Below are 57,671 nucleotides of genomic sequence, written 5' to 3' on the forward strand. Positions count from 1 at the left end.
AGGAAGTGATCGACGCGTGGCAGGCAGACCAGAACGCCTGATTCAGACGTTACGTAGGAGCGGACTCCGTCCGCGATAGGTCCGAATCGCGCCGGATGCCATCGCGAACAAAGTCCGCTCCTACGCAGGCCTGAACATTCATTTATGGATAACTGAACCGCTTCACCAGGGTCAGCTCACCCGGCTGGCGCATCGGGATCAGGAAGGACTCCTGCTTCTCGTTCACCGTGCCCTCCTCCGTGACGATGGTCACCTGCGCCGTGGTCAGCGGCTTGGCTGCATTCACGTCGCCGGAGCTTTCGTCCGAACTCCAGCCGCCACCGTAGTAGTTCACATAGACCAGGTACTGCCCCTTGAGCGGAGTTGGGCTGGCGATGATTTCCGGGCCATAGCCAGTGGTCACGTCGACGTCCTGGGCCGCGCCGTTGGGCAGTGAGCGGTTGCCGTACCAGACGTGCCCACCATCGGGCGTCACCAGGTGCAGATCAAGGTCGGTATTGTCCGAATCCCAGGACAGCATGACCCGCAGCTTGGCCGCCACCTCGCCACCACCGCCGCCGTGGTAGAACTGCACGCGCTTGCGCTGCTGGCCGTCCGGGCTGACGACTTCGACGCTGTTGGAGCCCGCCGGGAAGGCGAACGGACGGTCGAACCGTCCGTCACTTTCGACCCGCATCGGCATGGCCACGCCATTGACCACCAGGCGTGCCGGTTCCTTGCTGTCCTTTGGCAACCCACGGATTTCGCCACGGATGCGCGCGGTGTCGGACTGGTCCTCCCGCGAGTTCACCGAGGACGCCGGGTAGTTCACCGTCTGCCGGAAGTCGGCCTTGTCGCCGTCGCCCGAGCGCCAGCCGCCCAGTGGGGTATCCAGGCTGATCGGCGATTCGGCGGCCTGCGCACCCAACGGAATCAGGCTGGCAAGCAGGGACAGGCGGAGCACATGGGCGAGTTTCATGCTGATCATTCCAGTATCAGGCGACGGGCCAGGCTTTCCACGTAGCCCTCGTCTTGTCCATTGGGGTGCGCCTGGAAAGCCAGGTGCAGATATTCATGAGCCAGGTCGAGGCGATCCTGCTGGGAGTAGAGGCCGCGCACGTAGATGCGCTGGCGTTCCCGGTCAACGTAGGGCCGGCCGCTGCTCAGGCGGCACACGGCGAACGACTGCAACTCCTCATAGCCTGCCTCGGTTTCCAGGCGCGGACGCCAGTCCCGCCGTTGCGCCTTCAGCCAACGCTCCGCCTCCGGTAGCGGCTGGCAGGCGGCGATCGGATTGCTCCAACGGCTGAGGCTTGTGCGCGGGAAAGCGCGAGCAAGGATCGCGTCATAGCGCAGGCCCTTGGCTGCCTGTTCCTGAGCGTCGCGCCAGGACAGTTTCGACTGCCCCGCCTCGTCCGAGTGATAGGTGACGGTGCCACCGGCCAGCACCAGGTCGGCCGTCCAGGCGGCAATGCCCCGCGCCGCTTCGCTGGCCGGGCGCGGCGCCACGCGCTGGCGCTGGCTGCTGTCGTCGATACTCAGGCAGTCGCCGCGCGGCGCGCCGTTCTGCAACAGATAAGTGCGGATGGTCACCGCCAGCGCCTTGGCCGCCTCCGGCGGCGTAGCGGACGCCTCGCGATCCAGCACGCGGGCGACGTACTCCTCGCGGGACAGGCGCGCAGTCAGGCGTGGGCCTTCGGCACCGCGCTCGAGGAACAGATCGCCGCTGCTGCTCACATCCAGTCGGACGCCATTGGCGAACAACACACTCTGCCGGCCCGCCAACAGGCCTTCGGTGGCAGGTTGATTGCGTACGTCGTAGACCTCTTTCAGCGGATAGCGGCTGAACAGCCCCACCTCCACGCAGCGCCCAGGATCACTGGGCCACGGAGCCGGCAAGGCGCCGCCGATTGCGTTGCCGTACTTCGCCAGCACCGTCTTGCTGGTGCCCGGGCCGCGAGCCCAGAGTGGCGTCCCGTCCACCAGCCACCCGGCAAAGCCACCCTCGCGCGGGCCATTCTCGTCCCAGCTCCAGGTTTTCACCCGCAGGCGTCCGCCCAGTGAAGCCGCGGCGCGACCGTCATCCGCGGCGAGACTGACGTCCAGCAGTACCTTCCGGGCCTGCTCCTGGGCGGGCAGGTGTTGAAGTTGTTCGAGCAGTTCGGCAACCGGGACTTCGGTCCGCGGCGCCAGCTTGTCCAACTGAGTGACCCAGGCCGGCGCATAGCGCGCCTGCCAGTATTGCTGCCAGACCGAACGGTCGATGCCCAGGCGCTGCGGCTGGAAATACAGGCCACAGGACTTCACCAGCGCGGCATCACGCTCGATGCTCTGCCCCGCCGAGCAGCAGTAGACCTCTTCCTTGCTCTCGCCACGGCACTGGTAGGCCGGCTCCTGCTGGCCCGTGTCGCTGAGCCAGACGTAGACGAACAGCTTCCACAGGCTACCCAGCGGCGCGCGCAGGTCCGCGGGCAGCGGCTGGCGATCAAGCACCTGCTGCGGCCCGAGCCGCAGCAGCTCGTCGCCCTGCGCTGTGCGCCAGGCCAACTGCGCCTGCTCCTGCGAGCTGGGCGCCGCCAGGGCGCTCAGCGGCAACAACAGAATCAGTCCGGCGAGGCGCACGCGCATGGATTACTGGACCTTGATCTTCGCCAGGGCCGGCTGCTGCTCCAGCGCCTGCTCCTGCGGCGCATAGAGGCGCTGGTAACGCGCCGGCGGGAGGACGAACTCGCCTTTCTGCGAGAAGCGGACCAGATGGCGGAAGCGCAGCTCGCCGCCCAGGGTATCCACAGGCACGCCGTAGAACAGGTCGCCGGGTTCGTTGCGAGCGCGCTCCAGGCTGGTCGCCTCGACACCGCCCAGACCGCTGATCTGCAGGCCCCAGGTGGTGCGCTCGACGTCCGCGCCCGGCGGCAGCGGCACTTCCAGCATGCCGTAGCGCAGGGCTTGCGCCTGCTCGGTGGTCAGAGTCACTTCGTCGAGGTACAGCTCGTCGCTGGACAGCGGCTTGTCGCCCAACGCCTCGGCACTGAAGGCGAAGGCGTCTTCGCCCGGCACCAGGCGCAGCAGGCGACGCTTGATGCTCACCGGCAACTGGCTGGCCGGCGCTTCGGCGCTGCGGAAGGTCACGGAAGCGTTGAGCGGACGCGACGGCGCGGCGCTCAGGTCCAGCTGCGCGGGCACCTCCTTACCCTGCCAATGCCAGAAGGCATCGCCGGTGGTGCTGCGGCCTTCCTTCCAATCCGCCACCGGTTTGGGCAGCTCGGCAGCCGGAGCATCGGCCACGGCGCGCTGCATCCAGGTCAGCGCGAGGGCGCGTTCGATAGTGGACTGCTGCGGCGCCAGGCTCAGCAGCAGCGCGCGGGCGCGGTTGGCGTCCACGCTACCGCTATAGAGCTGCACGGCACGGGCGAACGGCTGATCACTGGTGTTCAGCTTCAGGCGTGCGCCATCCAGTTGCTTGGCGAAGCCTTGCGGCAGCGCGACCTTGTTCTGCTCGGCCAGGCTGGCCGTCAGCACACGAGCCACTGCCAGGCCCAGTTCAGAGTCCGGCCGGCCCATGACCAGGCTGTCGTCGCTGTCAAAATCGTTCACCGACTTCGCCGCCTCGCCGTTGCCGGCGTTCTCCAGATCGGTGAGCAGACCGCTGACCAGCGTCTGCACCGGCAACTTCATGTCACGGGCGAAAGCCAGGATCAGCGCGCGCTGCAGCAGCGGCGTGGCGCTGGCACGCGCGGAGTAAAGCTCCAGCACGCGCTGCCAGTGATCCGGCGGCAGCTGGATTTCCAACGCGCGGCTGGCGTGCCAGTCGGCGTAATAGGCGTACGCGGTAAGGAAGGCGTCATTGTCTTCGCCGCCCCACCAGGTGAAGTACGCGTCCGGACCGGCCATCTGCACCAGACGCAGGCGGCTGGTCTGCATGATCAGGCGCAGACGGTCGCGAACCCGCGGCTCGCCGTTCGCCAGCATCGGATAGGCGACGCTCAGGGGCAGCAGTTGGCTGGCGGTCTGCTCGACACCACCCCACGGATAGTCGAGCAGCGAATCGAGGTTGCCGCGCAGCAGGGCCTGGGCGCTGTCGTCCAGGCGCAGAGTGACATCGCGGGCATCCGCCGGAAGTTGCAGCGGAGTGTTCTGTGCGTTGACCTGCAGCGGCTTGGACTGCAGCACTTGCCAGCTGTCGGCCACCAGGCTGAAGTGAACGCCGAGGCTATCGCGAATCTGGCTGTCCTGGCGCAGCTCGACGGTCCAGTCACCCTCGTTCAGTGGCTGCTGCGGCAGGGCGATATAGTTGACGCCACGCTTGAGCTCCAGTGCCTGCGTCTTCTCAACGCCGTTGGCGCGGATCAGCAGCTCGGCCTTGGTGTCCTGCTCACCCTGGTTGAAGACGAACAGGCCGAGGTCCGGAGCGTCGCCGCTGCGGAAACGTTTCGGCCCGCTCCACTTCAGATACAGCGGTTTCTCGGAGCGGATGAACTGTTTCTTCTGGCCGACCTGGCCTTCGTCATCCATGGCCCGAGCAGTGATACGCCAGCGAGTCAGTGAGTCGGGCATGCGGAACTTGAACTGGGCCTTGCCGTTGGCATCGGTGACCAGCTCCGGTTCCCAGGCGGCGGTGTCCACTTCCTCGCGGCGCGGGCGCTCCAGCACCTTCACGCCACGCTCGCTGCGGTTGGCGCGGCCGGGCGCGCTGGGTGTGCCAGGCAGTGCCACGTCGTAACTGATGAACGCGAGGCTGGCGCTGGTGCGCACGTTGTTGCGCCGCGGATGGTAGAAGAACTGGTCGATGCCTGGGGCGATCTCCGGCTGCAGCGCGTAGATCATCTCGTCCACCACACTCACGGTGAGATGGCTGGCGACGGGTTTGCCGGCGTAGCGGGTGTCGAGGTTGACGGTGACCGTCTCGCCCGGCTCGTAGCGCTCCTTGTCGGTGCTGACGGCAATCTCCACCTGCGGCACGGCGACCTTGATGCCGGCGTTCTGGAAGCTGTAGTCACCGCTGCGGGTGTAGAGCACGGAGAAGGTCAGGTTCGGCGAGAACTCCGGCTTCACCGGAATGCGTGCGCGGTACTGCGTGGGGTTGAGCTTCTCCAGCTTCAGCCAGTCGCCGCCCTTGGACAGCAGCGCGGTGGCCTCGACCTTGTCGCGCTCCAGCGACAGCAGCGCATCATCCACCGGCTCGGGGAAGGTAATCAACGCCAGCGCTTCTTCACCCGCCTGGTACTCGGCCTTGTCGAGGACGATTTCCACGGTACCCGGTACGGCTTTGACGCCATCGCCGCTGACCGAGTGGCCGGTACCGCCGAGCAGTTGGCCGGCCTTGTCACGCAGTTCGACACTGTAGGTGCCGGGCTTGTCGAAGGTGATGGCGAACTTGCCGTCGGCCACTGTGCCGTCGCCGCTGCTGCGATCTTCCAGGCGCAGCCAGCGGTAGGCGGTCGGCTGGATCTGCGTCTGTTGTTCAGCGGCATAGCTGAATTCGACCTTGTCACCAGCGGCGCTGAAGCGCTGCGGTGCGCTCACGCGGTAGCGCGCGGCGCCCCGTTCGATGAGGATTTCCTTGCTGGTTTTCACGCGATACGCGGCGCCATCGCTGGCGAACACGGTGAGCATGTAGCGGCTGGGTTTCTCCGCTGCCGGCAGGTCCAGCGCGGCGCGGCCCTGGTCGTCGGTGGTGATCTGTGCGCTCGACAGCTCCACGGGGAATTGGCCGAGGTACTGCAGTTCGTTGTCCACCATGGACAGCTGTTGCGCGCGCAGGCTCAGCTCCAGGCGAGCGTTGGCCACCGGCTTGCCGTCCGGGTAGAGCAGGATCAGGTTGCCCTTTACCGGCTCGCCGGTCTTGAAGTCGGGCTTGGCGAGGTCGAGGGAAATCTCGAAGTGCGGCTTGATGTACTCGGCAACGCGGAAGGCGCTGCTGTAGGTCTGGTCGCGGTAGTCGAAGCGCAGCTCATAGCCACCGGCTACGGCGTTGGCTGGCAGCTGGAAGCGACCGTTGGTGCCGCTCTTGGCGTCGTACTTGAGGTCGAGCGTCTGCAAGGTGGTACCGGCGGCATCGATCACCGACAGGCGCAGCGGCGCGCTCTGCGGCGACTGCGACTCGCGGGAGTTCTTGAACTCGCGGCCGACGATCTTCAGCGATACCCAGTCACCCGGACGGTAAAGCGGGCGGTCGGTAAAGGCATAGAGCTTGGTGTCGTAGATTTCGCTGTCGTAATAGAAGTTTTCGGAAACGAAGACGCCGCCCTCCTCGTCCTCACCAATCACGAAGGAGCGCTCGGGGCTGACGTGTTGCAGGCGCAGCAGGCCGTCGGCATCGCTGCTCCCGCTGCTCATCACGCCCAGGCCATCGGTCCACAGTACCTTGGCGCCCCCCACTGGCGTGCCTTCATGCTTGCGCGCGGTCCACACCAGCAGCTCGTTGCCGGCGATCTTGCTCACCGCAACGCTGTTGGAGACGAACACCACGGTGGTCGCACGGTATTTGCCGACCAGCGCTTCGACCAGGTACAGGCCGGGTTTCAGCTTGCCCAGCGGTACATAGACGTTGCCCGGGGCGACGTTGATGAATTCGCTGGAGGAGCCAGCCAGGGTGACTTCCTTCGGCGGCTGGATCGGCTTGGCATCCCACAGCGGATAGCGGAACTGGCTGACCATCGGCAGTCCGGGGATCGGCGCGTACTGCGGCTGCGCATCGTACGGGGTCGGCGCGCGCATGGCATTGCCCATCTTCAGCTCGGGCACTACCTCGGTGACCTGCTGACGCGACTCATAGGAGAAGGTCCGCTGCATCACCCGACGCGACTTGCGGTACCAGTTGTCCCACAGGTAGGCCAGGGTATTGGACAGCCCCTCGCCCTTGAACTGCCCTTCGGACAGCACGCGGTGCAGGTTCTTCTGGCGCTTGAGGAAGTCCAGCGGCTGGTCGATGCGGTAGACGCGGATGTCTGCGCCGCCGTAGGGCTCCATGCGGTAGCGGCGGTAGTCGCGACCGGGCGCTTCCAGGCGCACCTTGGCCACTTCGTCTGAGGCGAAGCTCGAGTCGGCTAGCAGGAAGAACGACTCGCCGGCCATGGGCGTGTAGCCGCTCGCCGGGACGTCGTCGTCCGCCTGCACGATCGCAGGCGCGGCGGCGAACAGGCCGGCGCAGGCCAGAGCAGCGACAATGCCGCGCAGCGCGCTCATCGGGTCAGGAAGGACAAGCGATAGACGCCGATAAAGTTGGGATTGGATTCGTCGGGTATCCATCGGGTGTCCTTCCATGTCATGAGTTGTTGCAGGCTGACCGAGCGCATGCCGTTGTCGGTCGCCGTACGAGTGCCGGTGTGATAAGCGATATCGCGGCCCATCCAGATCATCAGATGCTGGTCATCGCCCTGGTCGAAGAACATCAGGTCGCCGGGGCGCGCCTGGTTGAGGTCGCGGCCGATGAGCTGGCTGTTGTATTGAATGAGTTTGATCGCGTTGACATAGGGGCCGGTCTTGCCGCCCCCCTGCTGCCAGCTCTGCGCGAGATTGCGCTGCGCGTCGGACAGTTCCAGCTCCGGCGGCAGGTAGCGGTTGGACATGCCATTGGCGCGCAGCCACTTGGCGTCGTGCACCTTCAGCGCCTCGTTGGCGGCGAAGCGTACCAGCCCTGCACAGTCCTGCTGGTACCAGCGCGGGTTCGGCCCGCGGCGCAGCTGCTCCTCGGCAATGCGCACGAACCAGGCGCGGAACACCTGGGTCTGCTGCGCATCCAGCGCCGGCTCGGTCGCATGCGCCAGCGTGGCGACAAGCAGACTGGCCAGCAGCATGAGGGGTTTGCGGATCACAGCGCCTTCCATTCCAGCGGCAGCCACTCCCACTCGCCGCTGGGCTCGCTGCCGGCCGGCAGGGTCAGGGCGTAGGAGCCGTTGCCGGCGAGGGTCTTCAGGCGTGGCAGGAGCAGCGTGTCAGCGGCGTTGCGGAACACCGGCTCGATGTCCTGCGGCAGGCTGTCGAGGGTTTCGCGCTGGAGCAGTGCTGACAGCGTCTTGGGCGCCAGGTAGGCGGGCACCAGAGCATCCTTGGGCAGTACGTCGGCCAGCGGCGGGAAGCGCTTGGCCAGGGTGTTGCGCGCCTTGTCCAGCAGCTTGTCGTCGATGGAGAAGAGCAGCGTGTTGCCGTCGCGTAGCAGGCTGACACGGAAGAAGCCATTGCCGCTGACCTGGTCGGGGTTCTCCGCCTCGCTGGCCGGGTACTGGCCGAAGCGCGAGCTGACCTGGCGTTGCCACAGACGACCTTCGCCCTCGGCTCGACTTTCAACCTCGAAGGCGCCGGCCTCCACGTTGGCCTCGTAGGCGCCGATCATGCTGCCGAAGAGCTTGCCCAGTTGCTCGTCCAGTTCGGGACTGGCCGGCGCGTCGAGCTTCACCGCGAGCAGCGGCGAGTGCAGGCGCGACTCCGGGTACCAGCACAGGCCGGCGGCACCGGAGAGATGCTCGGAGAACGCGGCGGCCATCTTCTGCTCGGCGCCGAGCTTCACCAGCATGTTGTCGTACAGGCCCGGCGTAACCGGCAGCGCGACGCACGCGCTGGCGCCCATGGGCATGGCCTGCCAGACGGGGGTGAAATCCAGGTCCGGCTGGCGGGCGACCTCATTGAGCGCCAGGTAGCTGTGCCAACCGTCCTTGCCCTGATCGAAGCGCACGCCTGCGAAGGTCGGGATGAAGCGTTGGTAGCCCATGGCGAGCACACCGGCACCCAGGGTGATGCGCTGCTTCAGCTCACCGCGCGGCTCCAGGGCGAAGTCCTCGGCAAACAGCGGTTCGCCTTCCAGCGCGGTGCCCAGGTCCTTGGCGATGGCCGCGTCGGGCTCGCCCAGGTTGTCGTAGTCCGGGTTTGGGAAGAGCATCTTCGGGTTCGACAACACCAGCATCTGGTCGCCACGGGAGACGAACAGCAAGGCCTTCTCGGCACCGTAGCGCAGGCTGTAGACCGGCGTGGCGCTGCCCTTCACCTGGATTTCCGAGACCTTCTTCAGTTGGGTGTCATCGGCCGCGACTTTGGCCAGCGGCTCCAGTACCTTGGCCAGCCCACCACGCTTGAGCACCACCATGAAGTCGCGCAGGCGGCCGTCGGCGCCACGCCACAGGGCGACCTGCGCCGGCTGGTCGAGCAACTCCTCGATCACGCTGTCCTTCAGAGTCAGGTCGTGTTCGTAGACGATGCGTCGCAGGGTGCCGGTCAGGCCCAGGCGGTCGGCGTTGTTCTCGTAGTAGAAGACGAAGTCCTCGGTGAGCACATCGCGCAGCAGCGGCACTTCCAGCAAGGCCTTGGGCAACTGGCTGAGGGAGGCGCTTTCGATCAGCGCGTCCGGGCGCTTGAGGTCGCGGACCACTTCCGGGCTCTCCGGCGCTTCCAGGGTGCCCACCGGCGCCGAGTGGAAGGCGGGAATCAGGCCGAAGGCCAGGGCCAGGCCACCGGCGACCAAGGCGGCGGCGAGCGCGCCGATGGCGATCAGCGGGCCACGGCGCGGAGCCTGTGCCGGCGGCGTAGGGGTACTGTCTTGGCTGCTGGAGGGCGTGTTGTCGCTCATGGATCGCTTGTCCCGTGTCATCCCTGCGAGGGGCGAATTCAGTAGTTGAAGGTCTTCACCAGCACCAGATCACCGATGGTGCGCATGGGCACCACGAAGGTCTCGCGCTTCTCGTTGACGGTATTTTCGTTGAACACCAGGTTGATCTCGGCGGTGATCACATCCTGCTCGTGATTGCCTTCCTGGAAGTTGTAACCCTGGCTGGCGTTGTAGTTGCCCCAGTAGTTCACATAGACCAGGTAGGTGCCATGCAGCGGCGCAGCCATGGTGAACATTTCCGGGCCGGGGCCATCGACGCCGTCCGGGTCGAGGCCGCCGCCGTTGCTCAGCCGCGGCCGCGCCCAGAAGGCATGCTGGCCGTCAGGCGTGACAATATGCAGGTCGAGCTCGGCCTTGGGGTCGTTCCAGCCCAGCGCCAGGCGGATGCGTGGCGCGACCCGACTGTTGTTGGCTTCATAGAACTGGATGCGCTTGAGGGATTTGCCCTCGGCACTGGCCACTTCGACGCTGTTGCTGCCAGCACCGAAGTTGTACGGGCGGACAAACTTGCCTTCGGCGTCGGTATAGAGAGGGAGCGGGTTGCCGTTGACTACCAGGCGCTGGGCGCGGTCGATACCGGCCACTTCGCGCAGATGGCCTTCGATCAGGCTGCGGCCACGGGAACCGCCCCGGTCGATGGGTGGCGTGGGATAGGCCACGCGAGGCACGCTGGGATCATCGGTCAGGCCGGAATAACGCCAGCCGGCGGCAGGGCTGGAGAGGTCCGCACTCGGCTCGGCAGCAACCGTCGCAGCCAGGAGACTGGCTGATAAAAAGAAGACGGCACGAACCATCCGACGCGTGAGCTGCATGAACATTCCTTGATCGTGCATAGCGGGGGAGCCAAATGTAACCGGTCTTGTCGACGCGCGGAACGGCGTTCGCGCGGCGTTGCGACATAGAGCGATCTTTCAGAAATTTCCTACAAGCTGAATCGCCATTTACCCAACACCAATTGGAAGAATCTCGACTTCCCTCGAGTCACATCCAGCCGCCCCACTGCAGGACGAAGATGCCGACATTGGTGGTCAGCGCCGCCACCAGGGTGGTGATGACGATGATCGACGCCGCCAGCTCGTGGTTGCCATTGGCCGCACGGGCCATGACATAGCTGGCCGCCGCCGTGGGGCTGGCGAAGTAAAGGAACAGCACGCCCAGTTCGGCTCCGCGGAAGCCCAATGCCCAGGCGACGGAGGTGCAGATCAGCGGCAGCCAGACCATCTTCATCAGGCTCGCGCTGATCGCCAGCCCACCGCTCTCGCGCAGCGAGGCCAGCGACAGGGTGCCGCCGATACACACCAGCGCCAGCGGCAAGGTCATCTGGGCGAAGTAGTCGGCGGAGGTCAGCAGCCACTTCGGCAGGCCGATACCGAACCAGGAGAACGGCAGCGCCGCCAGAACACTGATGATCAGCGGGTTGCAGATGACGTTGCGCGCAATGCTCAGCGGATCGGACTTCATACTCGGGCTGTAGATCGCCAGCACCACCGAGGACAGCATGTTGTAGCAGAGGATCACCAGCGCGGCGAGGACCGAGCCCAGCGCCAGACCATGGTCACCATACAGGCTGGTGGCCAGTGCCAGACCGATGATGCCGTTGTTGCCACGGAACGACCCCTGAACGTAGACGCCCCGCTCCGCGCGCGGCACCCGCCATGCGGCCCAGCCCCAGGCAAGCAGGAAACCCGCCAGGGTCGCCGCACAAAAGTACAGCAGCACTTCCGGGCGCGCAGCGCTGTGCAGGTCGGAGTGGTAGATGCCGAGGAAGAGCATCGCCGGCATAGTGGCGTTGAAGACCAGCGCCGACGCTGTCTGGATGAATTCCGGATTGATCGCCCCGACGCGGCGCAACAGCACTCCAAGGAAAAGCATGGCGAAGACCGGAGCAGTGATGCTGAAGGTCTGGAGCAGGAGTGCGAGCATGGGGCGAAACGATCTGGGCGGAGGGGGCGACAATCATAGCAAGCTAAGTACCCACTGCGCCGGGGCAAATCAGGCTTCGACTTCCTCTTCGCGCACCGGAGCCGGCAGCTCCAGCGGCTTGGGGGCCTCACCGTCAGCCAGGCGGGTCAGCTTGCCGTCCACCGTAGCGCCGTTTTCCATGCTCAGTTGGCGATACTGGATATTGCCGACCACCCGCGCATTGGAGTGCAGCTCCAGCAGGTGCTCGACGTACAGGTCGCCGATGATGGTGCCGTCGATCAGCGCGTCGTAGCTGCTGACGTTGCCCTCGATCCGCCCTTCCGCGCTGAGCGCCAGCAGGCTGGCCGCGCCGGGCTTGTGACAGACATTGCCCTTCACGGTACCGAGTATCTTCAGGCCATCCTGAAACTGCATATCGCCAACCAGGTCCACATTGCCCGACAGCAGGCTGGAGAACTTGTCCACCGACACTTGCGGGCCTTTCTTCTTGCTGTTGCTGAACATCGCAATTCCTCGCGCGTACTACTTGCCAGGTTTCTGCTGGCGGTAGAACGCCTGCTCCGTCTTCAGTTGCTTGATCTGGGCGGACATCACGTCGATGCGACGCATCAGTTGGTCGCGATTCGCCATTTCTTCGTTCACTTGCAAGCGCTCCCTTTCCAGGGCCTCGCTCAATTCCTGGTTACGCGCCTCGAGTTCGGCGATCCGCTGTTGCGCCTGCTGGTCATCACCCTGGCGCATCCAGTACACGGCGACGGCGGCAGCCACCGCGATCACCAACACCAGCGCCACCCAGACCAGCCAGCCATGACCGCGGGGAACATGAGGCCGGTGCTCGGCATGCAGCAACTGACGGGTATCGAGTTTTCTAGTCCGCGGCCATGCCATCGCTGTCTATCTCCATCCCGCCCAGCGAAAGGAAGTTCTGCGGGTCGACGAACTCGCCCTTGAGCAATACTTCGAAATGCAGGTGCGCTCCCGTCGAGCGGCCGGTCGAGCCTACCGCGGCAATCTTCTGCTCCGGCAACACGACATCGCCGACCTTCACGAAGACTTTCGACGCGTGCGCATAGCGCGTGACCAATCCATTGCCGTGGTCAATCTCCACCAGGTTTCCATACGATGTATGCGGACCCGCGGCGATGACGCGGCCACCGGCAGCGGCGTGAATCGGCGTGCCGATCGGCGCAGAGAAATCCTGCCCGGAATGGAAGGCCAGGCGCCGATTGAAAGGATCGACTCGATTGCCGAAGGGCGAACCCAGGCGAGCGTCCTCCAGCGGTCGGCGCGCGGGGATGGCCATGAAATCGGCATTGCGCCGGGCGACCTGATCCATCAATTGGTCGAAGACACGGCGCAGGCAGCGGACGGATTGCTCGCTCTGGGTCAGGTCGGTGGCCGCGGCGGTACCGCAATCTCGCGGCGGCAACAGGACCCCGCCTTCGCCCTTGGTGCTGACCGGTTTCGGCTTCGGAATCAGCGTGGGGTCGAGCCTGGTGACCTTGCGGGTGATTTCCTGCTGGCTATCCACTGCCTTGAGCAAGTAGGCAGCGTCTTTCTCCAGCACCTGCAGGCGCCCAGCCAGTTCACCGACACGTTCGGCGGTGAAGCGTTCCTCGGAGGCATCAGGGGTGGTGGCCTCGGTGGCCGTCACCACCGGTTGCACAGGAAGCCCCGCGGGCTGGCGGCCGATCCACAGCCCACCGGCAAACGCCGCGATGGCCAGGACGATGGCCATGCACGCGGCACCCAGCACGTACCGGCGCGTGTCGACCAGGCGCAGGTCCGAGCGGGTCAGGGCTTGCCGTGACGGGGAAAGGGATTTCATGGCGGTACCGTTGGAATGCATTCGGCCCGACGGGGTAACCGCCGGGGTGCACAGGGTACCTGTTATTGAAAACTTCGCAGCGGCTAAACACTGAAAAATGTAAATAAATAAGAAGAAATCATCCCGTCTGAGAAGACTTTCAGATGTTTCCCACTAACCTGATCACAATATCCCAGTGAATCAAACTGCCACTACGCTGGCAAAACAGACTCGATCTCCTGCAAACGATGTTCCTCCAGACGCAGTTGGCGCGGATGGAATCGCTTCAGGCTTACCCGGTGGCCAATGCTGACCAGGGTGACGCCCGGCAACTGGTCTAGGAGCACCTGATAAAGGGCGGCTTCGTCGGTTTCATCCAGTGCGGAGGTAGCCTCGTCGAGGAACAGCCACTGCGGCGCATAGAGCAACGCACGGGCAATAGCCATACGCTGCTGCTCGCCCGGAGAAAGGAGGCGTTGCCAATGGTCGGCTTCGTCCAGGCGCGGTATCAGGGAATCCAGGCGGCACAGGTGCAGCACCTGCTTCAGTTGTTCGGGATCGTGACGATCGCCCTGCTCCGGATAGCACAGCGCCTCGGCGAGCGTACCGATGGGCAGGTAGGGTTTCTGCGGGACGAACAGGCTGCGCGCCTCAGGCATCTGCACCACGCCGCTGCCGTAGCGCCAGAGGCCGCTCATCGCTCGCAGCAGGGTGCTCTTGCCACCGCCGGACGGCCCACCGATCAGCACGTGCTCGCCGGTATTGACTGCCAGGCTGGTGGGCTGCAGCAGCTCACGGCCGTTGCCCAGGCTGAGGGTGAGGTTGTGCAGTTGCAGGTTATCGCCGGACTTGCGCACGTCGATATTGGCCGATTCCTGGGCGATGTCAGCCATGGCGCCACGGAAGCTCAGTAGACGGTCACAGGTAGCGCGCCAGTTGGCAAGGCTGGCGTAGGCGTCGATGAACCAGCTCAGGCCATCCTGCACGTTGCTGAAGGCGGAGTTGATCTGCATGAGTTCGCCCAGTTGGATCTTGCCGGCGAAGTAGCGCGGCGCGGCGACGACCAACGGGAAGATAATGGCGATCTGGGCGTAGCCGGAGCTGAAGAAGGTCAGGCGCTTCTGCACCTTCATCAACTCCCAGAAATTACCCCAGACATTGCGGAAGCGCGTCATCAGCCGTTCGTTCTCGTTGGCCTCGCCGTTGTACAGGGCGATGCTCTCGGCATTCTCGCGAACGCGCACCAGACCGAAACGCAGGTCCGCCTCGAAGCGCTGCTGCTGGTTGTTCAGGCTGATCAGGCGACGGGCAATGAGGTGGGTCAGCCAGCTACCGACCGCAGCGTAGAGCAGCGCGGCCCAGAACATGTAACCGGGGATGGTGATGCCGAACAACTCGATGCTGCCGGAAACGCCCCAGAGAATGACCGAGAAGGACACCAGGCTGACCACATTGCGGATCAGGCCCAGGCCCAGAGTCAGGGTAGTGTCGGTGAAGTTGTTGAGGTCTTCGGTCAGACGCTGGTCAGGGTTGTCGGTGTGGCCGCGTTGTTCCAGGCGGTAGTAGTTCTTGTCGCCGAGCCAGGCGGCGAAGTGCTTCTCCGTCAGCCAGCGGCGCCAGCGGATGGTCAGCATCTGGGTCAGGTAGAGGCGGTAGACGGCGATCAGAATAGCCGCCGCGGCGATGCCGCAGAAGTACAGGACCAGTCGGATGAAGGAGTCGACGTCCTTGTTCTGCAGGGCGTTGTAGAAGTCACGGTACCAGCTGTTAAGCCAGACCGAGACGGCTACGCCGACCAACGACAGGGCGATCACCACGATCAGCAGCAACCAGGCCATCCCCTTCTCTTCGCTGCGCCAGTAGGGCGCGGTGAGTTGCCAGACTCGGTGGAAGAAGCGGCTGCGAACGGCATCGTTCGCGGCGCGGTATTCGGCGCTGTCGGTCATGGGGATGGGCTCGCACGGCTGTACATACAAAAAAGGAGCGCTCATTGGCGCTCCTTTGTGTTATCGATCGCTTAACGCCTCACCGGGCGCTTCTGCAGCTTACGTTGCAATGTGCGCCGGTGCATACCCAGCGCTCGGGCGGTCGCGGAGATGTTGCCGTCATGTTCGGCAAGCACGCGCTGGATATGTTCCCACTGCAGACGGTCGACCGACATGGGGTTTTCCGGCACCAGGGTTTCCAGGTCCGCATGTTGCGACAGCAGCGCGGTCAGCACGTCGTCGGCGTCAGCCGGCTTGCACAGGTAGTTGGTGGCGCCGCGCTTGATGGCCTCGACCGCGGTAGCGATGCTGGAATAGCCGGTGAGGATCACCACACGCATCTCGGCATCGAGCTCGAGCAGCTTGGGCAGCAGCACCAGGCCGGAATCGCCGTCCATTTTCAGGTCCAGCACGGCGTAGTCGGGCAGATCTTCCTTGGCCATGGCCAGGCCTTCCTCGGCGGAGCCGGCGACCGACACCCGCAACCCGCGACGGGTCATGGCGCGGGCCATGACGCGGGTAAAGGTGGCATCGTCGTCCACCAGCAGCAGGTGGGGCTGCTCTTCGCCTTCGAACAGGATCTCTTCGCTCATGGTACTTCCTCGCGGGCGCGGCAATCAGGCCACGCCATAGCTTCTGGGCAGACGCAACTCCGTCAGAGTGCCGCCATCTTCATGGTTATACAACTTCACCGTTCCACCTGCGCGGGTCACGCTGGCCTGGCTGAGGAACAACCCCAGGCCAAAGCCCTTGCCCTTGGTGGTGAAGAACGGCTTGCCGAGCTGTTCGGCAATGGCCAGCGGCACGCCCGGGCCCTGATCGCGGATGCTCAGGCAGATTTCTCCGGCATCCCAGTCCAGGCGGATGTCCAGATCGTCCGGACAGGCGTCCGTCGCGTTATTGAGCAGGTTCAGCAACGCCTGGCTCAGGTCGGTCGGCGGAGTCATCCGCGGCGCCTTGCCCTTGCCCAGCGTCTGGTAGCGATAGCTCGCCTCGGGGCGCATCAGGTGCCAGCGGCGCAGCACCGATTCAACCCATTCGTTGGCGCCCTGCTCTTCCACTGCCTGGCGACGATCCGCTTCGGCGGCACGTACCAGGTGCTGAAGAGTAGTCTTGCAGAGCTTGACCTGCTCCTGCAGCAGGGCGAGATCTTCCTGCAACATCGGCTGGTCCGCATTGGTCTGGCGCAATTCCTTGAGCAGTACGCTCATGGTCGCCAGCGGCGTGCCCAGTTCGTGGGCGGCACCAGCGGCCTGGGTGGCGACGGCCAGCAACTGCTGGTCACGCATGCCTTCCTCGCGGCGCTGGGCCTGCAGTTGTTCCTGCCGGCGCAACGCCTCGGACATGCGGGCGACGAAGAAGGTGATCAGTGCGGCGGCCAGGGCGAAGCTCAGCCACATCCCGTATATCAGCAGGTTGTCGCGTTGCCCCGCGGCCATCTCCAGCGGGTGGAACCACACCAGCAGCACCGTGTAGCTGGCCAGCGCGAGACCGGCCAGGGCGATGGTGTAGAGCCACGGCAGAGTCGCCGCGGCGATGGTCAACGGCACCAGGTAATAGGAGACGAAGGGGTTGCTCGACCCGCCCGAGTAATAGAGCAGCACGCTGTGGATGACCAGGTCGCAGGCCAACTGGACGGCGTACTCCAGTTCGGTCACAGGCCACGGGCCGCGCAGGCGCAGCGCGGTGCCAAGGCACAGCACGAGGGATACGCCGATGGTCACGCCGAGCGCGAGCCAGGGCAGCTGGATCAGCTGGGCCTTGTAGGCAAGCCCGACGGAGCCGGCCTGGGCGGCGAGCACGAGAATACGGATGAGCGTCAGATGCAGAAGGTTCTGACGACTGGCGGAAAGCTGGAAAACCGGTGGGCGCATGGTGAATTCCGGAATTTGCGCGAGTATAGCCAAGAGCCCCCTCCTCTTTATGCGGCATAGCGCCACAGCATACTCCAGCGCGCGCTGTGACGGCCGCCTCAGCCCGAAACAATTGGTGACACCCGCCGTTAACCCGTACTCGAACCATTCCTCGTCAAAGGGTCTGACAGTCCTCGCCACTGCCTCTACTAAGCTGTGGCCCGGACATTTTCTGGAGCAAGGAGTCATCCATGTCTGTACTGAAGAAACCCTTCACCGCCATCGCCGCCGCCATCGCCCTGTGCGCCACCAGCCTGGGAGCCCTGGCAGACGAACCTCGCTACAACCAGGTTTCGCTGCGCGCCGAGGTCAGCCAGGAAGTCGCCCACGACCTGATGCACGTGACCCTGTTCAGCGAAGGCCAGGCCAGCGACCCGGCGAAACTGGCAGCCGAGACCACTACCACGCTGAACGCGGCGCTGGAGCAGGCGCGCAAGGTCAAAGGCGTGACCGTCAGCCTGGGCAGCCGCAACAGCTACCCGGTGTATGACGACAAGGGCCAGAAGATCACCGCCTGGCGCGAGCGTGCGGAAATCCGCCTGGAAAGCACCGATTTCGCAGCCCTCTCGCAACTCACCGCCGACCTGCTGGGCAAACTGAAGATGGGCAGCATGGACTTCAGCATCGCCGACGCCACCCGCGCGAAAAACGAGGACGCGATGATGAAAGGCGCGGTGGATGCCTTAAAGGCACGCGCCCAGGTACTCACCGACGCGCTCGGCGGCAAGGGCTACAAGCTGGTCAGCCTGAACCTGAACACCTCCGGCGCACCGCGCCCGATGCCGGTGATGCGCATGGCCGCCGCCAAGTTCGCCTCCATGGATTCAGCCCCGGCGCAGGAAATCGAAGCCGGCACCAGCCAGGTCACCGTCAGCGCTGACGGCACGATCGAGGTGCAGATGCCGTAACACCCGCGGCCTCTTCCAGCGCGGCGCCTTGGGGACCGGGGCGCCGTCGCTCGACTGCACGGTTCCCATTGTCGAAATTGCGACATTCCCTTGCACCCGCGTCACAACTTCTACACTCATCCCCGCCAGCAGCTTGCGCCCGGCATGTGCCGTGCATAGTTTCACGCAACGCAGCTCACGAGGCTGCCCCTCGATGACAACCAGAATAAACAGAGGTCCGTATGCGTAAGAACGCCGTCATCCGCTCCATGATCGCCGCTGGGCTGATCGCCAGTGCCCCGCTCGCCCACGCCGCCAACAACCTCGTCTATTGCTCCGAAGGCAGCCCGGCAGGCTTCGACCCCGGCCAGTACACCACCGGCACCGACTTCGACGCCTCGGCCGAAACGGTCTTCAACCGCCTCACCCAGTTCGAGCGCGGCGGCACCCAGGTCATCCCGGGCCTGGCGGAAAAGTGGGATGTATCCGATGACGGCAAGACCTACACCTTCCATCTGCGCTCGGGCGTGAAGTTCCACACCACCGACTACTTCAAGCCGACCCGCGAGTTCAACGCCGACGACGTGCTGTTCACCTTCAACCGCATGCTCGACAAGAATCACCCGTTCCGTAAGGCATACCAGACCGAATTCCCGTACTTCACCGACATGGGCATGGACGCAAACATCGCCAAGGTGGAGAAGGTCGATGACAAGACCGTCAAGTTCACCCTCAACGAAGTCGACGCCGCGTTCATCCAGAACCTGGCCATGAGCTTCGCCTCGATCCAGTCCGGCGAATACGCCGACCAGTTGCTCAAGCAGGGCAAGGCCGCCGACATCAACCAGAAGCCGATCGGCACCGGCCCGTTCGTGTTCAGTCGCTACCAGAAGGACGCGATGATCCGCTTCAAGGCCAACCCGGACTACTGGAACAAGGGTGAGGTGAAGATCGACAACCTGATCTTCGCCATCAACACCGACGCCTCGGTGCGCATGCAGAAGCTCAAGGCCAATGAGTGCCAGATCACCCTCTTCCCGCGCCCCGCCGACCTGGAAGCGCTGAAGAAGGACGCGAACCTGAACATGCCGTCGCAGCCAGGCTTCAACCTTGGCTACATCGCCTACAACGTCCTGCACAAGCCGTTCGACAAGCTCGAAGTGCGCGAAGCGCTGGACATGGCGGTGAACAAGAAGGCCATCATCGATGCCGTCTACCAGGGCGCCGGCCAGCTCGCCGTGAACGGCATGCCGCCGACCCAGTGGTCCTACGACGACACCATCAAGGATGCCGGCTACAACCCGGAGAAAGCCAAGGAACTGCTGAAGAAGGCCGGCGTTGCCGAAGGCACCGAGATCACCTTGTGGGCGATGCCGGTGCAGCGCCCCTACAACCCCAACGCCAAGCTGATGGCCGAGATGCTGCAATCCGACTGGGCCAAGGTCGGCATCAAGGCGAAGATCGTCACCTACGAGTGGGGCGAGTACATCAAACGCGCCAAGGGCGGCGAGCACGACGCCATGCTGATCGGCTGGAGCGGCGACAACGGTGATCCGGACAACTGGCTGGGCACCCTGTATGGCTGCGACGCAGTGGACGGCAACAACTTCTCCAAGTGGTGCGACCCGGCCTACGACAAGCTGATCAAGGATGCCAAGCGCACCCCGGACCAGGCCAAGCGTACCGAGCTGTACAAGCAGGCCCAGCACATCCTCAAGGAGCAGGTGCCGATCACCCCGATCGCCCACTCCACCGTGTACCAGCCGATGCGCAAGACGGTGCAGGACTTCAAGATCAGCCCGTTCGCGCTGAACTCCTTCTACGGCGTCAGCGTAGGCAAGTAAGGCCAGAGGCCGCCGCTCACACCGGCGGCCTTTTTCTTTTCGAGTCCAGTCCGTGCCCAAGACCCTCGCCCGCTTTTGCCTGCTCGGCCTGCTCGGCTGCACGCCGGCGTTCGGCCAATCCCTGGTGGTCTGCACCGAGGCCAGCCCGGAAGGCTTCGACATCACCCAGTACACTGCCGCCACCACCGCCGACGCCTCGGCCGAAACAGTCTTCGAGCGCCTGGTGCAGTTCGCCCCCGGCAGTACCCGCGTCGTGCCCGCGCTGGCGGAGAGCTGGGAGATCAGCGACGACGGTCTGCAGTACACCTTCGCCTTGCGTCAGGGCGTGAAATTCCACAGCACCGACTACTTCACCCCAACCCGAGACTTCAACGCCGACGACGTGCTCTGGAGCTTCCAGCGCCAGCTCGACCCGAAGCACCCGTGGAACAAGCTGGCCCCGCGCGGCTTCCCCTACGCCGAGGCAATGGGCCTGCCGGGCCTCATCAGCGCAGTGGAAAAGCTCGACCAGCATCACGTGCGCTTCACCCTCAAACATCCCGAGGCGCCCTTCCTCGCCGACCTGGCAATGGGCTTCGCCTCCATCTATTCCGCCGAATACGGCGACCTGCTGCTGGCCGCCGAAAAGGCCGACCAACTGAACAACCTGCCCATCGGCACCGGACCCTTCATCTTCCAGCGCTACCAGAAGGACGCTCAGGTGCGTTTCATCGCCAATCCGGATTACTGGGGCGGCAAGCCGAAGATCGAGCGCCTGCTGCTGGCGATCACTCCCGATCCGAACGTGCGCATCCAGAAGGTCAAGGCCGGCGACTGCCAGATCGCCGTCTACCCCAAGCCCACCGATGTTCCCGCGCTGCGCCAGGACCCGAAGCTGAAGATCGAGGAACTGGACTCTCTGCTGGTCGCCTACGTCGGCCTCAACACCCGCCACAAGCCGCTGGACGACGTGCGCGTGCGCCAGGCGATCAACCTCGCCTTCGACCGCGACGCCTACCTGCGAGCACAGTTCGGCGACGGTGCTGCCACCCTGGCCGTGGCGCCGTATCCGCCGACGCTGTGGGGGTCCGATCCGCAGCTCAAGGTATGGCCCCACGACCCGGCGCGGGCGAAACAACTGCTGGAAGAAGCCGGCATCAAGCCAGGCCTCAAGCTATCGATCTGGACGCGACCGGGCGGCGGCCCGACCAATCCCAATCCCGGTATCGGCGCGCAGATGCTGCAGAACGACCTGGGGCAGATCGGCATCCAGGCCGATATCCGTGTGTTCGAATGGGGCGAGTTGATCAAGCGCGCCAAGCAGGGCGAGCACGACCTGATCTTCATGGGCTGGGCCGGCGACAATGGCGATCCGGATAACTTCCTGACGCCGAACCTGTCCTGCGCCGCCGCAAAGAGTGGTGAGAACCAGGCGGGCTGGTGCAATGCGGAGTTCGACGAACTGCTGCGCAAGGCCCGCGCGATCACCGACCAGGAGGCCCGCGCAGGGCTCTATCGGCAGGCGCTGGCGATCTACCAGCGCGAAGCGCCGTGGATCGCCCTGGCCTATCCGAAACAGTTCGCGGTGGTGCGACCGGGCGTGAGTGGCTTCACCCTGAGCCCGCTTGGGTCGAACAACTTCTCGCGGGTTGAACTGGCCCCCTGATTGTTCTTTGTAGAAGCGAGCTTGCTCGCGAACCGCCCCGCAATCGTGCTGCCGGGAAATGCATTCGCGAGCAAGCTCGCTCCTAGAGGGCTATGCGTTCAAGCCAAAGGGATCATCCACCGAATGGCTCGGCTGGGTGAACCAGCGCGGGCCTTCCGCCGTCATGTAGAAGTGGTCTTCCAGACGGATGCCGAACTCCCCCGGCACACAGATCATCGGCTCGTTACTGAAGCACATGCCGACGTCCAGCAGCGTGCTGTCGCCGCGCACCAGGTACGGACCTTCGTGGATATCCAGGCCGATGCCATGACCCGTGCGGTGCGGCAAACCCGGCAACGCGTAGTCCGGCCCGAGGCCGCCGACCTCCAGGCAACGGCGGGCGGCAGCGTCAACCTGCTCGCAGGGCGAGCCGAGCGCGGCGGCATCGAAAGCGGCCTGCTGTGCGGCCTTCTCCAGGTTCCACAACTCACGCTGGCGCGTGCTGGCCGTGCCGAACACGTAGCTGCGGGTGATATCCGAGTTGTAGCCGAACAGCTGGCAGCCGGTGTCGATCAACACCATGTCGCCTTCACGCAACGGGCGCGGCTGGCGTACGCCGTGAGGGAAGGCGCTGTCCTCGCCGAACAGCACGATGCAGAAGGTCGAACCCGGCGCGCCGACCTGCCGGTGCGCAGCCTCGATGAAGCGCGTCACCTCGGTGGTCGTGATGCCCTCGCGCAGGATGCTCGCAGCGGCCTTCTGCACTTCCAGGGTCATGTCCTTCGCCCGCTGCATCAGCGCCAGCTCCGCCGGCGACTTGCAACGGCGGCACTGCTCGATCAGCGCGCCGGCGTCCACCAACTGCAGCTGGCCCGTTGCCTGGCGCAGGCGTTCGACCATGCCGAACGGCAGGCTGTGGGACAGACCGACCCGCGCGCCGTCGCACACCTCGATCTCGGCCAGCATGCCGGCCAGCAGAGTGAACGGACTCTCATGCTCGGCCCACACGCAGATGCTGCCCGGCAGCGCCTGCAGGTCGCGCACGGTGCCCTCCTCGAAGGCCGGGGCGATGTAGCGCACTTCGCCCCGCGCCGGCACCAGCGCACCCACCAGCCGTTCGCTGGGGCTCCACTTCAAGCCGGTGAAATAGAACAGCGAGCTGCCGGCATCGAGGAACACCGCCGAGATTTCCCGTGCCTGCATCAGGCGCTGTAACTGTGCGATTCGCGCCTGGTATTCCTCGAGCGCGATGGGGCGAGCACCGGCCGTCATGCTCTGCAACTTCGCCAGCGCCTGCTCAGGGCCTACGCCCCCAACTCCCAATGTCATGTGACTCTCCCGAGGAATGAAAACAACACGAAATTTAAGCAGCACTGAAATTTCTGGTCAAAGACTTTTCCAACATCGAGCATTACCCACGGGAATTTCTGCGGCATCATGGCCCGGTGCATTCAGCGCACGGCGACGCTGGTATGCTGCCCGCGTCCTAAAAGAGCCTTCCCAATGTCCGCAGATCGTATCGGAGAACGCCTGCGCCGTTATCGGCGCGCGGCGAAAAAGACACTGAACCAGGTGGCAGCCGAGTCCGGCCTCACCGCCAGCTTCCTGTCTCAGGCCGAACGCAATCTCACAGGCGTCTCGCTGTCGTCCCTGGCCAGCATCGCCAAGGCGCTGGACGTACCGCTCAATGCGCTGTTCGACTCGCCGCAGCAGATCCCCCCCGACTCGCACCAGGGCGAGCGCGTGCGCTACACCATCGAAGGCCAGCCGCTGAGCTACGAACGACTGTCCAGCAGCTTCCCCGGCAACCAGCTGAACGCGGTGAAAGTAACGGTCCCGGTCGGCTACGAATCCGAACTGATTACGCATGACGGCTCGGAATTCGCCTACGTCCTCACCGGGCGCATCGCCTACGACATCGATGGCCACACCTATCCGCTGGGCCCCGGCGACTCCGTCCACTTCGACTCCGGCAAGCGTCATTGCCTGCGCAACATCGGTGACAACGTGGCGGAAATGCTCACCGTGACCACCCTGCCGCTGTTCGGCGAACATCCCGCCACCTGATTCACAAACCGGCAAAACTTTCAGTGCCACTGAATTTTAAGTTGAACTAAATTTCAGCCTGACTTAACTTCGGCGCGGCGTGGCCGGGTACAGCCCGACCATGAATGGATAGGCCTTATCCGGACCAGTCCGACCGGGCCGGCTGCTAACCCCATCGGTTCGCCGGCCCCTGAAGAAAAACAAGAAAGAGGTCAGGTAATGCGCAAGATGCGACGTAATCCCCTGCACGCACTCGCCTTTGGCGGGCTGCTGCTCGCCGGCTCCGCGGCCCATGCCGCCTCCAGCCTGGTGTACTGCTCCGAGGGCAGCCCGGCGGGTTTCGATCCCGGCCAGTACACCGTTGGCACCGACTACGATGCCTCGGCGGAAACCCTGTTCAATCGCCTCGTGCAGTTCCCGCGCGGCGGCACCGAAGCCCAGCCGGCCCTGGCGGAAAGCTGGGAAACCTCCACCGACGGCAAGGTCTGGACCTTCCACCTGCGCTCCGGCGTGAAGTTCCACACCACCGATTACTTCAAGCCGACTCGTGAGTTCAACGCCGACGACGTGCTGTTCACCTTCAACCGCATGCTCGACAAGAACCATCCGTTCCGTAAGGCCTACCCCAGCGAATTCCCCTACTTCACCGACATGGGCATGGACACCAACATCGCCAAGGTGGAGAAGCTCGACGACAAGACCGTCCGGTTCACCCTCAATAACATCGACGCAGCCTTTATCCAGAACCTGGCGATGAGCTTTGCCTCGATCCAGTCCGCCGAGTACGCCGATCAGTTGCTCAAGCAGGGCAAGGCCAGCGACATCAACCAGAAGCCCATCGGCACCGGCCCTTTCGCGTTCAATCGCTACCAGAAAGACGCGATGATCCGCTTCAAGGGCAACAAGGATTATTGGAAGCCGGCGGACGTGCAGGTCGACAACCTGATCTTCGCTATCAACACCGATGCCTCGGTGCGCATGCAGAAGCTCAAGGCCAACGAATGCCAGATCACGCTCTTCCCGCGCCCGGCCGACCTGGAAGCGCTGAAGAACGACCCCAACCTGAATGTGCCTTCGCAGCCAGGCTTCAACCTTGGCTACATCGCCTACAACGTCCTGCACAAGCCGCTCGACAACACCGACGTGCGCCGCGCGCTGGACATGGCGGTGAACAAGAAGGCGATCATCGACGCCGTCTACCAGGGCGCTGGCCAACTGGCCGTGAACGCCATGCCGCCGACCCAATGGTCCTACGACACCTCGATCAAGGGCCAGGCCTATGATCCGGAACAGGCCAAGGCGCTGCTGAAGAAAGCCGGAATCGCAGAAGGCACCGAAATCACCCTGTGGGCGATGCCCGTGCAGCGCCCGTACAACCCCAACGCCAAGCTGATGGCCGAGATGATCCAGGCTGACTGGGCCAAGGTGGGCATCCAGGCGAAGATCGTCACCTACGAGTGGGGCGAGTACATCAAGCGCGCCCATGCCGGCGAGCAGGACGCCATGCTGATCGGCTGGAGCGGCGACAACGGCGACCCGGACAACTGGCTTGGCACCCTGTACGGCTGCGACGCAGTGGACGGCAACAACTTCTCCAAGTGGTGCGACCCGGCCTACGACAAGCTGATCAAGGAAGCCAAGACCACCAACGATCACGAGAAACGCGTGGCGCTCTATCAACAGGCGCAGCAGGTGCTGGCTCAGCAGCTTCCGATCAGTCCCATCGCTCACTCCACCGTCTACCAGCCCATGCGCAAGACGGTGCAGGGCTTCCTGATCAGTCCTTTCGGACTCAACTCCTTCTACGGCGTGTCCAACCACCCCTGACCGCCGATCAGTCACTGGCGGCTCCGGCCGCCTGAACGCCAGCCCGGCGCAGACCGGGCGGTGCCCCGACTTCCCCCCGCCTGCCGGCTTCCCCATTTCTGCGATGGGTGGAGGGGATGCATTCGTTGCTAGGAAAACCAACAACAAGGAGCAACTCATGCAACGTCACATACTCACCCAGTCCCTGATAACCCTAGCCATCGGCGCCGCCAGCCTGGGCCAGGCCTGGGCCGACGGGGAAGATCTGCCGCCGGACGAAATCCACCGCGGCACCGAAGTGGTGGTCAAGGGCCAGGACGGCGCGAAAGGCTTCGTCGAAGGCCAGAGCCTGACCTTCAGCACCCGCAACTTCGCCACCCGCGAACAGATGAAGGACAGCTTCCACTTCAACATCAAGAAGGACGGTTACACCGAGCCGACCCACAGTCGCTACACCTGGACCCAGGGCAGCCAGCTCACCTACAGCTCCGGCTATACTCAGGGCACCGTAGGGGTCGGCGTGGACGCTGCCGCCTTCAACGAGATCGCCCTGGAGCGCGGCCGCGGCCGTATCGCAGGCGGCGGCACACGCACGCTGACCGACAGTGATGGGGATGCCGTGCCGCAGTGGTCGAAGATGGGCGTGGCCAACGTGAAGCTGCGCGTCTCCAACACCGAAGTGCGCGTGGGCCGCCAGCAGACCGAAAACCCGGTGTTCAATATCAATGACAACCGCGCCCTGCCCTCATCCTTCGACGGCATCAGCCTGCTCAGCGAGGAGCTCGAAGGCCTTCAGCTACAGGCCGGCGACTTCACCCGCGGTACCCCGCGCACCGGTTCCGGCCATGAAGGGCTGACCACCGAATACGGTTCGATGGACTTCACCGGAAGTCATTTCAGCTACCTGGGCGGCAGCTACCAGGCAGTGAAGGACCTGAAGCTTACGGCCTATGGCGCGCATTTCGAGGACGTCTGGAACCAGTACTACCTCGGCGCCACGCACGACTTGGGCGACCCGGCCACCCTGGCCCTGAATACCAGCCTGAACTACTACCACACCGGCGACACCGGCGAGCGCAAGGCAGGCTACATCGACAACGATGCCTACAGCCTGGCCTTCACCCTGACTCACGGCGCCCATGCCGTACTGCTGGGCTGGCAGCAGATCCGTGGCGACGAGTACTTCGACTACGTGCACGAGACTGCCGCCATCTACCTCGCCAACTCGTTGCTCTCCGACTATAACGGCCCCAACGAAAAGTCCCTGCAGCTGCGCTACAGCACCGACTGGGCAACGTTCGGCGTGCCCGGCCTGACCACCATGGCGTGGTACGCCAAGGGCTGGGGTATCGACGGCACCCACTACGACGGCGACCGCAACGGCGTGAGTGGCTACAACGTACGCGCCATGGACGACGAGAGGCACCATGAACTCGGACTCTCCAGTGGCTACACGCTGCAGGACGGCCCGTTCAAGAGCGCCAGTTTCCGCGTGACCTACATGAAGCACCTGGCGAGCCAGAACCAGGCGGACGGCAGCGTCAACGAGATTCGCCTGGTCAGCAACTTCCCCTTCAACCTGCTGTAAGGAGAACCGGCATGCCCATCCCGCGTCTGATCCCCCTTCTGCTGGCGCTCGCCAGCGGCACCGCCCTGGCGCAGAACCTGGTGGTCTGCACCGAAGCGAGCCCGGAAGGTTTCGATGTGGTCCAGTACACCGGCGCGGTCACCAACGATGCCACCTCGGAAACCATCTTCAACCGCCTGGTAGGCTTCCGCCCCGGCACCACCGAGCTGGTGCCGTCCCTGGCGCAGAGCTGGGAGGTCAGCCCCGATGGGCTGACCTACACCTTCCACCTGCGCCCGGAGGTGAAGTTCCATACCACCGACTACTTCAAACCCACCCGTGCGTTCAATGCCGATGATGTGCTCTGGACCTTCCAGCGGGCGCTGGACCCCAAGCATCCCTGGCATGAGACGGCCAACCGCGGTTACGCCTACTTCGACGCCATGGGCATGCGCGAGCTGATCAAATCGGTGGAGAAGGTCGATGACCTCACCGTGCGCTTCACCCTGAACCATCCCGAAGCGCCCTTCCTCGCCGACATGGCCATGGGTTTCGCCTCGATCTACTCCGCCGAATACGGCGATCAGTTGCTGGCCGCCGGCAAGCAGGGCCAGATCAACAACCTGCCCATCGGCACCGGCCCTTTCGTCTTCAACCGCTACGCCAAGGACGCCCAGGTACGCTACCGCGCCAACCCGGACTATTTCGGCGGCAAGCCGGCGATCGACAACCTGGTGTTCGCCATCACCCTCGACCCCAACGTGCGCATGCAGAAGGTGCGGCGCAACGAATGCCAGATCGCCCTCTACCCCAAGCCGTCGGACGTGCCCGCCTTGCAGCAGGACAAGAACCTGGCGGTAGACAGCATCGACGCCCTGATGACCACCTACGTGGCCATCAACACGAAGCACAAGCCGCTGGACGACGTGCGCGTACGCCAGGCGATCAACCTCGCCATCGACAAGAAAGCCCTGCTCGACGCCGTTTTCGGCGCCAACGCCGCCAGCCCGGCGATCAACCCCTATCCCTCGACGCTGCTGGGCTACAACAACGACGTCCAGGACTGGCCCCACGACCCCGAGCGTGCCAGGGCCCTGCTCAAGGAGGCCGGGGCGGAAAACCTCAAGCTGAGCATTTTCATTCGCAACGGCAGCTCGCCGACCATCCCCAATCCGGCGCTGGCGGCACAGATGATGCAGGCGGATCTGGCCGAGGCCGGTATCGATTTACAGATCCGATCCCTGGAATGGGGCGAGCTGCTCAAGCGCTCCAAGGCCGGCGAGCACGACCTGTCCCTGCTGGGCTGGGCCGGCGACAACGGCGACCCGGACAACTTCGTCAGCCCGAACCTGTCCTGCGCCGCGGCGAAGTCCGGCGAAAACCAGGCATTCTGGTGCAATCAGGAATTCGAAGCGCTGATTCAGCAGGCCCGTGAGAGCAATGACACGGCAAAACGGGCGGAACTTTATAGAAAGGCGACATCCATATTCCACGAACAATCACCGTGGATTCCCCTGGCGCATCCTAAGCTGTTCAATGTGCGCCGCAGCGACATCTCGGGTTACACCATCAACCCGATGACAAACAACAACTTCGCCGACGTTCGAATCCAGTAACTGGCGAAGTAATAAGAAACCGGCGCCCGTCGTGACCCGACGGGTAGCCGCTCGATGAGGAGCCCCCGACCACCATGCTGAGTTTCATCGCACGCCGATTCGGTCTGCTGATCCCGACCTTCTTCGGCGTCACCCTGCTCACCTTCGCGCTGATCCGCCTGATTCCGGGCGACCCCGTGGAAGTGATGATGGGTGAACGCCGCGTCGATCCGCAGATGCACGCCGAAGCCATGCACCGTCTGGGCCTCGACAAACCCCTCTACCAGCAGTACCTCGACTACATCGGCAACCTTGCCCAAGGCAACCTCGGCGAATCGCTGACCACTCGCGACAGCGTCTGGCACGAGTTCCTCACCCTGTTCCCCGCCACCCTCGAATTGTCCCTGGCCGCCCTGCTGTTCGCCGGCGTCTTCGGCCTGCTCGCCGGAGTGATCGCGGCACTCAAGCGCGGCTCGCTGTTCGACCACGGGGTGATGACCATCTCCCTGGCCGGCTACTCCATGCCGATCTTCTGGTGGGGCCTGATCCTCATCATGCTGTTCTCCGTTTCCCTGGGCTGGACGCCGGTTTCCGGGCGCCTGGACCTGCTCTACGACATCGAGCCGAAGACTGGCTTCATGCTCATCGACACGCTGCTGTCCGATGAAGAAGGCGCCTTCATGGACGCCGTGCGCCACCTGATCCTGCCGGCCATCGTGCTGGGCACCATCCCCCTGGCGGTGATCGCGCGGATGACCCGCTCCTCGATGCTCGAGGTGCTGCGCGAAGACTACGTACGCACTGCTCGCGCCAAGGGCCTGTCGCCGGCACGTGTGGTGTTCGTGCATGCCTTGCGCAACGCCATGATCCCGGTGCTCACCGTATTCGGCCTGCAGGTCGGCACGCTGCTGGCCGGCGCGGTCCTGACCGAAACCATCTTTTCCTGGCCCGGCATCGGCAAATGGCTGATCGACGCCATCGGCCGGCGCGACTACCCGGTGGTGCAGAACGGCATCCTACTGGTGGCGACCCTGGTGATCCTGGTGAACTTCATCGTGGACATCCTCTACGGCCTCGCCAACCCACGCATCCGCCACCAACGCTAACCGGAGCCGACGCCATGAATGCCAACGCCAAAGCTCCCGCCAGCGACCCGAGCCTGGTCTACCCGTCCCCGCTGAAAGAATTCTGGCACGCCTTCTCGCGCAACAAGGGCGCGGTCGGCGGCCTGCTGTTCATGCTGGTCATCGTGTTCTGCGCGTTGTTCGCGCCGTGGGTCGCGCCCCATGATCCGAGCGAACAGTTCCGCGACTTCCTGCTCACCCCGCCGCTGTGGCTCGAAGGCGGCAACGCGCAGTTCCTGCTGGGCACCGACGAACTGGGCCGCGACCTGCTCTCGCGGCTGATGCACGGTGCGCGGCTGTCGCTGATGATCGGCCTGACCTCGGTACTGATCTCGATGATCCCCGGCATCTTCCTCGGCCTGCTCGCCGGCTTCTCGCCGACCCGCCTGGGCCCGGTGATCATGCGCCTGATGGACATCATGCTGGCCTTGCCCTCGCTGCTGCTGGCGGTGGCCATCGTCGCCATCCTCGGCCCAGGCCTGATCAACACCGTGATCGCCATCGCCATCGTCTCGCTGCCGGCCTATGTGCGCCTGACCCGCGCCGCCGTGATGGGCGAGCTGAACCGCGACTACGTCACCGCCTCGCGCCTGGCCGGCGCCGGCACCTTGCGCCTGATGTTCGTCACCGTGCTGCCCAACTGCATGGCGCCGCTGATCGTGCAGGCCACCCTGAGCTTCTCCTCGGCCATCCTCGACGCCGCCGCCCTGGGCTTCCTCGGCCTCGGCGTGCAGCCGCCAACGCCCGAGTGGGGCACCATGCTGGCCTCCGCGCGCGACTACATCGAGCGCGCCTGGTGGGTCGTCTCGCTACCCGGCCTGACCATCCTGCTCAGCGTGCTGGCGATCAACCTGATGGGCGACGGCCTGCGCGATGCGCTGGATCCGAAGCTGAAGAATGCGGCGTGAGGAGCAACTCGTTGAATACTTTCGTGCTCTTCGTAGGAGCGAGCTTGCTCGCGAACCTGCAATCCCCCGCGTTCCCCGTTCGCGAGCAAGCTCGCTCCTACACCAAGAACAGAAGCCTGATGGAGACCGCCGTATGAGCCTCCTCGACCTGCGCAATCTGTCGGTCCGCTTCGGCGACCGCAACGCCATCCCGGTGGTGGACGGCCTCGACCTCTCGGTGGACAAGGGCGAAGTCCTGGCCATCGTCGGCGAGTCCGGCTCCGGCAAGTCGGTGACCATGATGGCCCTGATGGGCCTGATCGATGCCCCGGGCATCATCACCGCCGACACCATGCAGTTCGACGGCACCGACATGCTGCGCCTGAAGGGCCGCGAGCGGCGGCGCATCGTCGGCAAGGACATCGCCATGGTCTTCCAGGACCCGATGACCGCCCTCAACCCCAGCTTCACCGTCGGCTACCAGATCGAGGAAGTGCTCAAGCTGCACCTCGGCCTGCGCGGCAAGGCGCTGCGCCAGCGCGCGCTGGAACTGCTCGAGCGGGTGGAAATCCCCGGCGCTGCCCAGCGCCTGGACGCCTACCCGCACCAGCTGTCCGGCGGCATGAGCCAGCGCGTCGCGATCGCCATGGCCATCGCCGGCGAGCCCAAGTTGCTGATCGCTGACGAGCCCACCACCGCACTGGACGTGACCATCCAGGCGCAGATCATGGAGCTGCTGCTGAACCTGCAGCGCGACCAGGGCATGGCTCTGATCCTGATCACCCACGATCTCGCCGTGGTCGCCGAGACCGCCCAGCGCGTCTGCGTGATGTACGCCGGGCAGGCGGTGGAGATCGGCCAGGTGCCGGCGCTGTTCGACCTGCCGACCCACCCGTACACCGAGGCGCTGCTCAAGGCGATTCCCGAGCACAGTGCCGGCGAGGAACGCCTGGCCACCCTGCCGGGCATCGTCCCCGGCAAGTTCGACCGGCCGCAGGGTTGCCTGCTGTCGCCGCGCTGCCCCTACGTGCAGGACAACTGCCGCGCCGTACGCCCGGCCCTGGAAGCCCATGAGCGCGGCGCGGTGCGCTGCTTCTACCCGCTCAACCTGAATACCGAGGTGGCCCGATGAGCGCCGTCCTGACCGCCCGCGACCTGACCCGTCACTACGAAATCTCCCAGGGCCTGTTCAAGCCGCATGCCCTGGTCCGCGCGCTCAATGGCGTGTCCTTCGACCTGCAGGCCGGCAAGACCCTCGCCGTGGTCGGCGAATCCGGCTGCGGCAAGTCCACCCTGGCGCGCGCGCTGACGCTGATCGAAGAACCCACCTCAGGCTCACTGCAGATCGCCGGCCACGAGGTGAAAGGAGCCGACCACGACACCCGCAAGCAACTGCGCCGTGACGTGCAGATGGTCTTCCAGAACCCCTACGCCTCGCTCAACCCGCGGCAGAAGATCGGCGACCAGTTGGCCGAGCCGCTGCTGATCAACACCAGTCTCTCCCGCGTCGAACGCCGCGAACGGGTGCAGGCGATGATGAAGCAGGTCGGCCTGCGCCCGGAGCATTACCAGCGCTACCCGCACATGTTCTCCGGCGGTCAGCGCCAGCGCATCGCACTGGCCCGCGCCATGATGCTCAGGCCCAAGGTGCTGGTGGCGGACGAGCCGACCTCGGCGCTGGACGTGTCGATCCAGGCCCAGGTGCTCAACCTGTTCATGGACCTGCAACAGGAGTTCGGCACCGCCTACGTGTTCATCTCCCACAACCTCGCCGTGGTCCGCCACGTGGCTGACGACGTGCTGGTGATGTACCTCGGCCGCCCGGCGGAAATGGGCCCTGCGGAGAAGCTCTACGAGCGCCCGCTGCATCCCTATACCCAGGCTCTGCTCTCGGCGACGCCGGCGATCCATCCCGACCCGAGCAAGCCCAAGATCAAGATCCAGGGCGAGCTGCCCAACCCGCTCAACCCGCCGACCGGCTGTGCCTTCCACAAGCGCTGCCCCTACGCGACCGAACGTTGCAAAACCGAGGTGCCAGAGCTGCGCCTGCTGGACGAACGACAAGTCGCCTGTCATCACGCCGAGCAGTTCCTGAACTGATACGAAACGGGCCGGTCATAGGCCGGCCCCTCTTTCGGATACAGCTGCGTCCTACAACGCAGAAGGAACAGGCCTACCGCCTAATCCATCACTTCCCGCTAGGGTGGCCTCCCGCCACCGCCCGCACGCCGTGGCCGTTATCCACAGGGCCACTACCTTCCATGCTGCTGTTCTTCCTTCTGCTCATCCTTGTCACCGCCATCGTCGCCAACGTGCAGTTGCACAAATGGAAACGTCAGCGGCGGATGAATACCCGCGCACCGAAGAAACCCAGCAGAGCGGTGCAGAAGAAATTGCCCAAGCAAGGGTTCGACCTGGACGAGATCGACTGGGAAGGCCTGGCCGCGGATGAGCTGGATGTCGCTCCAGCGCCTGCGGCAGCCACTGCGGTAGCACGCGCCAAACCTGCACCGGCAAAAACTCAGCTGCCTCCCCCGCCTGCGCAGCCGAAAGCCGCACCCCGTGAAGAGTTCTTGCCGCTGGAACAGGCGCTGCAGGAGCAGATGTCCGGCGCACAGCGCAACAAGGCGCTGACGCATCTGCTCAAGGCCAACCTGCACGTTCCCGCGCCGGATGCCGGAGAACAGCATGTGGTGCTGGACATGGACGATGGCAGCTACGTCCCGGTCGCCACACACCCGGCGGCGGCGAGCATCGCCCTGGGTTATCTCGCCGAAGCCATGCAGCAGCGCAAGGGCGAACACCTGGTGCGCGAGCTGCGCGGCGGCGACGTCGGTCTGCTGGTGGTCGCGCGCAATCCGCAGAAGCCGTCCGTGGCACGGCTGTGGAAGATCCAACCGCAAGACCTCTGAGCAGATCCTTGTAGGAGCGAGCTTGCTCGCGAACAACCCAGGCTTCGAAGCTGCTGGCAAACTGGTTCGCGAGCAAGCTCGCTCCTACGAAAGACTTCAGCCTACAGATCGCGGATCAGCGCCAGACGCACACCGAACCCCAGCAGAAGCCCGCCGAAGCCCCACTGCTGCACGCGCTGCATTGTCTTGTGCCGCGCCAGCCAGCGCCCCATGCGCTCGCCGCTGACGGCGTAGAACGCGTCGAAGCCCAACCCGACCACCACCAGCACGCCACCCAGCAGCGCGAATTGCAGCGCCAGCGGGCCGTTCTGCGGATGGATGAACTGCGGCAGCAGCACCGAGCAGAACAGCAGGGCCTTAGGGTTGAGCAGATTGGTCAGCAGGCCCCGGCGAAAGGCGCGCCGATAGCTGACTGTGGATAACCCGGCCGCCCCCGTTGCCACCGGCAACCCCACCGGCGCACTCAGCAGTTGCACGCCGATCCAGGCCAGGTAGAGACCGCCGCCGACGCGCACGGCGTCGAACGTCCAGGGCGCAGTGCGGAACAGCAGCGCCAGCCCGGTCGCTGCCAGAGCCACATGGCATGCGCGCGCCGCGCCCAGCCCAAGCGCGGTCGCCAATGCAGCGCGGCAGCCATCACGGGCGCCGGTGTGCAGCAGGAGAATCATGTCCGGTCCGGGCAGCAGGTAAACCATCGCCAGGGCCAGCAGGAAGACGCCGATATCCACAGGGACCACTCCGAAGAAGTCATTGCGGATAAGGATTCTATGCCTGAAGGCACAGGCAGGTGCTTGCGTAATTGACCAGCAAAAGCGCCCTAGCTGGCATATCCTGCCAATCCTGAACCGCAGAGAAGCCAGTCATGCCAACTCCGAAACTGGACGCCTACGACCACCGCATCCTTGCCGCGCTACAGCGCGACGGCCGCCTGACCAACGTGCAGCTCGCCGAAGAGATCGGCCTGTCACCCTCCCCCTGCCTGCGCCGCGTCCGCATCCTGGAAGAGGCCGGCATGATCCGCGGCTATCACGCCGAACTGGGCCGCGACGAAGTCGGCCTGGGGCTGACGGTGTTCGTCGGGGTGAAAGTGGAGCGCCACAGCGATAGCAGCGCTGCTGCCTTTCGCCAGGCGGTGATCGACCTGCCGGAAGTCATCTCGGTACATCTGGTCAGCGGCGAGTCGGACTTCCTCCTGCAAGTCGTGCTGCCCGACCTGCGCGCCTACGAGCAGTTCCTCACCGGCACCCTGCTCAAGCTGCCGGGCGTCAGCGACATCCGCAGCAACTTTGCTATCCAGACGGTAAAGGAGTCAGCGCCGCTGCCGCTGCGGCATCTGCCGAAATAGCGGGATTGCGCGCGGGCGACCGCGCGCCTATCATTCGCCACCTTCCATCCACCGACAGCAAAGGAGAGACATCATGCAAACACTGATCACCCTTTGCAGGTCGCGTCTGGCGTAATCGCTTCCCCGCCGCCCCTCTGGCGGCATCGCATTGCCCGGCTCCGGCCTGCCCCCATCCTCTTTTTTCGTTTCATTCCTCATGGGATTGGACAATGGGCAATTGCATCCAAAATCTGTCCGACGGCATCACCCTGATCGCCGCGGACGACACCTGGATCGAAGGTAAAGCGATCCAGCAACTTGAAACCACCGCTCGCCTGCCGGGCATGCAGCGAGTCGCCGGCATGCCGGACCTGCACCCCGGGCGCGGCTACCCGATCGGCGCGGCGTTCTTCTCCACCGGCCGACTGTATCCGGCGCTGGTGGGCAACGACATTGGCTGCGGCATGGCGCTGTGGCGCACCGATATCGCCACCGCCAAGCTGAACCTGGACAAGCTGGAAAAGCGCCTGGGCAACCTCGACGGCCCCCTGGACGAAGACTGGAGCGAGCGCATCGCGAGCTTCGCTCTACCGCCCTGCGGCCACGAGCATTCGCTGGGTACCATCGGCGGCGGCAACCACTTCGCCGAGCTGCAGCAACTCGATCAGCGCTACGACGAGCAGGCCGTGGAAGCCCTCGGTCTCGACCGTCGCCACCTGCTCCTGCTGGTGCACAGCGGTTCGCGCGGCCTGGGCGAAGCCATCCTGCGCGAGCAGGTGGACCGCTTCAGCCACCAGGGCCTGGAACAAGGCAGCGACGACTGCGCGCACTATCTGGCTCGCCATGACGGCGCGCTGCGTTTCGCCGAAGCCAACCGCCAGTTGATCGCCCTGCGCATGCTCGACCGCCTGCGCGCGGACGGCGCGCAGGTGCTGGACGTGAACCACAACCTCGTCAGCCCGGCGCAGGTCGAAGGCGTCGACGGCTGGCTGCACCGCAAGGGCGCGACGCCGGCGGATCGCGGGGTGATGGTCATCCCCGGCTCGCGCGGCGACTACAGCTACCTGGTAGAACCGGTTGCGGACCCGCGCAGTCTCTTCTCCCTCGCCCACGGTGCAGGGCGCAAGTGGATGCGCAGCGAGTGCAAGGACCGTCTCTCAGCGCGCTACCGCGTCGAGCAACTGGCCCGCACCGCGCTGGGCAGCCGGGTGATCTGCGGTGATCGCGGACTGATCTACGAGGAGGCACCGGAAGCGTACAAGGCCATCGACTCGGTGGTCGGCGCGCTGCGCGAAGCGGGGTTGCTGCGGGTCCTGGCGCGACTCAAGCCGGTGCTGACCTACAAGACCCGCGGGGAGTGCTGCTGATGATTCTGCTGCAACTTTCCGCGGCCCAGGGGCCCGACGAATGTGCGCTGGCCGTGGCCAAGGCTCTGCAGCGACTGCTGCGCGAAGCCGAGGCTCTCGGCACCGAGGTGCGCGTGATCGAGGAGGAAGCCGGCCCGCGCCAGGGCACCCTGCTCTCGGTACTGCTGGCGCTCGACGGCGACTCGGCGGCAACCCTGGCCGAGGGCTGGAGCGGCACCCTGCAATGGGTCTGCGCCAGCCCCTACCGGCCCAACCACGGGCGCAAGAACTGGTACTTCGGCGGCGCGCGATTCAACGCGCCATCGGCCAGCCTCGAAGGTGAAGTGCGCTTCGAAACCTTGCGCTCCTCGGGTCCCGGCGGGCAGCACGTCAACACCACCGACTCGGCGGTGCGCGCCACCCACGTTGCCAGCGGCCTGAGCGTGAAGGTCCAGAGCGAGCGCAGCCAGCACGCCAACAAGCGCCTGGCGCTGCTGCTGATCGCCCGCAAGCTGGAGGAACGCACGGAGCAGGCGAGCAGCGAGCTGCGTGCCGAACGCCGACTGGTGCATCACCATCTGCAACGCGGCAATCCGCGCCGGGTGTTTCGTGGCGATCGCTTCGAGGGCTGAGATCAGCCGCAGAAGAAGCGCAGGAATGCGCGCAGGTCCGCCTGCGCCTGTTCCACGCTTGCCGGGACGAATCGCACTTCGCTGTGCGCCGGACATTGCGCCAGTCGGCCGATGTCCAGCGGGTGCAGCACGCCCAGCAACGGGTAGCCGCCCATGGTCTGGCGGTCGGCCAGCAGGACAATCGGCTGGCCGTCCGGCGGCACCTGGATGGCGCCCTCCACTATCCCCAACGACCATTGCCGGCGAGGCGCACTCAGCGCCTCGCCGCGCAGTCGCACACCCATGCGATCGGATTGCGGGCTGACCTGCCAACACTGCTCGAAGAAGGCCTGTCGCTGTTTCTCGCTGAAAGCATCCGGGCCGGGCAGCACACGCAGCGTCGGGGTGTCGCGGTAATCCGGTCGATACGGCCAGGGCACGCTGGCACCGCCAGCGATGCGCTCGCCGAGGGCCGCGCACTGCAGCACATCACCGGCGGTCAGCGGTTGGCCATTGCCGCCAAACCCGCCCAGTTTTTCCCGCGTCTGGGTTGCAACGCTGTCCAGTATCGGCTCCGTGTGGAAGCCTCCGGCAGTGGCGAGATAGGCGCGCTGACCGGCGCGGGCGAAGCCCAGTTTCAGGCGTTGCCCGACTCGCACGCGAAAGCGCGACCAGCCCGGCACTGGCTCGCCATCCAGGATTGCCGGCAGCTCTGCGCCGGTCAGCGCCAGCCAGGCGTCCGCCTGCACTTCCAGCTCCACACCACCCAGCGCGATTTCCAGCAACGGCACCCCCGGCGAATTGCCGAGCAGGCGATTGGCCCAGGCCGCCGCCTGTTTATCCACCGGGCCAGCGGGCGAAACGCCCAGGCGCTGCCAGCCTTGCCGGCCGCCATCCTGCAGCAGGCACAGCGGGCCGCAGGCAATCACCTTCAAGCTCATGGCGCGCCTCCGGCCGAACGATAAGTCGCCGCATCGATGGGCAGGAAGCGCACGAGATCGCCTACCGCCAGCGGGCAAGGCGGCTGCCGTTGCGGATCGAACAAGCGCTGCGAGCTGCGCCCCAGCAGATGCCAACCACCGGGCGATGCCTGTGGATAAACCGCCGTCTGGCGCTCGGCAATCGCCAGACTGCCTGCGGGCACGTGCGTACGCGGCGTGGCCCGGCGCGGCAAAGCGAGGCGTTCGTCCAACTCGCCGAGGTAGGCGAAGCCAGGAGAGAAGCCGATAGCGCCGACGCGATAGTCGCGGCCGGCATGCAGGTCGATCACCTGCGCGCAGGTGAGGCCGCAGAGACGAGCGACGTCAGCGAGGTCCTCGCCGCCATACCACACGGCGATTTCATGCAGGCGCCCGGCGTCGTTCGCCAGGGCGTCGCCGGGCCAGTCCGCCAGCGCGGCCTGAACGCGGCTTTGCAGTTGCGGCAGGTCGATGCGCAGCAGGTCATAGTGCAACAGCAGCGTGGTCCAGCCCGGTACGCAATCCGTCAGTGCCGCGCCCAGCTCGGTGCGCAGGCGCTCGGTCAGCCGGGCGATGCGCAGCGGCAGCGCGTTGTCAGGATGCTCCGCGAGGGTGATCAGCAGCGCCGTGGCGCCGAAGGGCTCGACGCGGATCATGCCTGGTCCAGCAGGCCACGCAGGCGCCGCAGCACCGCCAGGGATTCGGGGTTGTCGCCATGCACGCAGAGGCTATCGGCACGCAGGCGCAGCGGGTTGCCATCGATGTCCGGGAAGGCTTCGCCACGGGCGATGGCCAGGGCCTGGTCGAGGATGCGCTGCGGCTCGTGGTGCACGGCGTTGGGCAGGCGGCGTGGGGCAAGCTGGCCGTCGGGCAGGTAGGCGCGGTCGGCGAAGGCTTCGAACATCAGCGGCACGTCGGCAGCGTCAGCCAGTTGCAGCTCGCGGTTGTTGTCGGCCAGGGCCAGCACCATCAGCGGCAGGCGCTTGCGGTAGGCGGAGCAGGCATCGAGCACCGCTGCGAGCAGCGCGTCATCGCGCACCAGGTCGTTGTACAGCGCGCCGTGCGGCTTCACGTAGGCCACCTGGGTGCCGGCCGCGCGGCAGAAGGCGTCCAGCGCGCCGATCTGGTAGAGCACCAGGGCGTGGACTTCCTCGGGCGAGCAACTCATGTGGCGACGACCGAAGCCGGCCAGGTCCGGGTAAGACGGGTGCGCGCCGATGCTGACGCCCTGCTCCACCGCCAGGCGGACCGTGCGCTGCATGGTCAGCGGGTCACCCGCATGGTAGCCGCAGGCAAGGTTGGCCTGGTCGATCAGAGGCATGGCGTGGATGTCGTCGCCCATGCGCCAGGCGCCGAAGCTTTCGCCCATGTCGCAGTTGAGCAGGATTCGCGTGCTGCGCTCGGTCATCGGTGTCGCCGTCCTTCCAGATTTCCTACAGGGTAAAGCAGCAAATGGCCTTTGGCCTTCGGAGAATACTCAGTCACGTTCAGGAGGAGTACCATTCCGCCTCTAGACCCGTGGAAAACTCCCCCCGAATGATCAAAGCCGCCATTCTGGCCGCCTTCGGCCTGAGCATCGTTTATGTCCACCTGCGTGGGCGGGTGCGCCACAAGTTCACACGTCAGTTGAGCGACCACTCCAGCTTCCTGGCGCCGATCAACTGCCTGATGTACCTGTTCTCCAGGGTACCGAGCCGCCCCTACCTGGCGACCGACGAATTCCCCGAGATGCGTCTGCTCAGCGAGAACTGGGAGACCATCCGCAGCGAAGCCTTGCACCTGCGCGACGCCGGCAGCATCAAGCGCTCCGACCAGCTCAACGACGTGGGCTTCAACTCATTCTTCAAGACCGGCTGGAAGCGCTTCTACCTGAAATGGTACGACGACAGCCATCCGTCCGCCGACGCCCTGTGCCCGAAGACCACCGAGCTGCTGCGGCAGATTCCGTCGGTAAAGGCCGCGATGTTTGCCGAACTGCCACCGGGCTCGCGCCTGGTGCGCCATCGCGACCCCTACGCCGGTTCGCTGCGCTACCACCTGGGCCTGCTGACGCCGAACGATCCGGGCTGCTTCATCGAGGTGGACGGCGAGCGCTACCACTGGCGCGACGGCGAGGCGGTGGTGTTCGACGAGACCTACATCCACTACGCCGAGAACACCACGGACCATGACCGGGTGATTCTCTTCTGCGACATCGAGCGACCGCTGAAATACGGCTGGGTGACGGCGTTCAATCGCTGGTTCAGCCGCAACGTGATGGCCGCGGCCGCCTCGCCCAACGACGCGGGCGACAAGACCGGCGGCATCAACCGCGCCTTTGCCTCGCTGTACAAGATCCGCCTGCAGGGCAAGGCGCTGAAGAAGCGCAACCGCAAGCTGTACTACCTGCAGAAGTGGGGCTTCTTCGCGGCGGTGCTGGCACTGTTCCTGTGGATATGAATCGCAGGGTTTAAGCACGCCGATATCAAAAAGGCCTCCGCATTCGCGGGGGCCTTTTTGTTTGTGGGGCTCGGAAAAGGATTACCAGCGGAGTGCAGCTTCTCCCTGTAGGAGCGAGCTTGCTCGCGAACCAGCCCAGCGCTGGAGCCGCCAGTGAATCCGTTCGCGAGCAAGCTCGCTCCTACGACAAGCAATGCGCGCGGCCGCGTAAGGCATACAACTGTTCACGGTTGTACGCCGTCGCACCGGTTGCACGGCGCATAACGTCGAACGTTATGCACCCTACGACTTGGCTCGGCGCTCTCGTTCAATACACGTCGCGTCGGTAGCGCCCACTCTCCAGCAACGCTTCGACCTCGGCATCACCTAGCATCTCGCGCAGGGCGTGGTCGACGCCCTCGGCCATGCCCTGCAGGCTACCGCAGACGTAGATCGCCGCACCCTCATCGAGCCACTGGGCGAGGACTTCGCCACTGGCGCGCAGGCGGTCCTGGACGTAGACCTTCTCGGCCTGGTCGCGGGAGAAAGCGACGTCCAGGCGTTGCAGTTCGCCGCACGCCAGCATGCCTTCGAGTTCTTCACGACAGTAGAAGTCGTGGGCGATGTTGCGCTCGCCGAACAGCAGCCAATTGCGCGAGCGGCCTTCGGCGACGTTTGCCTGCAACAGTGCGCGCAGGCCGGCGATGCCGGTGCCATTGCCGATCAGGATCAGCGGGCGGTCGTCTTCGCTCAGGTGGAAGCTGCGGTTACGGCGCAGGCGCAGCAACAGGCTGCCACCCTCGGGCAGGTACTCGGTCAGCCAGCCGGAACAGATGCCCAGCGAGCCGTCGGCATGCTGCTCCTGGCGGACGATCAGCTCCAGGGCGCCTGCGCTGCGCAGCGAGGCGATGGAGTACTGGCGCACCGAGAGCTTGATCAGCGCGTCGTAGACCGCCTGGCCATGCTGGCCAACCAGGTGTTCGAGGTTGCCCGGCAGCAGGCATCCGGCCAGGGCGTCCTGCAGCGGCATGCCCAGGCCATCCACCTGCACCTTGGCCGCGCCGTCGAGGCCGAGGCGTTCGAGCCAACGGCGGACGAGAAAGTCCGGCTGGCGCGGGACGATTTCCACCAGATCGCCAGCGGCCCAGTCGATCTGCGAATCGTGCGGCGCAGCGAGACGCAGCAGCCAGGTGGATTCGCCCTGGCTGCCAGGGTTCAGGTGCTCACGGCCACTCAGCGTCCAGACCTCGAAGGCCGGCGCGTTGAAGGCCACTTGCGGCGCGGCGCCGGAGAGCTCGGCCAGGCGTACCTGCCAGTCATGCAGCGCGGCAGCATCGCCGTTATCCACTTCCACGCCGTCGAACAACGGGCGCGCGCCCTGCCCCTGCAGCCAGCCCTGCATGCGCCGGGCGAAGCCGCAAAAGTGCTCATACTGGCGATCGCCCAGGGCCAGCACGGCGAAGCGCAGGTCGTTGAGGCCAAGGGTCTGGCCGAGCACCTGGCGCTCGAAACCACGGGCGCTATCCGGCGCCTCGCCTTCGCCGAAAGTGCTGACCACAAACAGCGCGTTGCGGGTCTGCTCCAGTTGCACGCGGTCCAGCTTGCCCAGCGGTTCGACGCGCACCGGCAGGCCGGCAGCCTGCAATTGGCCGGCACTCTGCCAGGCCAGTTGCTCGGCGAAGCCGCTCTGGCTGGCGTAGCCCACCAGCCAGGAATCGGCGCCACCGGCGTTCTTGTCCAACTCGCCGCGGGCGGCCAGCGCTGCGCGCTTCTTGCGGCGGCGATCAAGGTAGAGCAGCCAGCCGGTGATGAAGAACAGCGGCATGGTCAGGCTGGCGACCATCATCAGGATGCGCCCGGTGAGGCCGAAATAGCTGCCGACGTGCAGAGCGTAGACGCTGGTGAGCAGTTGCTTGCCGACGCTGCTGTCGTTGTAGCGGCGGTCCTTGAGCAGCTTGCCGCTGGCCGGGTCGATGGTCATCTCGTTGAAGGCACGCTCGTGGGCAGCGTCATCGAGAAGGTAGAAGACCGTGGCCGGCTGGCCCTTCACCGGCGGCAGGCGCAGGTTGTAGGCAGTCATGGCGGAGCCGCCGGTCTGCTGGATGGTGTTCCAGATGGCGGTGGCATCGACTACCGGCGGTGGGCCCTGGGGCGCCGGGCCGCGCTTGCCGCCACCGCGCTGGCCGCCCTTGGCCTGGCCGGCGGGAGCGTCGTCGAGCAGCTTGAACAGGCCGTTGCGATACCACTCGTAGGACCAGTACAGGCCGGTCAGCGAGGCCAGGAGATAGAACACCAGGCACCAGGTGCCGGCCACGGCATGCAGGTCCCAATTGAAGGCGCGGCCCTTCTTGCGCCAGTCGAACGTCAGCCAGGTGCGCCAGTTCAGCGCCTTGCGCGGCCAGCGCAGGTACAACCCGGAAAGGCAGAAGAAGACCAGGATCAGGGTGCAGGCGGCAGTGATCCGCTGGCCGAACTCGCCGGCGGCGAGGAAGCGGTGCAGCTGCATGATGAACATGAAGGCGCCCTCGCCCACTGGCGCGGGCAGGGCATCTGCGGTGTAGGGATCCACATACAGGGATTCGCCACGGCGCTGGCCCGGTGGCGGGGTGAAGAAGATGCGTGCGGACTCCGCGCCCTCGGTCTTGAGCCAGAGGAAGGAGACCTTCTTGCCCGGCTCGGCGCTCTCCACCCGGCGGATCAGTTCGTCCATCGGCAGCACGGCTTCGGCGCGCTTTTCCACCACCAGGCTCTCGGGGTTGATGGCGCGCAGGATTTCATCCTGGAATGACAGCATCGCCCCGGTGATGCCCATCAGCGCCAGCACGAGACCCGCGCTGATACCGAACAGCCAATGCAACTGGAAAAGGACTTTCTTCAACACCGCGACTTCACCTTCGGACACCCATCACGCAGGGCGGGCATTTTAATGAGAATGGCTCGCAAACGCAGCCGATTTAACAATCTTTACCCTGGCCTTACCTTCAGCGGCTGGGGCCCGGACGAAGAAAAGCCCCGGCCGAGGAGCGTCGGCCGGGGCAGGTCGCCGGAAGTGCGCGGCCTTAGAAGTGGAAGTTGGTGGACAACAGCACGGTGCGACCGGCCGCCTGCGACGCGTAGTGCGAGGCGTAGGCCTTGTCGAAGTACTTCTTGTCGAAGACGTTCTGCACGTTGAGCTGGAAGTCGACGTTCTTGCTCAGCTTGTAGGCGGCCATCGCGTCATAGCGCCAGTAGTCCGGGACGTACATGGTGTTGGCCACATCGCCGTAGACCTTGTCGACGTAGAAGGTGCCGCCGCCGATGGTGGCGTTGGGCAGTACGTCGTAGGTGGTCCACAGGCTGAAGCTGTTTTCCGGGGTGTTGGGCATCTGGTTGCCGTCGTTGGACGGTGCGGTGGCGTTCACCGTGCCGCTGCGGCCGGCCTTGCCCGCCTTGACCAGCTCGCTGTCGAGGTAGCTGTAGCCGGCAAAGACCTTCCACTTGTCGGTGATCTTGCCGCTGGCGGACAGCTCGATGCCGTCGACGCGGGACTGGCCGGCGTTGTCGTAGGTCTGGTTGGAGACCAGTACCCGGGCGTTGTCCTTGTCGGTGCGGAAGATCGCCGCGGTCAACTCCAGGCGCTCGTCGAGGAAGTTCCACTTGGTACCGATTTCGTAGTTGGTGGTTTCTTCGGGCTCCAGGTTGTTCTTCACCGCGAAGGTGTCCACGGCGTTGCCGGTGTCACCGTTGTCCAGCATCGAGCCGGGCGGGGTCGCGGAGGTGGCGTACGAGGCGTAGATGCTGCCATTGGGCGCCGGTTTGTAGACCACGCCGGCCTGCCAGTTCCAGAAGCTGGAGCTGTCCTCGAACTTGGTGGTCGGGCTTACGCCATGGTTCTTCGCGGTGGTCTCGAAGCTGTCGAAACGCGCGCCGACGTTGACCTGCCATTGCTCGTTCAGGTCGATGGTGTCGAAACCGTAGATCGCCTTGGTGGTCGCGACGGTGTTCAGCGGCTTGTAGTTGCGGACAATGCTGCCGTTCCACGGATCGTGCGGGTTCGGGTTTTCCAGGCTGGTGCAGTTGTAGCCGCTGGGCGCGCCGACGATGGCCGGGCGGCACTTGTTGGCGCCGGCGCTGGAGCCGGTGTTGGTGTTCACCGTATAGCCGTCGCGCTTGCTGTCTTCGCGGGTGAATTCCAGGCCGGTGGTGAAGCTGTTCTTGAAGCCGGCCAGGTAGAACTCGCCGAACAGGTCGGTCTGGTTGGTCGCGGTGGTGGTGGTGCTGATGCGGTTGTTGTTGCGGCGCCAGACGGTCCCGTTGTTGATGTTGCCCTGGCTGTCGTCGGGCTGGGTCCAGATGTAGTCCTGGTGCGCGGTGCCGTAGCGCGTGGTATTGCGCAGGCTCAGGGCATCGTTGAAGTCGTGCTCGAAGGTGATGGTGCTGGTGTCGATGCGGCTCTTCTGGAAATCGCGATCCTCGAGGCCGTAGTAGTTGTCGCGGTCGACGTTCACCGGCTTGTCAGGGTTGTGCTTGCTGCGGTCGGCGCTCTTGGCGTACGGGATGCCGGAATCCGGGGTGTCGTCGCTTTCCAGGTGGTAGTGGCTGACGGTGACGCGGGTCGGGCCGTTGAGGCCGAAGGTCAGGGACGGCGCGATACCCCAGCGGCTGGCGTCCACCGCCTGGCGACCGGCGACGTTCTGGTCGTGGGTCATCAGGTTCAGGCGGAACGCGGCATTGCCGTCGAGGAACTCCTGGTTGGTGTCGAGGGTGTAGCGACGGGTCTGATCCGAGCCGTAGGTGAAGCTGCCGTCGGTGAAGTTGCCGGCCTTGGCCTGCTTGCTGATCAGGTTCAGGCTGCCACCGGCCGAGCCGCGGCCGCCGAAGGCCGAGTTCGGGCCCTTGCTGACTTCGATCTGCTCGAGGTTGAAGACTTCGCGCGATTGCGCGCCGGTGTCGCGCACGCCGTCGACGTAAGTGTCGCTCTGCGCGTCGAAGCCACGGATGAACGGACGGTCACCCGTCGGGTTGCCACCTTCGCCGGCGCCGAAGGTGATGCCCGGCACGGTGCGCAGGGCGTCCTGCAGGGTCAGCGCGCCGGTGTCCTTGATTACCTGCTGCGGCACCACGGTCACCGAACGCGGCGTATCCAGCAACGGCGCGGTGTACTTCTTCGACGCGGACTTCTCGACGTTGTAGGTGGTCGGGTCCTGCTCCTGGGTGCCAACCACAGTGTCGGCATCCAGGGACAGCACGTCCTGGCCGGACTTCTTCGGCGAAGCTTCGGCGGCGTGGGCCAGATGAGTACCGGACATGGCGGTGATCGCCACGCCGACAGCGCTGACTAGAAGGCGCGGCTTGCTGCCGGCGAACTCGGTGGATTGACGCAACATCGAAACTCCCTCCCCAGGGGCTCATGAAGGCCGCGCAATCTATTGCAAATAAGAATTTGTATCAATTCGCATTCATTACCATACGCAGATGATTTACAACTTTTACACTTTCTCCCTGTCAGAAGTAGGGGTATGGCGGTTGTATCGATCTGTTGCAAATCATTATCATTGGCAAATTATCGAACCTGATGGAACCGGCCCATGCTGCTGCACATTCCTGGCGTCTTCACCCGCGATGAGGTGACGCGCATCCGCGCCGCCCTGGAACAGGCCGAATGGGCCGACGGCAAGGTCACCGCCGGTTACCAGTCGTCCCGCGCCAAGCACAACCTGCAACTGCCGCAGGACCACCCGCTGGCCCGCGAAATCGGCGAGGCCATGCTGCAGCGCCTGTGGAGCAACCCGCTGTTCCAGTCGGCTGCCCTGCCGAGCAAGGTTTTCCCGCCGCTGTTCAACTGCTACACCGGCGGCGGCTCGTTCGACTTCCACATCGACAATGCCGTGCGCGACACCCAGGGCGGCCGCGAACGGGTGCGCACCGACGTGTCCTCGACGCTGTTCTTCAGCGACCCCGAGGACTACGACGGCGGCGAACTGGTGATCCAGGACACCTACGGCACCCAGCAGGTGAAGTTGCCGGCCGGCGATCTGGTCCTCTACCCCGCCACCAGCCTGCACAAGGTCAACCCGGTGACCCGCGGCGCGCGTATCGCCTCGTTCTTCTGGACCCAGAGTCTGGTGCGCGAGGACAGCCAGCGCGCCCTGCTGTTCCAGATGGACCAGTCGATCCAGGCACTGACTCGCGACGTGCCGGACCACCCGGCGCTGATCGAGCTGACCGGCACCTACCACAACCTGCTGCGCCGCTGGGTGGACGTCTGACCCGCCATGAGTTTCGTCCTGCGTCGCACTGAAGAAATCAATGTCGAAGACCTCACCGGCCAACTCGCCGACGATCCGCGGCAGACCGCCCGGCTGATCCTGGCCGGCGCTCGTGAAGGGGACGTCGAGGCCCAGGCGCTGCTCGGGCAGATCCTTCTCGACGGCCATGGCATCGAACAGGACGTCGGCCTCGCCCTGACCTGGTTCGGCATCGCCGCCGAGCGCGGCCACGCCATGGCGCGCAACATGCTCGGGCGCTGCCTGGAGCACGGCTGGGGCTGCGAAAAGGACGAGGCCGGCGCCGCCCGCCATTACGCGATCGCTGCGCAGCAGAAGCTCGACTGGGCCATGTACAACCTCGCCAACCTGCTCTCCACCGGCCGCGGCGTGGTGCGCGACGACGCCCGCGCGCTGGCGCTGTACCAGAGCGCGGCGGCGTTGGGGCATGCCAAGTCGATGAACCTGGTCGGGCGCTTCCACGAAGAAGGCCTGGTGGTCCCGCGCGACCTGGATACAGCCCACCAGTGGTACCGCCGGTCGGCCGAGGCCGGTGACTTCCGTGGTCAGTTCAGCCACGCCTCGGTGCTCGCCGAGCGCGGCGACCTGCCGGCCGCGCGCATCTGGCTGGAACGGGCGCTGGAAGGCGGCAACCTCAACTTCCTGCGCGTGGCCCGCCAGCAGCTCGCCGCCTCCATGCCGCCGAGCCTGCGCGAGCTGACCCTGGCCTACTTCCAGCGCGCCGCCGAACTGGGCGACGAGTCGGACCTGCGTCACCTCGCCGAGCAGATGGGCGTCGCCTGACGCCCCTTGACGTAATTTTCACGCCCGCCCTGCTAGCTTTGCCGGCTAACCTGGTTGCCGGAGCGTTCGGCAGCCGCCTGGCAACGACGAGGCGCAAGTGTCGAACACCACATCCCCCGTAGCGCGCAAACGCGTGGACTGGGCCGCCCTGGGCTGGCTCCTGCTGTTCTTCTGGTACTTCTCCGGCGTTACCCAGGCGCTGATCCTGTTCAGCGGCACCACCGGCTTCGCCGGCTTCCGTGACGCCTTCTTCCTCAGCAGCCTGTGGCTCGCACCGCCGCTGCTGCTGCCGCGCTTCACCAAGGGCATCGCCGCACTCATCGGGCTGGTGCTCTGGGGTGCCTCGCTGGTGGGCCTGAGCTACTTCGGCATCTACAAGCAGGAGTTCTCGCAGAGCGTCATCTTCGTGATGTTCGAGTCGAACACCGCCGAAGCCGGCGAGTACTTCAGCCAGTACTTCAGCCTCTGGCTGTGCCTGGCATTGCTGGCCTACACCGTGGTCGCCATGGTGCTGTGGAAGCGCATCCGCCCGATCAGCATGCCGGCCTATGCCCGCGTGCCGCTGGCCGTGCTGCTGGTCGTGCTGAACCTGTTCTACCCCTTCTACAAGCAGATGGTCACCCAGGAACGCACCTTCGCCCAGGCGGTGGAAAAGGTGCAGTCGCGCATGGAGCCGGCGGTACCCTGGCAGTTGGTGGTCGGCTACGTCCAGTACCGCCAGCAGCTGGACAACATGCAGAAGCTGCTGCAGCAGAACGCTTCGCTGCCGCCCTTGCAGAACCTCAAGGACAGCAGCGGTAACGAGCCGCGCACGCTGGTCCTGGTGCTGGGCGAATCCACCACCCGCCAGCACATGCACCTGTACGGCTACGGCCGCGACACCACGCCGAACCTCGACGCCCTTGCCGCCAGCGGCCAGGGCCTGACCGTGTTCCAGAACGTGGTTGCGCCGCGCCCGTACACCATCGAGGTGATGCAGCAGATCCTCACCTTCGGCGATGAGCAGAACCCGGACCGGTTCCTCACCGATCCGTCGCTGATCAACCTGATGAAACAGGCGGGCTACAAGACCTTCTGGATCACCAACCAGCAGACGATGACCAAGCGCAACACCATGCTCACCACCTTCTCCCAGCAGACGGACGAGCAGGCGTACCTGAACAACCAGCGCAACCAGAACGCGAGCCAGTACGACGGCGTGGTGCTGGACCCGTTCGAGAAGGCCCTGAAGGACCCGGCGCAGAAGAAGTTCATCGTGATCCACCTGCTGGGCACGCACATGGACTACCGCTATCGCTACCCGGACGAGTTCGCCTACTTCAAGGACCGCCAGGGCGTTCCTTCGGCGCTGTCGGATGACCAAGTGGAAACCTACAACTTCTACGACAACGCGGTTCGCTACAACGACTTCGTGGTGTCGAGCCTGATCAAGCGCTACTCGGCAGCCAACGCCAACGGCTTCATGCTCTACCTCTCCGACCATGGCGAAGAGGTCTACAGCTCGGGCAACCACGACCGCCTGGGCCGCAACGAGATGGACCCTACCCGGCCCATGTACACCATTCCGTTCATGGTCTGGACCTCGCCCAGCTGGCAGGCCGAGCACCCCCGCGACCTGCAGGCGGTGGCCAATCGCTCGTACAGCAGTTCGCACCTGATCCACACCCTGTCGGACCTCGCCGGCCTGAGCTACGACCGTTACGAACCGGCCAAGAGCCTGGTGAACCAGCAGTTCGCCGCCGCCCCGCGCTGGATCGGCGACCCGTACCGCAAGGACGGTCTGCACGAGTTCGACAAGCTGCCGATGGACCAGGCCGCACCGCAGCAGGACATCGCCACCGAGAGCAAGGCGCCGACCACCGCGCAGGCACCGGCGAAGGCGCAACCCAACGAGGGTTGAGCCGTTGCCGATGCCATGAAAAACGCCCCGCACTGCGGGGCGTTTTTCATTCTGCAGACGAGAGTGCGCAGGCTCTTTGTAGGAGCGAGCTTGCTCGCGAACCGCCCATCGCAGCGGGACCAGAGCGTTCGCGAGCAGGCTCGCTCCTACAGGTGGCGTGCAGCTTTGCTTTTCTTCCTGGGCGCAGGATTTCGCGGACAAGGTCCGCTGCGCGCAAAAAGAAACAGCCCATAGGTGAGCTTGCCTCTCTATTAGCCATGAATGTGCGGGCCCTTTGTAGGAGCGAGCTTGCTCGCGAACCATCTATCGTCGCGGGGCCAGAACGTTCGCGAGCAAGCTCGCTCCTACAAGTTGCGTGCGTCCTGGGCGCGGGAATTCGCGGACAAGGTCCATTCCTACGGCGCTCGTGCGCGCCCAAAGAAAAAGCCCCGCATCAAGCGGGGCTTTTTCGGCACGAGCCAGGTCTTACAGGTAGAAAGCTTTCAGCGGCGGGAACCCGTTGAATTCCACCGCGCTGTAGCTGGTGGTGTAGGCACCAGTGGACAGCCAGTACAGGCGGTCGCCAGCGGCCAGGTTCAGCGGCAGGCCGTACTTGTAGTGCTCGTACATGATGTCCGCGCTGTCGCAGGTCGGGCCGGCGATCACCACTTCTTCCAGCTCGCCCTTCTTCTCCACGTGAATCGGGAACTTGATGGACTCGTCCATGGTTTCGATCAGGCCGGAGAACTTGCCCACGTCGGTGAACACCCAGCGCTCGACGGCGGTACGCGACTTGCGCGCCACCAGCACGACTTCGCTGACCAGGATGCCGGCGTTGGCAATCAGCGAGCGGCCCGGCTCGAGGATGATTTCCGGCAGCTCGTCACCGAAGTCTTCCTTGAGGAAGCGGATGATCTCTTCAGCGTAGGTTTCCAGGCTGTTGGTCTTGGCGATGTAGTTGGCCGGGAAGCCGCCGCCCATGTTGATCAGCTTCAGCTCGATGCCGTCTTCTTCCTTCAGGCGCTCGAAGATGACCTTGACCTTGGCGATGGCCGCGTCCCAGACACCGATATCACGCTGCTGCGAACCGACGTGGAAGGACACGCCGTAGGGCACCAGGCCCAGGTCGCGGGCCAGCACCAGCAGGTCCATGGCCATGTCGGACTGGCAGCCGAACTTGCGCGACAGCGGCCAGTCGGCCGAGGTGGAACCCTCGGTGAGGATACGCACGTAGACCTTGGAGCCCGGCGCGGCCTTGGCGATGTTGCGCAGGTCGGCTTCGGAGTCGGTGGCGAATAGGCGCACGCCCTTCTCATAGAAATAGCGAATGTCGCGAGCTTTCTTGATGGTGTTGCCGTAGCTGATCTGCTCGGCGCGCACGCCGGTCTTCATCACCTTGTCCAGCTCATAGATGGAGGCGATGTCGAAGTTCGAACCCTTGTCGCGCAGCAACTCGGTGATCTCGGTGGCCGGGTTGGCCTTCACCGCGTAGTAGATCTTGGCGAACGGGAAGCAGCCGGTCAGCTGGTCGTAGGCATCGGCGATGGTCTGCTTGTCGATGACGACGAAGGGGGTTTCCTGCTTGTCGGCAAACGCCTTCATACGCTGGAAGGTTTCGGGGGCGAAGTAATCCTCGACCTTGATGGACATGGTTGGGACTCCAAATGGCAGAACAGGTTATTCGTAGGGGTGAAGCTGAACGTCGAATCCGTTTCCCCACTTTGGTTCGCCTACTTCCCAAGGCATGTCGCCGAGTATCACCGGTACCGGTCAATGGCGCCGGTGCCTCTCGTCGTCAGTACTTGAGCCGGATGGATCGTTTCCAGCATGGACGTTCGGGCGCGAACTTTAGGACCTGAAGTTCGTGAGTTCAACCCTGAATTGCCGCTTTTTTACATCCCTTTGTCGCACTGCCGGTTGACTGTTTTGGATACTCAACAAAATGCACGGAATACCGCACAGAACGGGGCTTTCGACGGGTTTCTGCATCATCGTCCTACTTCGATTAACGACCGATGACAGAGGGGGGAGTTCAGCGATTTGGGATGGGTGGTGCAGAGGAGAGTTTGCGAGCGCAATGAACGAGCTTTTGTAGGAGCGAGCTTGCTCGCGAACCTGGCCCCGCAGAAGGAAACCGGGTTCGCGAGCAAGCTCGCTCCTACAGGTAATGCCTTAGGAAGCCTGCGCCACCTCCGCCGGCGACACGATATTGGTCTTGCGCCCGCGGGAACGCCCGGAGCTCAGGTAATCCGCGATCGATTCCTGCGTCACCTCCCCGAGGAACTGCCCTTCCGCATCCAGTACAGGCAGCCACGAACTGTTGAACTCGTACATGCGCGACAAGAGGATGCGCAGGTGCTCATCGTGGCTGGCGGTGACGCGGAACTCGTTGAGGAAGTCGCTGCACACACCATCTTTGCGGCGCATGTCCTTGCGGCGCACGTAGCCCAGGCCCCTGCCGTTGGCATCCACCACGACGAGGTAACGGCGATCGTCTTCTTCCATCTTCTCCAGCGCTTCGGCCACCGTGGTCTGCGGACTGGCGGTGACAATGCTGCTGTCGGCGGCATCCTCGGCACGCACCAGCAGCAGACGCTTGAGCGTGCTGTCCTGGCCGGTGAAGGCGCTGACGAACTCGTCCGCCGGGTGCGCCAGCAGGGTGTCCGGATGGTCGAACTGGAGCAGGCGGCCGCTCTTGAACACCGCCACCTTGTCGCCCAGCTTGATCGCCTCGTCGATGTCATGGCTGACCATGATCACAGTCATGCCCAGCTTGCGCTGCAACTCGAAGAACTCGTTCTGGATTGACTCGCGGTTGATCGGGTCCACCGCGCCGAACGGCTCGTCCATCAGCAGCAGCGGCGCGTCGGCCGCCAGCGCGCGGATCACCCCGATGCGCTGTTGCTGCCCGCCAGAGAGTTCACGCGGGTAGCGCGACAGGTACTGCTTGGGTTCGAGCTTGACCATGGACATCAGTTCGCGCGCCTTCTCCTTGCACTTCTGCTTGTCCCAGCCCAGCAGGCGCGGCACGACCATGATGTTTTCCTCGATGGTCATGTTGGGGAACAGACCGATCTGCTGGATCACATAGCCGATGTGCCGGCGCAGGGTCACTTCGTCCAGCTCGCGGGTGTCCTGGCCGTCGATCAGCACGCGCCCGGAGGTGGGCTGGATGATGCGGTTGATCATCTTCAGCGTGGTGGTCTTGCCGCAACCGGAGGGGCCGAGGAACACGCAGATCTCACCCTTCTCCACGGTCAGGCTGACCTTGTCCACGGCGCGGAATTCCTTGCCGTCCTTGAGGGTGAAAGTCTTGGTCAGTTGGTCGAGTTCGATCATGTTCAGTCTCCTGTCTGCGGGCGCAGGCCCTTCGGGGTGAGCGCACGCTGCAGCCACTGCAGCAGCAGGTCGGCGGCGATGGCGAGCAGGCTCACCAGAACCGCGCCGACCACCAGCATGGGCATGTTGGATTGGCTGATGGAATTGAGGATGAGCACGCCCAGGCCACCGGCGCCGATCACCGCGGCGATGGTCATCACGCCGATGTTCATCACCACGGCAGTGCGCACACCGGCGAGGATCACCGGCACGGCGATGGGGATGTCGACCATCCACAGGCGCTGCCAGAAGGTCATGCCGATGCCTTTGCCGGCCTCGCGGATGCCGGGTTCGACGTTGGTCAGCGCCAGGTAGGTGTTGCGCAGGATCGGCAGCAGCGAATAGAGGAACACTGCGGTGATCGCCGGCAGCGGCCCGAGACCCTGGCCGATCTTCGAGTACAGCGGCAGCATCAGGCCGAACAGCGCGATGGAGGGGATGGTCAGCACCACGGTAGCGGCGCCCTGCAGCGGTCCGGCGAGCCACTTGAAGCGCGTCATCAGCACGCCCAGCGGTACGCCGACGACGATGGCCAGGCCCACGGCGATGGACACCAGCATCAGGTGCTGCAGCGTCAGTTGGACGACCTGTGCCCAGTCGAGGCGGGAAATCACGGTCATGAAGTCCATGTCAGTTCTCCTCCCCGGCAGGCTGTTTCTGAGTGGTCTGCGCGCGGTCGCCGATCAGTTGGTGTTCACGCAGGAACTGCTGCGCGACGCGCTGTACCGGCTCCTGCTGGATGTCGACCTGGGCGTTGAGCGCCTGCATGGTCTTGTCATCGAGCAGCCTGGCGATGGGGTCGAACAGGGTTTTCAGCTCCGGGTGCTTGTCCAGCAGATCGGCGCGCATCACCGGGGCGGCGTTGTAGAACGGGAAGAACTGCTTGTCGTCTTCCAGAACGCGCAGCTTGAAGTCCTTCAGGCGGCCATCGGTGGTGTAGACGAGGCCGACGAACACCTGGCGATTCTTCAGGGCCGTGTAGACCAGGCCGGCGTCCATCTGGCGCACGTCATCGCGGGTGAAGTGGAAGCCGTACAGCTCGCTCATCGGCGCGAGGCCATCGGGGCGGCCGGCGAATTCCGGGTCCATGGCGAACAGGTGGGTCTTCTTGTCGCCCTGCTCCTTCATCACCCGGGCGAGGTCACTGAGGGTACGCACTCCGAGCTGTTCGGCCTGCTCCTCGGGCATGGCCAGGGCGTAGGTGTTGTTGAACGGCGCGGGCGTGGGCCAGACCAATCCCTTCTTGCCGTCCAGTTCGCGGACCTCGGCCAGGGATTGCTCGGCATCCAGCTTTTCCGTGACCTTGTTGTAGACGATCAGCGACGAGCCGGTGTACTCCCAGACCAGGTCCAGTTGGCCGCTCTGCTGCGCGCTACGCGCCAGGGTGCTGCCCAGGCCGTTGGTAACCTTCACCTCGTAGCCCTTGCTCTGCAGGTACTGCGCGGTGATGGCGGTGAGCAGGCGCTGTTCGGTGAACGGCTTGCCGCCGATACGGATCACATCCGCCGCATGGGCAGTACCGATTGCGGCGGCCAGCAGCAGGCCCAGCGCGCCGAGCAGGCGTCGTGTCATGCGGGCTCCTTTCAAACAATTCCCTCTCATTTCGCCAGCCCCCGTTCCAGGAAGCCGCGGCTGAACAGCACCACCAGGCCGTCGAGTACCAGCGCCAGCAGCGCGGTGCAGACGGCGCCGAGCAGCAGCTTGGACTGATCGTCCAGGGCAATGCCGGGGAAGATCAGGCTGCCCAGGCTGTTGGCGCCGATCAGGAAGGCCAGCGGTGCAGAGCCAACGTTCAGCGCCAGGGCGATGCGCACGCCGCCCATGATCAATGGCACGGCGTTGGGCAGTTCGACGCGCAGCAGCACCTGGCCAGGCGTCATGCCGATGCCGGTGGCCGCTTCCTTCAGCGAGGCCGGCACGGCGCGCAGGCCTTCGTAGGTGTTGCGCACGATGGGCAACAGCGAAGCGAGGAACAGCGCGAGAATCGCCGGACCATTGCCGATCCCGACGATCGCCAGGGCGATGGCCAGTACAGCCAGTGGCGGGATGGTGTTGCCGACGTTGAATATCTGCATCAGGCGCTCAGCCTGTCCTTGCAGCGCGGGCCGGCTGAGCAACATGCCGGCGGGGATGCCGACCACGATGGCGGCGAACATGGACGCGAACACCAGGACCAGGTGCGCCTGCAAGTAGAACAACAGGTCTTCGCGGTACTGCCACAGAGTGGCGGGGGTGATCCAGTGGATCAGCAAAGCCAGCACAACGACTGCAAAGCAGACGCCGAACAGGGCCTTGCCCGTGGTGGACTTCACCATGGTTGGGGGACTCCCTTCGGGTGCGCGGCGACTGGCATCGCCACGCTCACTTGACGCTCGGCCCCGTCCAGAAACCTATCTGGGACCGCGATTAAACGCGACGAGAATCAAGTACTTGCACAAGGCTTTCAGGGATTGTCGTCGCGAAGGGGTGGACCCCCGTGCGTGCCGTTACGTTCAATAAAATTGCCATCCTTGTGCCATCGCACGGCCGCGCATTCGGCTTCAGCCCCCATGGTCCGGGGGCTGTGGCGGACAAACTTTTTTTCGAGAAAAGTTGCGATCGGGCTGAACCATCGCCCTGTGTCACTTGCCCAACGGCGGATGCGCCCGGCGAAACGCACGCAGATTCGCTCAGCGGTTATCATCGGGATTCTTTCGCGTGCCCCCGACCCATGGATAGGTCACTCGGGGCCGGCGTTCTTGCCTACCACGGAGATCCATCGCCATGCTTGACCTGGCCGCGGCGTTCATCGCGCTGACCACCCTGCTCACCTACGTCAATTACCGCTTCATCCGCCTGCCGCCGACCATCGGCGTCATGGCCACCGCCCTGATCTTTTCCTTCATCGCCCAGGGCATGTCGCTGCTGGGCTACCCGGTGCTGGAAGTCGAGATGCAGCAGATCATCAGCCGCATCGACTTCTCCGACGTGCTGATGACCTGGTTCCTGCCCGCCCTGCTGTTTGCCGGCGCGCTGCATGTGAACCTCGCCGACCTGCGCAACTACAAGTGGCCCATCGGCCTGCTGGCCACCTTCGGCGTGCTGATCGCCACCACGGTGATCGGCTACCTGGCCTACTACACCTTCGCCCTCTTCGGCTGGCACGTGGACTTCATCTACTGCCTGCTGTTCGGCGCGCTGATCTCGCCCACCGACCCCATCGCGGTGCTGGGCATCCTCAAGTCCGCCGGCGCACCCAAGCCGCTGGCCACCACCATCGTCGGCGAGTCGCTGTTCAACGACGGCACTGCCGTGGTGGTGTTCACCATCCTGCTGGGCATCCTCCTGGCCGGCGAAACGCCCACCGCCTCGACGATTGCCTGGCTGTTCGTGCAGGAGGCCATCGGCGGCATCCTGTTCGGCGCGGCGCTGGGCTATGGGGTGTTCCTGATGATGCGCGGCATCGACCAGTACCAGGTGGAAGTCATGCTGACCCTGGCCCTGGTGATCGGCGGCGCGGCGCTGGCCGCGCGGCTGCACGTGTCGGCGCCGATCGCCATGGTGGTGGCCGGCCTGATCATCGGCAACCAGGCGCGGCACTACGCCATGTCCGACGAGACGCGGCGCTACATCGACAAATTCTGGGAGCTGATCGACGAGATACTCAACGCACTGCTGTTCGCCCTGATCGGCCTGGAACTGCTCCTGCTGCCGTTCAACTGGCTGCACGTGGTGGCGGCGTTCACCCTGGGCGGCGCGGTGCTGATCTCGCGCCTGCTCACCGTCGCCCCGGCCATCGTCGTATTGCGGCAGACCGAGAACGGCCGCCGCCAGGTGCCGGCCGGGACCATCCGCATCCTCGTCTGGGGTGGGCTGCGCGGCGGCGTCTCGGTGGCCCTGGCGCTGTCCCTGCCGCTGGGCGAGCAGCGCGACCTGATCCTCAGCCTGACCTACGTGGTGGTGCTGGTGTCGATCCTGCTCCAGGGCCTGTCCATCGGCCCGCTGGTGCGGCGCATCTACAAAGGCGCCGAACCGGTCGCCGACAGCGACCACTGACAGCGCCCTCCAGGGTCCTTGAGCCTTGCGTCGCCGGGTCTGCCGGCGACGCCTCGATTCAGGCTATAATCCCGCGTTTTTCGGGCCGCTCGCTGCCCGTCTTCACCGAATCGACCAGGCATCCATCCATGAGCATCCAAGCCGCCGAAGTCGCGAAGCGCCGCACGTTCGCGATCATTTCCCACCCCGACGCCGGTAAGACCACCATTACCGAGAAGCTCCTGCTGATGGGCAAGGCGATTGCCGTCGCCGGTACCGTGAAGTCGCGCAAGTCCGACCGCCACGCCACCTCCGACTGGATGGAGATGGAGAAGCAGCGCGGCATCTCCATCACCACCTCGGTGATGCAGTTCCCCTACCGCGAGCACATGATCAACCTGCTCGACACCCCCGGCCACGAAGACTTCTCCGAAGACACCTACCGCACCCTGACCGCGGTGGACTCGGCGCTGATGGTGCTCGACGGCGGTAAGGGCGTAGAGCCCCGTACCATTGCCCTGATGGAAGTCTGCCGCCTGCGCGACACGCCCATCGTCAGCTTCATCAACAAACTCGACCGCGACATCCGCGACCCGATCGAACTGCTCGACGAGATCGAAGCGGTGCTGAAGATCAAGGCCGCGCCGATCACCTGGCCGATCGGTTGCTACCGCGACTTCAAGGGCGTGTACCACCTCGCCCAGGACAAGATCATCGTCTACGTGCCGGGCCACGGCCACGAGCGCATCGAAACCAAGATCATCGACAAGCTCGACTCGGACGAAGCGCGCGCGCACCTGGGCGACCTCTACGACAACTTCCTCGAAGAGCTGGAGCTGGTGCAGGGCGCCTGCCACGAGTTCGACAAGGACGCCTTCCTCAAGGGCGAGATGACCCCGGTGTTCTTCGGTACCGCGCTGGGCAACTTCGGGGTCGACCAGGTGCTGGACTGCATCGTCGACTGGGCCCCGCAACCGCTGGAACGTGGCGCCCACGAGCGCACCGTGGCGCCGACCGAGGAGAAGTTCTCCGGCTTCGTGTTCAAGATCCAGGCGAACATGGACCCGAAACACCGCGACCGCATCGCCTTCATGCGCATCTGCTCGGGCAAGTACGAGAAGGGCATGAAGATGCGCCACGTGCGCCTGGGCAAGGACGTGAAGATCGCCGACGCGCTGACCTTCTTCTCCAGCGAG

The 57,671-nt window shown here is 64.8% G+C and carries 47 protein-coding genes (2 of these 47 running past the window's edge); 22 read left to right on the forward strand and 25 right to left on the reverse strand.

The annotated features are described in order from the left end of the window. Positions 1–41, forward strand: the end of a protein-coding gene (locus tag AC2T4A_RS29160; RefSeq protein ID WP_478377301.1) for a carboxymuconolactone decarboxylase family protein. It extends 349 nt beyond the left edge of the window; 41 of the gene's 390 nt are visible here — the last part of the coding sequence; the start codon falls outside the window, past its left edge; the stop codon is at positions 39–41. Between the two features lie 101 nt (positions 42–142). Here the strand turns inward: AC2T4A_RS29160 and AC2T4A_RS29165 are convergent, their stop codons facing one another. From AC2T4A_RS29165 to AC2T4A_RS29225, 13 genes are all read right to left on the reverse strand, one after another. Further along, a complete protein-coding gene (locus AC2T4A_RS29165) occupies positions 143–958 on the reverse strand; it encodes a YfaP family protein (protein WP_138521215.1) in 816 nt (271 codons plus the stop codon). Between the two features lie 5 nt (positions 959–963). Further along, positions 964–2,607 (reverse strand): DUF2300 domain-containing protein, encoded by a 1,644-nt coding sequence (locus AC2T4A_RS29170; protein ID WP_486742401.1) that lies wholly within the window; start codon positions 2,605–2,607, stop codon positions 964–966. A gap of 3 nt (positions 2,608–2,610) precedes the next feature. Then, positions 2,611–7,164: an alpha-2-macroglobulin family protein gene (locus tag AC2T4A_RS29175; RefSeq protein ID WP_486742402.1), complete on the reverse strand. Its 4,554-nt coding sequence runs from the start codon at positions 7,162–7,164 to the stop codon at positions 2,611–2,613. After that, entirely contained in the window at positions 7,161–7,775 is a 615-nt protein-coding gene (locus AC2T4A_RS29180; protein ID WP_416744966.1) for a DUF1175 domain-containing protein, read from the reverse strand. Before AC2T4A_RS29180 ends, AC2T4A_RS29175 begins: the two co-directional genes overlap by 4 nt. A 14-nt stretch (positions 7,776–7,789) precedes the next feature. Next, positions 7,790–9,538 carry a DUF2138 domain-containing protein gene (locus AC2T4A_RS29185; RefSeq protein WP_486742404.1) on the reverse strand — a complete coding sequence of 583 codons (1,749 nt, stop codon included), beginning with the start codon at positions 9,536–9,538 and terminating at the stop codon, positions 7,790–7,792. A gap of 38 nt (positions 9,539–9,576) precedes the next feature. Then, positions 9,577–10,371 (reverse strand): YfaP family protein, encoded by a 795-nt coding sequence (locus AC2T4A_RS29190; protein WP_416744965.1) that lies wholly within the window; start codon positions 10,369–10,371, stop codon positions 9,577–9,579. 187 nt (positions 10,372–10,558) lie between these two features. Then, positions 10,559–11,500 carry an AEC family transporter gene (locus tag AC2T4A_RS29195; RefSeq protein WP_486742405.1) on the reverse strand — a complete coding sequence of 314 codons (942 nt, stop codon included), beginning with the start codon at positions 11,498–11,500 and terminating at the stop codon, positions 10,559–10,561. A 69-nt stretch (positions 11,501–11,569) separates the two neighbouring features. Continuing rightward, the gene (locus tag AC2T4A_RS29200) at positions 11,570–12,004 is read right to left on the reverse strand and encodes a bactofilin family protein (protein WP_416744825.1); all 435 of its coding nucleotides are present in this window, start codon (positions 12,002–12,004) and stop codon (positions 11,570–11,572) included. An 18-nt stretch (positions 12,005–12,022) separates the two neighbouring features. Beyond that, positions 12,023–12,388, reverse strand: a complete 366-nt coding sequence (locus AC2T4A_RS29205) for a hypothetical protein (RefSeq protein ID WP_416744824.1) — start codon at positions 12,386–12,388, stop codon at positions 12,023–12,025. Next, positions 12,369–13,328 (reverse strand): M23 family metallopeptidase, encoded by a 960-nt coding sequence (locus AC2T4A_RS29210; protein WP_478377306.1) that lies wholly within the window; start codon positions 13,326–13,328, stop codon positions 12,369–12,371. Before AC2T4A_RS29210 ends, AC2T4A_RS29205 begins: the two co-directional genes overlap by 20 nt. Before the next feature lie 191 nt (positions 13,329–13,519). Beyond that, the gene (locus AC2T4A_RS29215) at positions 13,520–15,253 is read right to left on the reverse strand and encodes an ABC transporter ATP-binding protein/permease (protein WP_486743738.1); all 1,734 of its coding nucleotides are present in this window, start codon (positions 15,251–15,253) and stop codon (positions 13,520–13,522) included. A gap of 71 nt (positions 15,254–15,324) precedes the next feature. Continuing rightward, positions 15,325–15,885 (reverse strand): response regulator transcription factor, encoded by a 561-nt coding sequence (locus tag AC2T4A_RS29220; protein ID WP_017518181.1) that lies wholly within the window; start codon positions 15,883–15,885, stop codon positions 15,325–15,327. 24 nt (positions 15,886–15,909) lie between these two features. Next, the gene (locus AC2T4A_RS29225) at positions 15,910–17,166 is read right to left on the reverse strand and encodes an ATP-binding protein (protein ID WP_416744822.1); all 1,257 of its coding nucleotides are present in this window, start codon (positions 17,164–17,166) and stop codon (positions 15,910–15,912) included. Positions 17,167–17,396: 230 nt separating this feature from the next. Here AC2T4A_RS29225 and AC2T4A_RS29230 point away from each other — a divergent pair, with 230 nt between their 5' ends. From AC2T4A_RS29230 to AC2T4A_RS29240, 3 genes are all read left to right on the forward strand, one after another. Next, on the forward strand, positions 17,397–18,113 hold the full coding sequence (locus AC2T4A_RS29230) for an SIMPL domain-containing protein (RefSeq protein WP_486742406.1): 717 nt from the start codon (positions 17,397–17,399) through the stop codon (positions 18,111–18,113). A gap of 221 nt (positions 18,114–18,334) precedes the next feature. After that, on the forward strand, positions 18,335–19,936 hold the full coding sequence (locus tag AC2T4A_RS29235) for an ABC transporter substrate-binding protein (RefSeq protein WP_416744820.1): 1,602 nt from the start codon (positions 18,335–18,337) through the stop codon (positions 19,934–19,936). A gap of 52 nt (positions 19,937–19,988) precedes the next feature. Further along, complete coding sequence (locus tag AC2T4A_RS29240) at positions 19,989–21,581, forward strand: ABC transporter substrate-binding protein (protein WP_416744819.1); 1,593 nt, start codon at positions 19,989–19,991, stop codon at positions 21,579–21,581. A 90-nt stretch (positions 21,582–21,671) separates the two neighbouring features. On the opposite strand, the gene AC2T4A_RS29245 is transcribed toward AC2T4A_RS29240, so the two are convergent. Continuing rightward, positions 21,672–22,889, reverse strand: coding sequence for a M24 family metallopeptidase (locus AC2T4A_RS29245; RefSeq protein WP_416744818.1), 1,218 nt, complete (start codon positions 22,887–22,889; stop codon positions 21,672–21,674). A gap of 174 nt (positions 22,890–23,063) precedes the next feature. Here AC2T4A_RS29245 and AC2T4A_RS29250 point away from each other — a divergent pair, with 174 nt between their 5' ends. From AC2T4A_RS29250 to AC2T4A_RS29290, 9 genes are all read left to right on the forward strand, one after another. After that, complete coding sequence (locus AC2T4A_RS29250) at positions 23,064–23,627, forward strand: helix-turn-helix domain-containing protein (RefSeq protein WP_416744817.1); 564 nt, start codon at positions 23,064–23,066, stop codon at positions 23,625–23,627. A gap of 207 nt (positions 23,628–23,834) precedes the next feature. Beyond that, positions 23,835–25,433 (forward strand): ABC transporter substrate-binding protein, encoded by a 1,599-nt coding sequence (locus tag AC2T4A_RS29255; RefSeq protein WP_486742408.1) that lies wholly within the window; start codon positions 23,835–23,837, stop codon positions 25,431–25,433. A gap of 157 nt (positions 25,434–25,590) precedes the next feature. Next, on the forward strand, positions 25,591–27,000 hold the full coding sequence (locus tag AC2T4A_RS29260) for an OprD family outer membrane porin (protein WP_486742409.1): 1,410 nt from the start codon (positions 25,591–25,593) through the stop codon (positions 26,998–27,000). Between the two features lie 11 nt (positions 27,001–27,011). Next, positions 27,012–28,595 carry an ABC transporter substrate-binding protein gene (locus tag AC2T4A_RS29265; RefSeq protein ID WP_486742410.1) on the forward strand — a complete coding sequence of 528 codons (1,584 nt, stop codon included), beginning with the start codon at positions 27,012–27,014 and terminating at the stop codon, positions 28,593–28,595. A 74-nt stretch (positions 28,596–28,669) separates the two neighbouring features. Continuing rightward, positions 28,670–29,680 (forward strand): ABC transporter permease subunit, encoded by a 1,011-nt coding sequence (locus tag AC2T4A_RS29270; RefSeq protein WP_054906646.1) that lies wholly within the window; start codon positions 28,670–28,672, stop codon positions 29,678–29,680. A 14-nt stretch (positions 29,681–29,694) separates the two neighbouring features. Further along, positions 29,695–30,606 carry an ABC transporter permease subunit gene (locus AC2T4A_RS29275; protein ID WP_301533125.1) on the forward strand — a complete coding sequence of 304 codons (912 nt, stop codon included), beginning with the start codon at positions 29,695–29,697 and terminating at the stop codon, positions 30,604–30,606. Positions 30,607–30,739: 133 nt separating this feature from the next. Continuing rightward, positions 30,740–31,717, forward strand: a complete 978-nt coding sequence (locus AC2T4A_RS29280) for an ABC transporter ATP-binding protein (protein WP_416744812.1) — start codon at positions 30,740–30,742, stop codon at positions 31,715–31,717. Then, positions 31,714–32,685: a peptide ABC transporter ATP-binding protein gene (locus tag AC2T4A_RS29285; protein WP_416744811.1), complete on the forward strand. Its 972-nt coding sequence runs from the start codon at positions 31,714–31,716 to the stop codon at positions 32,683–32,685. The genes AC2T4A_RS29280 and AC2T4A_RS29285 overlap by 4 nt, the downstream gene beginning before the upstream one ends. 161 nt (positions 32,686–32,846) lie before the next feature. Then, complete coding sequence (locus AC2T4A_RS29290; protein ID WP_486742411.1) at positions 32,847–33,497, forward strand: hypothetical protein; 651 nt, start codon at positions 32,847–32,849, stop codon at positions 33,495–33,497. 101 nt (positions 33,498–33,598) lie between these two features. Here the strand turns inward: AC2T4A_RS29290 and AC2T4A_RS29295 are convergent, their stop codons facing one another. Further along, a complete protein-coding gene (locus AC2T4A_RS29295; protein ID WP_486742413.1) occupies positions 33,599–34,225 on the reverse strand; it encodes a LysE family translocator in 627 nt (208 codons plus the stop codon). 134 nt (positions 34,226–34,359) lie between these two features. On the opposite strand from AC2T4A_RS29295, the gene AC2T4A_RS29300 reads away from it, so the two are divergent. The 3 genes from AC2T4A_RS29300 to prfH all read left to right on the forward strand — a co-directional run bounded on the left by AC2T4A_RS29300 (position 34,360) and on the right by prfH (position 36,799). Beyond that, a complete protein-coding gene (locus tag AC2T4A_RS29300) occupies positions 34,360–34,842 on the forward strand; it encodes an Lrp/AsnC family transcriptional regulator (protein ID WP_416744808.1) in 483 nt (160 codons plus the stop codon). A gap of 209 nt (positions 34,843–35,051) precedes the next feature. Next, complete coding sequence (locus AC2T4A_RS29305) at positions 35,052–36,188, forward strand: RNA ligase RtcB family protein (protein WP_416744807.1); 1,137 nt, start codon at positions 35,052–35,054, stop codon at positions 36,186–36,188. Beyond that, positions 36,188–36,799, forward strand: a complete 612-nt coding sequence (prfH, locus tag AC2T4A_RS29310) for a peptide chain release factor H (protein ID WP_486742414.1) — start codon at positions 36,188–36,190, stop codon at positions 36,797–36,799. Before AC2T4A_RS29305 ends, prfH begins: the two co-directional genes overlap by 1 nt. A gap of 2 nt (positions 36,800–36,801) precedes the next feature. Here the strand turns inward: prfH and AC2T4A_RS29315 are convergent, their stop codons facing one another. From AC2T4A_RS29315 to AC2T4A_RS29325, 3 genes are read right to left on the reverse strand one after another with little or no spacing between them, the layout of a single operon-like run. Then, entirely contained in the window at positions 36,802–37,719 is a 918-nt protein-coding gene (locus AC2T4A_RS29315) for a 5-oxoprolinase subunit C family protein (protein ID WP_486742415.1), read from the reverse strand. Next, on the reverse strand, positions 37,716–38,393 hold the full coding sequence (pxpB, locus tag AC2T4A_RS29320; RefSeq protein WP_486742416.1) for a 5-oxoprolinase subunit PxpB: 678 nt from the start codon (positions 38,391–38,393) through the stop codon (positions 37,716–37,718). Before pxpB ends, AC2T4A_RS29315 begins: the two co-directional genes overlap by 4 nt. Continuing rightward, a complete protein-coding gene (locus AC2T4A_RS29325; RefSeq protein WP_416744803.1) occupies positions 38,390–39,145 on the reverse strand; it encodes a 5-oxoprolinase subunit PxpA in 756 nt (251 codons plus the stop codon). Before AC2T4A_RS29325 ends, pxpB begins: the two co-directional genes overlap by 4 nt. 131 nt (positions 39,146–39,276) lie before the next feature. Between AC2T4A_RS29325 and lpxO the strand changes: the two genes are divergently transcribed. After that, positions 39,277–40,176 (forward strand): lipid A hydroxylase LpxO, encoded by a 900-nt coding sequence (gene lpxO / locus AC2T4A_RS29330; protein ID WP_416744963.1) that lies wholly within the window; start codon positions 39,277–39,279, stop codon positions 40,174–40,176. A gap of 307 nt (positions 40,177–40,483) precedes the next feature. On the opposite strand, the gene AC2T4A_RS29335 is transcribed toward lpxO, so the two are convergent. Together AC2T4A_RS29335 and AC2T4A_RS29340 are read right to left on the reverse strand one after the other, a co-directional pair. Further along, positions 40,484–43,033: a PepSY domain-containing protein gene (locus AC2T4A_RS29335; protein WP_486742417.1), complete on the reverse strand. Its 2,550-nt coding sequence runs from the start codon at positions 43,031–43,033 to the stop codon at positions 40,484–40,486. Positions 43,034–43,214: 181 nt separating this feature from the next. Next, a complete protein-coding gene (locus tag AC2T4A_RS29340; protein ID WP_486742418.1) occupies positions 43,215–45,521 on the reverse strand; it encodes a TonB-dependent receptor in 2,307 nt (768 codons plus the stop codon). A gap of 201 nt (positions 45,522–45,722) precedes the next feature. Between AC2T4A_RS29340 and AC2T4A_RS29345 the strand changes: the two genes are divergently transcribed. The 3 genes from AC2T4A_RS29345 (at position 45,723) to AC2T4A_RS29355 (ending at position 49,104) form a co-directional block, all read left to right on the forward strand. Further along, positions 45,723–46,403 (forward strand): Fe2+-dependent dioxygenase, encoded by a 681-nt coding sequence (locus AC2T4A_RS29345; protein ID WP_192224694.1) that lies wholly within the window; start codon positions 45,723–45,725, stop codon positions 46,401–46,403. 6 nt (positions 46,404–46,409) lie between these two features. Then, entirely contained in the window at positions 46,410–47,204 is a 795-nt protein-coding gene (locus AC2T4A_RS29350) for a tetratricopeptide repeat protein (RefSeq protein ID WP_416744800.1), read from the forward strand. Between the two features lie 97 nt (positions 47,205–47,301). After that, positions 47,302–49,104 (forward strand): phosphoethanolamine transferase CptA, encoded by a 1,803-nt coding sequence (locus AC2T4A_RS29355; RefSeq protein ID WP_486742419.1) that lies wholly within the window; start codon positions 47,302–47,304, stop codon positions 49,102–49,104. Positions 49,105–49,569: 465 nt separating this feature from the next. Here the strand turns inward: AC2T4A_RS29355 and AC2T4A_RS29360 are convergent, their stop codons facing one another. From AC2T4A_RS29360 to AC2T4A_RS29380, 5 genes are all read right to left on the reverse strand, one after another. After that, entirely contained in the window at positions 49,570–50,733 is a 1,164-nt protein-coding gene (locus AC2T4A_RS29360) for a type III PLP-dependent enzyme (RefSeq protein WP_054906660.1), read from the reverse strand. A gap of 522 nt (positions 50,734–51,255) precedes the next feature. Beyond that, positions 51,256–52,422, reverse strand: coding sequence for an osmoprotectant ABC transporter ATP-binding protein OsmV (locus AC2T4A_RS29365; RefSeq protein ID WP_486742420.1), 1,167 nt, complete (start codon positions 52,420–52,422; stop codon positions 51,256–51,258). Between the two features lie 2 nt (positions 52,423–52,424). Then, positions 52,425–53,090 carry an ABC transporter permease gene (locus tag AC2T4A_RS29370; protein WP_486742421.1) on the reverse strand — a complete coding sequence of 222 codons (666 nt, stop codon included), beginning with the start codon at positions 53,088–53,090 and terminating at the stop codon, positions 52,425–52,427. Position 53,091: 1 nt separating this feature from the next. Then, complete coding sequence (locus AC2T4A_RS29375; protein ID WP_486742422.1) at positions 53,092–54,033, reverse strand: glycine betaine ABC transporter substrate-binding protein; 942 nt, start codon at positions 54,031–54,033, stop codon at positions 53,092–53,094. Between the two features lie 26 nt (positions 54,034–54,059). After that, positions 54,060–54,776, reverse strand: coding sequence for an ABC transporter permease (locus tag AC2T4A_RS29380; RefSeq protein WP_478377323.1), 717 nt, complete (start codon positions 54,774–54,776; stop codon positions 54,060–54,062). 448 nt (positions 54,777–55,224) lie between these two features. On the opposite strand from AC2T4A_RS29380, the gene AC2T4A_RS29385 reads away from it, so the two are divergent. Together AC2T4A_RS29385 and AC2T4A_RS29390 are read left to right on the forward strand one after the other, a co-directional pair. Further along, positions 55,225–56,496, forward strand: a complete 1,272-nt coding sequence (locus tag AC2T4A_RS29385; protein WP_037014467.1) for a cation:proton antiporter — start codon at positions 55,225–55,227, stop codon at positions 56,494–56,496. A 128-nt stretch (positions 56,497–56,624) separates the two neighbouring features. Then, positions 56,625–57,671, forward strand: the 5' portion of a protein-coding gene (locus AC2T4A_RS29390; protein WP_017517575.1) for a peptide chain release factor 3. The gene runs 537 nt beyond the window's last position; 1,047 of the gene's 1,584 nt are visible here — the first part of the coding sequence; the start codon lies at positions 56,625–56,627; its stop codon lies beyond the right edge, outside the window.

The organism is Pseudomonas sp. PVC-3-1 (assembly GCF_057444315.1).

Coding starts and splice junctions, on each gene's coding strand:
- AC2T4A_RS29165 (WP_138521215.1), bottom strand. CDS start 958: ATGAAACTCGCCCATGTGCTCCGCCTGTCCCTGCTTGCCAGCCTGATT.
- AC2T4A_RS29170 (WP_486742401.1), bottom strand. CDS start 2,607: ATGCGCGTGCGCCTCGCCGGACTGATTCTGTTGTTGCCGCTGAGCGCC.
- AC2T4A_RS29175 (WP_486742402.1), bottom strand. CDS start 7,164: ATGAGCGCGCTGCGCGGCATTGTCGCTGCTCTGGCCTGCGCCGGCCTG.
- AC2T4A_RS29180 (WP_416744966.1), bottom strand. CDS start 7,775: ATGCTGCTGGCCAGTCTGCTTGTCGCCACGCTGGCGCATGCGACCGAG.
- AC2T4A_RS29185 (WP_486742404.1), bottom strand. CDS start 9,538: ATGAGCGACAACACGCCCTCCAGCAGCCAAGACAGTACCCCTACGCCG.
- AC2T4A_RS29190 (WP_416744965.1), bottom strand. CDS start 10,371: ATGGTTCGTGCCGTCTTCTTTTTATCAGCCAGTCTCCTGGCTGCGACG.
- AC2T4A_RS29195 (WP_486742405.1), bottom strand. CDS start 11,500: ATGCTCGCACTCCTGCTCCAGACCTTCAGCATCACTGCTCCGGTCTTC.
- AC2T4A_RS29200 (WP_416744825.1), bottom strand. CDS start 12,004: ATGTTCAGCAACAGCAAGAAGAAAGGCCCGCAAGTGTCGGTGGACAAG.
- AC2T4A_RS29205 (WP_416744824.1), bottom strand. CDS start 12,388: ATGGCATGGCCGCGGACTAGAAAACTCGATACCCGTCAGTTGCTGCAT.
- AC2T4A_RS29210 (WP_478377306.1), bottom strand. CDS start 13,328: ATGAAATCCCTTTCCCCGTCACGGCAAGCCCTGACCCGCTCGGACCTG.
- AC2T4A_RS29215 (WP_486743738.1), bottom strand. CDS start 15,253: ATGACCGACAGCGCCGAATACCGCGCCGCGAACGATGCCGTTCGCAGC.
- AC2T4A_RS29220 (WP_017518181.1), bottom strand. CDS start 15,885: ATGAGCGAAGAGATCCTGTTCGAAGGCGAAGAGCAGCCCCACCTGCTG.
- AC2T4A_RS29225 (WP_416744822.1), bottom strand. CDS start 17,166: ATGCGCCCACCGGTTTTCCAGCTTTCCGCCAGTCGTCAGAACCTTCTG.
- AC2T4A_RS29230 (WP_486742406.1), top strand. CDS start 17,397: ATGTCTGTACTGAAGAAACCCTTCACCGCCATCGCCGCCGCCATCGCC.
- AC2T4A_RS29235 (WP_416744820.1), top strand. CDS start 18,335: ATGCGTAAGAACGCCGTCATCCGCTCCATGATCGCCGCTGGGCTGATC.
- AC2T4A_RS29245 (WP_416744818.1), bottom strand. CDS start 22,889: ATGACATTGGGAGTTGGGGGCGTAGGCCCTGAGCAGGCGCTGGCGAAG.
- AC2T4A_RS29250 (WP_416744817.1), top strand. CDS start 23,064: ATGTCCGCAGATCGTATCGGAGAACGCCTGCGCCGTTATCGGCGCGCG.
- AC2T4A_RS29255 (WP_486742408.1), top strand. CDS start 23,835: ATGCGACGTAATCCCCTGCACGCACTCGCCTTTGGCGGGCTGCTGCTC.
- AC2T4A_RS29260 (WP_486742409.1), top strand. CDS start 25,591: ATGCAACGTCACATACTCACCCAGTCCCTGATAACCCTAGCCATCGGC.
- AC2T4A_RS29265 (WP_486742410.1), top strand. CDS start 27,012: ATGCCCATCCCGCGTCTGATCCCCCTTCTGCTGGCGCTCGCCAGCGGC.
- AC2T4A_RS29270 (WP_054906646.1), top strand. CDS start 28,670: ATGCTGAGTTTCATCGCACGCCGATTCGGTCTGCTGATCCCGACCTTC.
- AC2T4A_RS29275 (WP_301533125.1), top strand. CDS start 29,695: ATGAATGCCAACGCCAAAGCTCCCGCCAGCGACCCGAGCCTGGTCTAC.
- AC2T4A_RS29280 (WP_416744812.1), top strand. CDS start 30,740: ATGAGCCTCCTCGACCTGCGCAATCTGTCGGTCCGCTTCGGCGACCGC.
- AC2T4A_RS29285 (WP_416744811.1), top strand. CDS start 31,714: ATGAGCGCCGTCCTGACCGCCCGCGACCTGACCCGTCACTACGAAATC.
- AC2T4A_RS29290 (WP_486742411.1), top strand. CDS start 32,847: ATGCTGCTGTTCTTCCTTCTGCTCATCCTTGTCACCGCCATCGTCGCC.
- AC2T4A_RS29300 (WP_416744808.1), top strand. CDS start 34,360: ATGCCAACTCCGAAACTGGACGCCTACGACCACCGCATCCTTGCCGCG.
- AC2T4A_RS29305 (WP_416744807.1), top strand. CDS start 35,052: ATGGGCAATTGCATCCAAAATCTGTCCGACGGCATCACCCTGATCGCC.
- prfH (WP_486742414.1), top strand. CDS start 36,188: ATGATTCTGCTGCAACTTTCCGCGGCCCAGGGGCCCGACGAATGTGCG.
- AC2T4A_RS29315 (WP_486742415.1), bottom strand. CDS start 37,719: ATGAGCTTGAAGGTGATTGCCTGCGGCCCGCTGTGCCTGCTGCAGGAT.
- pxpB (WP_486742416.1), bottom strand. CDS start 38,393: ATGATCCGCGTCGAGCCCTTCGGCGCCACGGCGCTGCTGATCACCCTC.
- AC2T4A_RS29325 (WP_416744803.1), bottom strand. CDS start 39,145: ATGACCGAGCGCAGCACGCGAATCCTGCTCAACTGCGACATGGGCGAA.
- AC2T4A_RS29340 (WP_486742418.1), bottom strand. CDS start 45,521: ATGTTGCGTCAATCCACCGAGTTCGCCGGCAGCAAGCCGCGCCTTCTA.
- AC2T4A_RS29345 (WP_192224694.1), top strand. CDS start 45,723: ATGCTGCTGCACATTCCTGGCGTCTTCACCCGCGATGAGGTGACGCGC.
- AC2T4A_RS29350 (WP_416744800.1), top strand. CDS start 46,410: ATGAGTTTCGTCCTGCGTCGCACTGAAGAAATCAATGTCGAAGACCTC.
- AC2T4A_RS29360 (WP_054906660.1), bottom strand. CDS start 50,733: ATGTCCATCAAGGTCGAGGATTACTTCGCCCCCGAAACCTTCCAGCGT.
- AC2T4A_RS29365 (WP_486742420.1), bottom strand. CDS start 52,422: ATGATCGAACTCGACCAACTGACCAAGACTTTCACCCTCAAGGACGGC.
- AC2T4A_RS29370 (WP_486742421.1), bottom strand. CDS start 53,090: ATGGACTTCATGACCGTGATTTCCCGCCTCGACTGGGCACAGGTCGTC.
- AC2T4A_RS29375 (WP_486742422.1), bottom strand. CDS start 54,033: ATGACACGACGCCTGCTCGGCGCGCTGGGCCTGCTGCTGGCCGCCGCA.
- AC2T4A_RS29380 (WP_478377323.1), bottom strand. CDS start 54,776: ATGGTGAAGTCCACCACGGGCAAGGCCCTGTTCGGCGTCTGCTTTGCA.
- AC2T4A_RS29385 (WP_037014467.1), top strand. CDS start 55,225: ATGCTTGACCTGGCCGCGGCGTTCATCGCGCTGACCACCCTGCTCACC.